Raw genomic sequence first — 56,821 nt, 5'->3', positions numbered from 1 at the left:
GTTGCATTGGCTTTCTCGGCTCAGGTGGTTGCAAGGAGGGCCTTTTTTCGGGTAAACGGGGGCCCGGTTATGGGTCGAGATGCGGCGAATCTGCCGTGTTTCGTGGAACTTGGTCACACTTCAGCCCAGCTTGCATTGCTCGGTGACAAGGTTCGAACGCCACTTCGGCACCCATGTATGCGGCGCATCACTGATTGCTCGCCGTTTCAAGCCACGACCCAAACGGAAAGCAGAAAGCAGAGAGGCTCATGCCCACAATCGCTTTGGTCGACGACGACCGCAACATTCTCACATCCGTCTCGATCGCGCTGGAAGCCGAAGGCTACCGTATCATGACCTACACCGACGGCGCTTCCGCGCTCGACGGTTTCCGCACCACCCAGCCCGATCTCGCCATCCTCGACATCAAGATGCCGCGCATGGACGGCATGGAGACGCTGCGCCGTCTCAGGCAAAAGTCCGACCTGCCGGTGATCTTCCTCACCTCCAAGGACGAGGAGATCGACGAGCTGTTCGGCCTCAAGATGGGCGCCGACGACTTCATCCGCAAACCGTTCTCGCAGCGTTTGCTGGTCGAGCGCGTCAAGGCGGTGCTGCGGCGCTCGGCGCCGAAGGATCCGACCGTCGCGCCGAAGGAGAACGACGCCAAGGCGCTCGACCGCGGTCTGCTGCGCATGGACCCCGAGCGCCATACCTGCACCTGGAAGAACGAGCCGGTGACGCTCACCGTGACCGAATTCCTCATCCTGCAGGCGCTCGCGACCCGGCCCGGCGTAGTGAAGAGCCGCAACGCGCTGATGGACGCGGCCTATGACGACCAGGTCTATGTCGACGACCGCACCATCGACAGCCACATCAAGCGGCTGCGCAAGAAGTTCAAGGTGGTCGACAACGAGTTCGAGATGATCGAGACGCTCTACGGCGTCGGCTACCGTTTCAAGGAAGCCTGAGGGCGCCTCCTCCACGGCGATCGAGAGCATCTCCGGTTCTCGTTCCATCGGGACGAGGATCGCTCTAGGATGCGGGGACCTTCGCACGGGCCGTCCTAACGCGGGCGTAAGCATTGCTTGACCGAACGCAGCCTGACCCTAACCAGAGCGCCGGGGATATCGCATCCGACGGCGTTCAGGAGCACGTTGCCGACAACAAGCCGCAGGGCTTCCGGCCGCTGAACTGGTTGAAACGCGCCGGGCAGTTCTTCTTCGCGCTGTCCTTCTCGAGCCTGACCCGCCGCATCGTCTCGCTCAACCTCGCCGGCCTCGTCGCACTGGTGGCGAGCATCCTGTACCTGTCGCAATTCCGTGCCGGCCTGATCGATGCGCGCGCGCAGAGCCTGCTGGTGCAGGCCGAGATCATCGCCGGGGCGATCGCGGCCTCCGCGACGGTGCAGACCAACGCCATTACCATCGACCCCGACAGGCTGCTCGACCTCAAGCCGGGCGAGACCTATGGCGGCTCGGATGAGTATTCGCCGCTGGACTTCCCGATCAATCCGGAGCGCGTCGCGCCGGTGCTGCGCACCTTGATCTCGCCGACCAAGACGCGCGCCCGCATCTACGATCCGAACGGCAGCCTGCTGCTCGACAGCCGCAACCTCGAAAACGTGCTGCGCTTTCCGCTGCCGCCGCCGGCCGAGCAACCCGGCATCATCGAGCGCGGCAAGGTCGCGGTGCGCACCTGGCTGAACCGCGGCGACCTGCCGCTCTATCGCGAGCTCGGGCCCGAGAACGGCAACGGCTATGCCGAAGTGGGCGACGCCCTGCAGGGCCAGAAACGCTCGATGGTGCGGGTCAACGCACGCGGCGAGGTGATCGTCTCGGTCGCGGTCCCCGTGCTGCGCTCGCGCGCGATCCACGGCGCCTTGATGCTGTCGACGCAAGGCGACGACATCGACCAGATGGTCACCGCCGAGCGCCTCGCCATCCTGAAGGTCGGCGGCGTCGCCGCCGCCGTCATGATCATGCTGTCACTGCTGCTGGCGAGCACGATCGCAGGTCCGGTGCGCCGGCTCGCCGACAGCGCCGAACGCGTCCGCCGCCGCATCAAGGCCCGCATCGAGATTCCCGATTTCACCCGCCGCCGCGACGAGATCGGCCACCTCTCCGGCGCGCTGCGCGACATGACCAGCGCGCTCTACAGCCGCATCGAGGCGATCGAGATGTTCGCTGCCGACGTTGCCCATGAATTGAAGAACCCGCTGACCTCGCTGCGCTCGGCGGTCGAGACGCTGCCGCTGGCGCGCAACGAGAACAGCCGCGCCCGCCTGCTCGAGGTGATCGAGCACGACGTCAAGCGGCTCGACCGGCTGATCTCCGACATCTCCGACGCCAGCCGCCTCGATGCCGAGCTGCAGCGCCAGGATGCGATCCCGGTCGATTTGCGCCGGCTGCTGACGACGCTGGTGTCCGTCGCCAACGAAACCAAGCTCGGCCACGACGTCGCGGTCGAAACGCGCTTCGAGGGCCGCAGCCCGACCGACACCTTCGCCGTGAGCGGCCACGATTCCCGGCTCGGACAGGTCGTCTCCAACCTGCTCTCCAACGCGCAATCCTTCTCCGAACGCGGCAGCAAGGTGCGCCTCACCTGCCGCCGCGTTCGCTCCGAGATCGAGATCGTGGTCGACGACGACGGCCCCGGCATTCGCGAGGACGCGCTGGAGCGCATCTTCGAGCGCTTCTACACCGACCGCCCGCATCAGGGCTTTGGCCAGAACTCCGGCCTCGGCCTGTCGATCTCCAAGCAGATCGTCGACGCCCATGGCGGACGGATCTGGGCGGAGAACCGCCCTGGCCCGCCGGACGCCGACGGCACTCCGTCAATTGCCGGTGCGCGCTTCGTGGTCAGGCTGCCGGCGCTATGAACGAAGGCGGGCCCAGCGTTCACGCCTCTGCCGTCAAGGTCGGGCCTTACGCCGTGCTGATCCGCGGGCCCTCGGGGTCCGGCAAGTCGCGGCTTGCCTTCGATCTGATCATGGCGGGGCGCTCGGGCGTCGTGGAAAGGGCCGTTCTGGTCGGTGACGACCGTGTCCATCTGGCGACACTCGGCCACGAAATTGAGGTCCGCCCCGCGCCTCGCCTGGCGGGCCTGATCGAGATCCGGGGCCTCGGAATCCGCCGCTGCGACTTCGTGGAGCATGCGACTGTCGGTCTCGTGGTCGATCTGGCCGCAGTCGACGCGGAGCGCCTGCCGCCGGCTGAAGCCCTGAAAACCAGCATTTTTGGTGTCGAAATACCGCGAATCCCTGTTGCCCGCGACTATTCGCCCCTTCCCCTGGTTGTTGCGGCCTTGACCACTACCAAGAGTTCATCTTCCGTTAACCCATCAGGCGATTGTTTGAAGGGAAATGGTAACCATATGAACCCCACTATCGCGACCGAATAGACCGGCGCAGCTCCCCTCATCCATCCGTCTAGATTCAGGGAGATACGCAACATCCCCTCTTGCGCGGGGGCTCTGGATGGTCAAAGTGGCGCGTTCGTGCGGTGCACCAAAAGCGCCCGCGAGGAGTTTTCCGATGATTGGTCTAGTACTTGTGACCCACGGGCGCCTTGCCGACGAATTCAAGGCAGCGCTTGAGCATGTCATGGGCCCACAAAAGCAAATCGAAGCGATCACGATCGGCGCCGAAGATGATTCCGATCTCTGCCGAAGCGACATCATCGAGGCGGTCAACCGCGTCGATTCCGGCGACGGCGTTGCGATCCTCACCGACATGTTCGGCGGCACGCCGTCGAACCTGGCAATATCCTGCATGAGCCGGCCCAAGGTCGAAGTGCTCGCGGGCATCAACCTGCCCATGCTGGTCAAGCTTGCCAAGGTGCGCGAGGAGCGACCGCTGCCCGACGCGATCGCGATGGCGCAGGAAGCTGGCCGCAAATACGTCACCATCGCCAGCCGGGTGCTCGCCGGCAAATGAGCGAGGAGGCGCCACAAGCCGCGACCGGCGTGCCCGCGGGCGCGATCTCCAAGGATCTCCTGATCATCAACAAGCGCGGCCTGCATGCGCGCGCCTCGGCGAAATTCGTCCAGGCGGTCGAGCGCTTCGATGCGCAGGTGTGGGTGACGCGCGGCGGCGAGACCGTCGGCGGCACCTCGATCATGGGCTTGATGATGCTCGCCGCGGGTCCCGGCACGACGATCACGGTGGCGGCGGCGGGGACCGACGCCGAAGCCGCGCTCGCGGCGATCACGGAGCTCGTTGAAAGCAAGTTCAACGAGGAAGGGGTTTAGGCCCTTCTCTCACCACGCGGCCAGGTGCGCTCCCTCGCCCCGTACTTGCGGGAGAGGTGAAGAAATCACTTCCCCGGCGGCGCGAAGTAGATGTTCCAGCTCATCGACGGGCCGGCCTTGCCGTTGGTGAAGCGGCGCGTTGTCATCACGATGCGCTCGGCGTTGGGCGCAACCTCCGCCACCCATTTCTCGAACGCGGGCAGGCGGCCGTCGGTCGGATCGAACACGCCGATGAAGCCGTACTTCCTGGCGTCGTCGCGCGAGGTCAGTCCGGAATCCCAGGCCTCCAACGGCAGCAGCGCGGACGGATGATCCGGGCTGTAGAACACCAGCGGCTGGATCTGCTCCATCGTGCCGGCAACGACGGCCCAGCGCGAGCCGAAGCGGGTGTGCCAGGCCTGGGTCAATTCGCGCGCGAGCTCCGAGCGCGCGCCATAGATCTGGGCATTGCCGGCATTGGCCGCCATCTCGCGCGCGGCGATCCAGGGCGAAGCGGCGAGCGTCGCGGCGCTGAGCACGAGCCAGATCGCAGCGATGTTGAACAGCGCGGCGCTCTGCACGCGCAGCGTCGGGATCGCGACCAGAGCGAGCGGCACCAGGAAGAACAGCGAGATGCCCCAATCCGTCTTCATGTAGATGCTGAAGGCGAGCGCGCCGAGCGGCGGGCCGACTGCGACGATGACCTGGACGATCCAGACATTCAGCGCCTGCGAGACATTGACCCCTGCATTGGCGCCGCGCGCCCAGGCGCGCGTGACGATGCGCAACGGCGCACGCAGCAGCAATTTGCCCCATGGCGGCACCAGCGCCATGGCCAGCGCCGCGAGCGCCACCGGCAATGCCAGCAGCGCGAAGTTGTGCAGCACATAGCCCGCGACGAGCTGATGCACCTGGGCCTTGTCCTGAAGGCTGTAGGTGTCGCCGGCATAGGTCAGCGGCACGAAATGCGCATCCGCCAGCCAGACGAGGTGCGGGATCATCGCCGCGACCATCGTGGCAATCGCGACCCACGGCGCGGGCGACGACAGGAAGCGCAACCGGTCGGGATGGATCAGCGCGGCGAGGCCGATCGCGCCGATCATGGTCAGCACCCAATATTTGGTCATCAGCGCCAGCGCGCCGGCAAGCCCGAGCAGGATTCCGGATTGCCAGGTCCGCTTCTCGAAGGCGTTGAGATAAGCCAGCACCAGGAGCGGCAGCGTGACGAGCTGCAAGAGGTCCGGGTTGTACTTGAAGCCCTTGAAATTGAAGATCGGGTAGAGCGCGATCATCACCACGACCAGGAACGCGCGGCGCGCATCCACCACGCGCAAGGCGATCAGCCAGCAGATCACCATGCCGACGCTCACCGTCGTCATCGCCAGCGCATAGGTCGCCCAGTCCGCCGCCGGGAGCGCCTTGAACCAGAGGCCGGCCACCCAGCCCGACAACGGCGGGTGCTTGCCATAGCCCCAGAGGAATTTCTGGCCCCAGCCCCAGGCTTCTGCGACGTCCATATGAACGTCCTGCGCCGCCTTAAGATTGATCAGGATGAAGGTCCAGAGCACTGCATGCAGGATGGCAAATTGGATCACCAGCCACAGGCGCGCCTCGGGGCGGACCGCACAGGCAACCAGGAAGGCCCGGAAGCGGTTGTAACTCAAGCGGGCCTTTGCCCGCGCTCCGGCAGTGGGAAGAGAGGTCGTGGACATGGCCGTGCGTAGCGCGTTTTGGCCCGTCATGGAATCAGCTTGGCGTGAACAAAGGCCCTGAAAATACAGCAATATGGTTGCCGCACGGGGATGTGAGTGGTATCCCGCGCCCATGACGACCGTCCCTATTTCCAACATCCGCAATTTCTCCATCGTCGCCCATATCGACCATGGCAAATCGACGCTGGCCGACCGCCTGATCCAGATGACCGGCGGCCTCTCCGACCGCGAGATGGCGGGCAAGGAACAGGTGCTCGATTCCATGGACATCGAGCGCGAGCGCGGCATCACGATCAAGGCGCAGACGGTGCGCCTCGCCTACCGCGCCAAGGACGGCAAGGACTACATCTTCAACCTGATGGACACGCCCGGCCATGTCGACTTCGCCTACGAGGTCTCGCGGTCGCTGGCGGCGTGCGAGGGTTCCCTGCTCGTGGTCGACGCCAGCCAGGGCGTCGAGGCGCAGACGCTCGCCAACGTCTACCAGGCGCTCGACAACAATCACGAGATTGTCCCGGTCCTGAACAAGGTCGACCTGCCCGCGGCCGAGCCCGAGAAGGTCAAGCAGCAGATCGAGGACGTCATCGGCATCGATGCCTCGGATGCGGTGATGATCTCGGCCAAGACCGGCCTCGGCGTGCCGGACGTGCTGGAAGCCATCGTCACCCGCCTGCCGCCGCCGAAGGGCGACCGCGACGCGACCTTGAAGGCGCTCTTGGTCGACAGCTGGTACGACGTCTATCTCGGCGTCGTCGTGCTGGTGCGCATCGTCGATGGCACGATGAAGAAGGGCCAGCGCGTGCGCATGATGGGCACGGGCGCGGCCTATGACGTCGAGCGCGTCGGCTTCTTCACGCCGAAGATGCAGCAGGTCGAGGAGCTCGGTCCCGGCGAGATCGGCTTCATCACCGCCGCGATCAAGGAAGTCGCCGACACCCGCGTCGGCGACACCATCACCGACGACAGGAAGCCGGTCGCCGAGATGCTGCCGGGCTTCAAGCCGGCGATCCCGGTAGTGTTCTGCGGCCTTTTCCCGGTCGACGCCGACGACTTCGAGACGCTGCGCGCCGCGATGGGCAAGCTGCGCCTCAACGACGCCAGCTTCTCCTTCGAGATGGAGACGTCGGCTGCGCTCGGCTTCGGCTTCCGCTGCGGCTTCCTCGGGCTGCTCCACCTCGAGATCATCCAGGAGCGCCTGTCCCGCGAGTTCGACCTCAACCTGATCGCGACCGCGCCGAGCGTGATCTACAAGATGAAGCTCACCGACGGCCAGGAGATCGAGATCCACAATCCCGTCGACATGCCCGACGTGGTCAAGATCGCCGAGATCGACGAGCCCTGGATCGAGGCGACGATCCTCACGCCCGACGAATATCTCGGCAGCGTCCTGAAGCTGTGCCAGGACCGCCGCGGCGCGCAGAAGGAGCTCACTTACGTCGGCTCCCGCGCCATGGTGAAGTACGACCTGCCGCTCAACGAGGTCGTGTTCGACTTCTACGACCGCCTCAAATCGGTCTCCAAGGGCTACGCCTCGTTCGACTATCATCTCACTGACTACAAGCCGGCCGATCTCGTCAAGATGCAGATCCTGGTCAATGCCGAGCCGGTCGATGCGCTCTCGATGCTGGTCCACCGCACCCGCGCGGAAGGGCGCGGCCGCGCCATGGTCGAGAAGATGAAGGAGCTGATCCCGCCGCACATGTTCCAGATCCCGATCCAGGCAGCGATCGGCGGCAAGGTGATCGCCCGCGAGACGGTGCGCGCGCTGCGCAAGGACGTCACCGCTAAATGCTACGGCGGCGACATCACGCGTAAGCGCAAGCTTCTGGAGAAGCAGAAGGAGGGCAAGAAGAAGATGCGGCAGTTCGGCAAGGTCGACATCCCGCAGGAAGCTTTTATTGCCGCTCTGAAGGTCGATAGCTGAGGCGAGGCTCAGGACGGGCCAGCCGGGTCGCCGGGGCCGGCAAACAGGCGCTCTCCCGACGGCAAACAAAAAAGTGCGAAAACAACCCCATGCACAGTAGCCGCCCTCTTGGCGGCATTGTGCTTTTTCGATTTTACGAAGTCGGTTTGACCCGTCGGGCAAAACAGGGGTATGGTGGCATCATCGAACGCTTGCCTCTCAGCCGTGTATCTATTCCTCGCCCCTCTTCGCGATCCTGATGCCCTCGATGATCCGGTCGCTCGGGTGCAACACGACGCGATCACCTGCAGCTAGTCCGGAGAGAACTTCGGCCACGCGGTTATTCCGGTGGCCGATGCGGACCGGGACAGTTCTTGCACGGCCGTTCTCGTCGACGAAAACCGCCCATTGGTCGCCTTTTCGGAACAAAGCGCTCACCGGCACGGTCAGCGACTCGGTCGCGCTCCATGTCGTCACGTGAACGATAACACGATAGTCGTGCCCGAGCGTGCCCCACTTCTCGGGCGGGTCGGTGAAATCGATGGTCACGCGGACCCGCTGCTCCTCGGTGCCGAGTGCGGAGACTTTCAGGAAACCGGCCGGGTCGACCCGGACCACCTTTCCCGCGATGGGCTGACCGCCCCAGCCATCGATCCGGACCGGCGCGCCGACCTTGATCTGGACCGCGTCAGTCGAGAGCAGGTCGGCCACGACCTCGAGATCGAACGGGTCGCCGATATCAACCAGCGGCGTCCCGGGCAGAACCGTCGTCTCGCTGTCCTGGATGATCTTCAATACCCGTCCGCTTGTCGGCGCCAGCACACGGATGCAGCAGGTCGGCTCCGCGGGAGGGATAGCGCTTGCCGGGTCCATCAGCCGGGCCGCCAGGCTGGTCCGCACTGCGCGGCGCATCTCGACCTGGGCCTTGGCACCTCTCAGGGCGGCCTCGTTGGTGGCGACCTCGAATTTCGCCTTGTCGTAGGCCTGGGCCGAGGTAGATTGCGTCCGCAACAGCGTCTGCACCCGCTGGAACTCGGTCCGCGAAAAATCCAGCGCGGCTTCGATCCGCTGCACTTCAGCTTCCTGCTGCTGGATCGCGGCGTCTGCGGCCAGGACCTCCGCCTGCAGCTGATCGCGCGATCGCGCATCGATGAAGCCGGGCAGCGTCGGTTGCATCAGGGCGACGGTCTGGTTAGCGACGACGTCGTCGCCGACATGGAGCGAAGGCCCCTGCTCGCCGAGCGGATGCGAGATTCTCAAGACCTTGCCCGCGATCGGCGCCGACACCGTGTAGACGTGGCGCACGCGGGTCTTGCCGTCGTCGTCCGCCGTGACCTCGATCGGCCCCTTCGCGACGGTCGCGAGATCGACCAGAACCGGTCGGGGCCAGGCGAACCAAGCGAGCCCTGCGAGGATCGCAGCAGCGAGCGCGGCGCCGATGATGCGTTTGGTCCAGTTGGCGGGCATGGCTAATCTCGCGTCTTGAGGACCGCAACAAGGTCCAATCTGTCGATGCGTTCTCGGATCACGGCGGCGGAAACGATGGCGGCCAGCACCACGACGGACGTGGCGATCACGTAAGTCGAGTGCTCGACGACGAGGCGGACGCGCATCAACTCGCCGGCAAGGTTCGTTTTCATTACCCAGGCGAGGCCGTAGCCCATCAGCCAACCGGGCGGTTGGGCGATCAGGGTGAGGATGGCGAGCTCAAGCAGCAGGATGCGCAGCACCTCGCCGCGCGTGAAGCCGAGCACGCGCAGGCTGGCCAGTTCGCGCGCCCGTTCGGACAGCGAAATGCGCGCATTGTTGTAGACGACGCCGAACGCGATCACGCCGGCAAGGCCCGTGTAGATACTCGCCATCGTGGTGACGAGCAGCGCGACGGTCCTGCGGAAGTTCGCCAGCGAAACGCGCTGCAGCGCCACGCCGCCGACCGTCGGTATGGACTTCACCGCCGTGTAGAAGTCCTCCGTCCGGTTCTCGTCGAGGCTGAGATTGACGCTAGTGACGACGGGCGCCTCGCGCATCAGCTTGTGCAACGCCTCGATCTCCATCATGCCCCTAATCCCGAAGTAGTCCTCGACGGTCGCGACGACCGGCACCGTCACGGATCGCCTGGCGCCCTCCAACAGATCGAGCTCGACGCTATCGCCTGGTCCGACGCCGAGGATATGCGCGAGCATGCCGGAGATGGCGAGGCCCGTCTCCGGCAGGATGACCGGCCGAAGCTCGACGTCGATGATGCGCCTGAGGTGGGCAGCAGCCGGTCGGCCGCTGATGACGATGCGCCGTTCGACGTTGCCGTGGCGGATCCGGACCGGCACCTCGCGGAACGGCTCGGCGGCGAGAACGCCCGGAAGCCGGCTCACCTGCTCCACGACATTTGCGATCCGCTTCTCGGCAAAGCCGATGGTTGCGTCCTGCCGGTCGGCGAGGAAGTAGGTCACATCGATCAGATGCTCCATGCTGTCCCGCGTGAACAGCGAGACGACTAGGATCGCGGTGGCCAGCGCCATGCCGAGCGCCGTGAAGAAGGCCCGTACCGGATGCCGGGCGATGTTGCGGATCATCATCAGCGTCGGCTGCGACACGATCCGGTCGAGCTGGATGCGCGCCGAAAGCAGCCGGCGATAGACCGGCGGGGCCGGCGCCTGCATGGCGACGGCCGGGGGCAGCTTCACCACCTCGCGCAACGCACGGAATGCGCCGATCGCCGCAGCCGCCGCGCTAAGCGCACCTGCCGTGAGATAAACGTCCGGTGCCTTCGCGAACACCAGGAACGGAAAGTGGAAGAAGTCGCCGAACAGCGCGGTGACGTGCAAACCGAGCCAGGTGCCCACGATGCCGCCCAACACGATGCCGACCACGACGATGAAGGCAACGAACTTGAAATAGTGCAGCACGATGCTGCCGTCTGAATAACCCAGCGCCTTCAGCAGGCCGATCTGCTCGCGCTCGAGCGCGACCAGCCGGGTCAAGGTGAGATTGACGAGGAAGGCCGCGACCAGCAGGAAGATCGGCGGCAGCGTGCGGCTCATGTTGTTGAGCATGTCGAGTTCATGATCGAGCCAGGCGTGCGAGGTCTGGTCCTTGCGGCCATGCGCCGCCTGCCCGCCATAAGGATCGAGCAGGGCGTCCAGTCGCCGGACCACATCGCGCTCGGAGGCGCCGGGCTGCAGCTTGACCGCGACCGCCGAGAAGGCGCCGTCGAGATCGTAGGCAGCGCTAAGCACCTTCTCCGACATCCAGACGATGGCATAGCGGCGATCGTCCGGCATCAGGTCGCCCGGTCCGACCGTGTAAACGAACTCGGGCGACAGCGCGATGCCGACGATGACGAGCTCGCGCTTCCTGCCGTTGAGGATGGCGGAGAACCGCGCCCCCTCGACGAAACCGTGCGCCCGAGCGAACGGCTCGTTGACGACGACCTCTTCAGTCCGTCCCGGCGCCGGGAACCGCCCGGAGCGCATGTAGAGCCGGTTGAGATGCTGCTCACCCGTGTCGGCCAGCGAAACGAACTGCGCGCTGGCCGGCGCGGAGAAACCGGGAATGTCGAGTAGCGCTGGCTTGGCGATACGGGTGTCGATGGCGGCGACTCCTGGGATCTCGCCGATCCTGTCGGTGAGCGCCTTCGGTGCCCGCTTCGCCTGCGCGAACACATCGGCAAAGCCGTAACGCTCGTAATAAGCGATCCGGGTCTCCTCCAGCGATCGGTGCGAGCCCACCGCGAGCACCAGCGTCGCAACCCCGCCGCCGACGACCAGCGCGACCGCGAGCACCTGCGCCCAGAGCCGTCTGACGTCACGAAGCAGCTTGATGTCTAGCACCTTCATGTCGTCACCAGGTGAGCTCGGCGGCCTCCCGCCGGGCCTCGTTGGTCCGGATGCGGGAGATGCGACCGTCGGCGAAGAACAGCACTCGGTCGGCGACCTCCTGGATGCTGGCGTTGTGGGTGATGATGACTGTAGTGGTCCCGAGCTGCCGGTTGACGCCAAGCAGCGCCTCTATGACGCGGATGCCGGTCTTCGAATCCAACGCCCCGGTCGGCTCGTCGCAGAGCAGCACCGCCGGCCGCTTCGCGATCGCGCGGGCGATGGCGACGCGCTGCTGCTCGCCGCCGGAGAGCTGGGCGGGAAAGTGATGCATCCTCGCTTCGAGTCCGACCAGCGCGAGGGCGTCGGCCGGCCGCATCGGATTCTTGGCGACTTCGGTAACCAGCGCGACGTTTTCGTAGGCCGTGAGGCTGGGCACCAGATTGTAGAACTGGAAGACGAAGCCGACGTGATCGCGGCGGTACTTCGTGAGTTCGCGGTCCTCCAGGTCCGTTAGGTCCAGATCGCGGAAGAACAGCCGGCCGCTGGTCGGACGGTCGAGGCCGCCCATGATGTTGAGCAACGTCGTCTTGCCGCTGCCGGAGGGGCCGAGCAGCACGACCACTTCCTTCTCGGGAATGTCGAGGTCGACCTCGTTGAGGGCATGCACCATCACCTCGCCGGAGACATAGATCTTAGTCAGCGCCTTTGCGGTGAAGACGGGAACGCTCATTGACGTCCTTTAAAGCTAGCGCCGTTTGCAGGCATCTCCTCGCGAAGGTCAGCCGTGACGATAGCCGCCAGAAGAGCTATGACCGGATCGCCGGTTGAGACGGGGAATGAAGGCCGGCACCTGCGCGGCATACCGGGCATAGGCCTCGCCGAACTCGCTCCGGGCCTCACGCTCCTCGTCCCTGGCGAGCTTCACGTACATGACGGTCAACACCGGAAACATCGCCAAGGTCAGAATCGTCGGCCATTGCAACAGGAAGCCGAACATCACCAGCACGAAGCCGACATATTGCGGATGCCGGACGTAGCTGTAAGGACCGGTGGTGGCGAGGCTCCGGGTCTGCTGCGCCTCGTACAGCGTCCTCCAGGCGAGGGAGATCAGGATGAACCCGGCGCCGATGAAGATGAAGCTGACGACATGGAACGGCCCCGTGTGGGGATTGGTCTTCCAGCCGAACATCATCTCGAGCAGATGACCGGCGTCGTGCGAGAACCAGTCGACGTTCGGGTAGCGCGACTGCAGCCAACCCGACAGGAAATAGATGGTGAGCGGAAAACCGTACATCTCCGCGAACAGCGCCACCAGGAACGCGCTGAAGGCGCCGAAGGAGCGCCAGTCGCGCGAGGTCTGCGGCTTGAAGAAGCTGTAGGAAAACAGGATGAACACCGCCGAGTTGACGGTGACGAGGCTCCAGAGGCCGTAAGCAGGCGGAATGTCGTGCATCACGCGCTCCTCGAATCGTTTGGCCGGCCGCCACCGTGACGGTGACCATGGCCGCCATGCATGAAGAAATGCATCAGCGGACAGGCAAGGAGCGGCAGCCAGACCAGGAGCCCCAGCACGTGAGCCCTGTGCTCGCTGAACAGCAGCACGCCGGCGATGGCCAGGAACCCGATCAGGACCAGGCCAGCCTTGGCTCTCATGGACATGCCCGCGGCATGCCGCTGTCGATAAGCGGAATGATCCTGCACCGGCATGGGCGCGCTCCTCTCGATCCCCGCAGCATAGGAGCACCGCCGCCATCGCTTTTGACGCAGATCAAAGGCTCGCGGGAGCTGAGCGCGCGAGACAATTAGCAACCGATCGTACCTTGAGATTCGTCAAGACCGACATTGCGCCGATGCGTATCGTGGACCTTCGCAACCTGGAGGACCGAACATGATCACCAAGACGCTTCTCGCCACAATCGGCGTTGTTTCCCTGCTGGCCGTACCCGCCACGGCTCAATCCACCGACAAGGAAAAGAACGGCCATCGCTACAGCGGCGGACCCAAGACAGAAGTTCCGCACCACATGGGCAAGAAAGAAAAGACCGGCACCTCTGCCAACGCTCAATCAGGCGGTCATCACTACACGGGCGGCCCCGGCACGTCGTCGCCTCATCACATGGGCAACAAGAAATAGTTCGATCTTAGCGGCACGCGAAGGCAAGAAGAAGATGCGGCAATTCGGCAAGGTCGACATGCCGCAGGAAGCTTCATGGCCGCGCTGAAGCATGGCACCTGCATCGCAGCGTGTGCGATGCAGGCATCCACGTTCGCTGCTAATCGATCACGATTTCCTCTTTGCCTCGACGTATCGCGCAAAATTGTCGAGGATCGCCTGCCAGCCGCCCTGCTGCTGTTCGACCGAGTGCGTGGTTTCGGCGTCGAAGACGACACGGACGACAACACTCTTCGGGCCGGGCACGAACTCGACCTCGGCCTTTCGATCGCCGAACGCGTATTCGATCCGCTTGTGCTCGACGATCTTGGTGTAGGTGCCGGCGAAGTCGAAGCCCATGCTGCCGTCCTTGGCCTCCATCCGCGACGAGAAGGCGCCGCCGTCCCGCAGGTCGACCGTCGCACTGGTCGTATGCCAGTCGTCGGACGCGACATTCCACTTCACGATGTCGGCTGGCGTCGTATAGGCACGCCAGACCTGATCGATCGGGGCGGCTACGCTGGTTTCGACGGTGATCCTCATGGGCATTGCTCCAGTTGCGACTTTGACGCTCGAGTTGACGGAATCTCGCCAGCGTGCCGGGTCCATTTCCTGCACGTCCGGGACGTGTCGACCCGAGGACGATCGAGACCGGCCCATGCCGACATGGTTCGGCGTCAATGTGCCAAAAAAGTTGGAGAAGTTGTGGTGTGGGCAAGCGAAGTGTGCCTGCGCGCACGCCTCGTCCTTCGAGACGACGCTGACGCGTCTCCTCAGGATGAGGCTCATTGGGCGTCGGTGCCTGTTGAAACTGCTGCCGCGGACTCCGCCCTCATCCTGTGAGGAGACTGCTCAAGCGGGCGTCTCGAAGGATGGCCGCAGGGAAAAACTCTCAAATGCGATAGCCCTGCCCGCCAGCTTCGCTCTTCGGGCTGCGGCGGACAAGTCGCACTACCATCCTGCGCTGCTCGTCAGATCGGCCTCGTCTTCCCTCGGATGGCCATCGACCGCTTCAGGGCCTGCTGGGCATCGGCATAGCGGCCTTGATACTTGTAGAGACCGGCGAGGTTTTCCAGAACGCCGGCGAGATCCGGATGGTCAGGGCCGAGGGTTTTCTCGAAAGTGGCCGCCGACCGCTTGAACAGCCGCTCGGCCTCCGCGTTACGGCCCTGGCGCCCATAGAGCGCAGCCAGATTGTTCTGTGCCTGGGCGATGTCGGGATGATCCGGGCCGAACGCCTTCTCGGTCACCGCCATCGACCGCTTCAGCAGCCGCTCGGCATCGGCATAGCGATTGCGATTGATATAGGCGTCGGCCAAATTGTTCATCAGCACCGTGGCTTCGGGGTCGTCGGGACCGAGCGCCTTCTGCAGCACGGCGAGGCCTCGCTTGAACAGCGGTATAGCCTCATCGTATCGGCCCTGATGGCTGTAGACAGCGCCCAGATTGCTCAACGCCATCACGATCGATGGATCACCGCTTTTCTCGTGAATGGCGATCGACCGCTTGAGCACCGGCTCCGCTTCGGCGTAACGCTCTTCCGCACGGTAGAGATCGCCGAGATTGTTCAGCACCATCGCGACTTCGGCATGATTCGGACCGAGTGTCTTCTCGTCAATGGCCAGCGCGCGCTTGTACAGCGGTTCGGCAACGGCGTATTGGCCGAGATTGTAATGGATCGTGCCGAGGTCGTTCAGCGGCATCGCGACGTGCGCATCATCGGGGCCGAACTCCTTCTCGCGAAGGGCCAGCGACTTCTGGGCCAGAGGCAGCGCTTCCATGTACTTCCCGGCCCGATAGAGCTGCTTCATCTGCCGGGCCAGCGTGCCCGCCTCGTCCTCTTCGGCATGGGACGGCACGCCGAACGACAGGCTCAAGGCGAGCGCTGTGACTGCAACACAGATCGATGCTTTCAGAGCCTTCATCGCGCCTTCCCTCGTCGCTGACATCAGGGACCTACGCGCCGTTGGTGCTCCCGGAAGCCGGACAGGTTCAATGCAACCGCGGCTTTCCGACGCGACCGACCGCGCCAGCGCGGCTGTATGCCATTGGCAGGCATCAGCAATTGATCATTGCCCGAGCTGCTGCAGCACAGCAGACCACAACGCGAGCGGCTCCCTGAAGGCTCCGGGTTCGTTCGGCTTCTGGCGAACGGCCGTGTGCACCATGACGAGCTTGGAGGCGGGATCGACCAGGATGAGCTGACCGCGAATGCCGATGAGGGCAAATCGGCGCTGCTCGCCGGGGAGGAGCCACACCTGATAGCCGTAGCCGAAATAGCGCGTGGCCACGCGCGGAGCGAGATGACCGTCCTCTGGCCTGACGGTCGTGGCATCCAGCAGCCACTGCCGGGGGATCAGCTGCCGGCCTTCCCAGGCGCCGTCATGGGCGAGCAACCGGGCCAGGCGCGCATAATCGCGCAAGGTTGCGTTGAAGCAGCAATAGGCGATCTCCTGCCCGGTGCCGTCGATCACCCAGGAGGCGTCCGCCTCGGTGCCGATGGGGTCCCAGATCCGGTCGCGGAGATAGTCGGCGACCGGCGTGCCCGTGGCGGCGCGCAGGACCAAGCCGAGTATCTCCGTTTCAACGCTGGCATAGTGGAATTTGGTGCCTGGCGGCGCGGTCCGCGTGTTGAACTGCGCGACGATGGCGGCGGGATCTTTCGGCGGGCCGGCGAACAAGGCCCGCCCAAGCCGGGCGATGTCGTCGTTCCCGTCATAGACTTCCGAGAATTCGACGCCCGACGACATGTTCAACAAGGCGCGGATGGACGTGTTGCCATATTCCGTGCCTGCAAGGCCGTCGACATAGGTCGCGACGAGGTCGTCGATCGACTTGATCCGTCCCTCCGAGACCGCGATCCCGACCAGCATGGCTACCAGAGTCTTGGCCATGGACATCGAAACAAAGCGGTGGTGGTCGGTCCGTGCATATTGATAGTGCTCGTACAGGATGGTGTCGTCCCTGGCGATCAGGAGGCCCGTCGCCGGGTTGCGCTTGAGGTAATCCGCAATGCCGAGCTTTTCGGTGCCAAGACTGTAGGTGACCTGTGGCTCCGGCGCGCGCTTGAATTGCCAGAGCGTCGTCGCGCGAGCGACCCGGCGCGAGGGATAGATCTCGCCGAAATGGCTGTAGCTGCCGACGAGCTTGTCGAGCGGGGGAGCGGCGCCGCGCGTGCCGACCGGATAGCCTTCAGCCGCGCCGTAGAGCTCGGCATCGGGACCGCTATCCGAAAAGACCGGCCCCGGCGCGGCGGGCGCGCTTCGGACGTCCTGCGCGCACGCCAGGGGCGACCAGATCGCGGAAACAAAAATGACGGGCAGGAAAAGCCGGCGGCACCCGCGCGGCCTAAACGACGCTCCCCAGTTCATTGCACTTGCCTCCCCGCACGTTGGTGGGTGTGCGCTTCACGAGAACAACATCGCAGGCTGGTGACGCGCGGCATGCTATCATTGCGGGCGGGCCGTGTCAGCCTGCGGTGGCAACCCGCCTTGCTCTCGCCCCGCGGATCAGTCACCATCCCTGCCGCGCACCATCAACAAGAGCAAAAGCGCCAAGGAAACGCATGAGCAAGCCGTCACGTTTCGACTATGGCTGGGTCGTTGTCGCCGCGGGGGCGCTGATGACCTGCATCGGGTTCGGCACGATGCTGTCGCTGGCGGTGTTCCTGCAGCCGATCTCGGAGGCGATGGGCTGGTCGCGCGCCGGGGTGTCGGCTGCCGCGACGCTGGATTTCCTCTTTATGGGATTCGCCGCATTCCTATGGGGCACGCTGTCGGACCGGTTCGGCACCCGCATCGTGGTGCTCTCGGGAAGCGTTCTGCTGGGACTAGGTCTCGTCACAGCGAGCCAGGCAGCAAGCCTGTGGCAATTCCAGCTTTGCTTCGGCGTGCTGATCGGGATCGCCGTGGGCAGCTTCTACGCACCGATGATGGCGCTCGCGAGCGCCTGGATCGAAAAGAACCGCAGCCTCGCGGTGGCGCTGGTCTCGGCCGGCATGGGCGTGTCCCCGGTGACGGTCGCGCCGGCCGCGAGCTGGCTGATCACGGCCTATGATTGGCGCACCGCGATGCTGACGATCGGCATCGCTTCGTGGGCGCTGTTGATCCCCGCCTGCTTCCTGGTACGTCCGGCGCCGCCAGCCGCGGGCTCCGCAACGACGGACGCGGCGCCAGAGGTCGAGATGGGCGCGGCGCAGGCGCTGCGCACGCCGCAATTCATCGCGCTCGCAGCGGCGCATTTCGCCTGCTGCGCGGCGCATTCCGGCCCGATCTTCCACATGGTGTCCTATGCGATGGTCTGCGGCATCGCTCCGCTCACGGCAGTGACGGTCTATAGCGTCGCCGGCGTCTCAGGCCTCGGCGGACGCCTGCTGCTGGGCGCGCTGGCCGATCGCATCGGCGCGAAACCGGTCCTTGTCGGCGGGCTGTTCGTGCAGGCGATGTGCATTGCGACCTATCTGGCGGTGGCGCAGCTCGGCGAGTTCTACGCGCTCTCGGTCGTGTTCGGCCTCGCCTATGGTGGGGTGATGCCGCTCTATGCGGTGCTGGTCCGCGAGTTCTTCGGCCCGCGCATTATGGGCACGGTGTTCGGTGCCGTGTCGGCCTTCGCCAGCCTCGGCATGGCGCTCGGGCCCTGGGCCGGCGGGATCGTGTTCGATACTTTCCAGCAATACACCTGGCTGCACGCCGGCTCCTTCGCGATCGGGCTTGCGGCGGTCGCGGTGGCGCTGAGTTTTCCGACGCGGCGCAGGCCATCGCTCGATCTTAGCCGCGCGACGGCGTGACACCGGATAGTGGCGAATACCGGATCTGACTTTGCATAAATGTAAGTTTGATGGATTTCGCCTCCCTCGGTCATCCTACTTCCTGCCTTCTGGCACCGATTATCTTCGTGTACCATTGCCCTTGTGATCAGATCGTTCTGGCATCGCGAGAGGCCAAATGAGGCGGCGGACGTTTCTGAGCTTCTTGGGAATGACGGCGATATCGGCGCGCGAAGCCTTGGCCCAAAAGCGCGTTCCGGTCGTGGGATTCGTCGGATTTGCCACGCCGGAAATCGACAATGCGGTGCTCGTTCCGTTCCGGAAGGCGCTGGCCGAGCTGGGTTACGTGGAGGGCCGCACCATCGTCATCGAGGCCCACTCGACCGCCGGCGATGTGTCGCGGGGCCTTGCATTGATCGACGACCTCGTGGCCAGACAGGTGGACGTCCTGCTTTCGCCCGGCCCAGCCGCAGCACGCGCGATGATCAGGAAAACCAATATTCCCGTCGTCGCCGTGGCGCTGCCTGCGGTGCAAAGCGACCCTGAATTGTTTCAGAGCCTCGCGCGGCCGGGCGGCAGTCTCACCGGCTTCGCCGCGTTCGGCGAGGAGATGTCGGCCAAGCGCATCGAGATGATCCGGGAGATCCTGCCCTCGCTGAAGCGGATCGGCGTCTTGAACAATGCGACGGACCCGACCTTCAGCGCCTGGGGCGCGCAAACCATCGAGGAAGCACGACGCGCCGGGCTGGAACCGGTGCGCCTCGGACTGACGAGCGCGTCGCCGGCGGCGGTTGCCGAGCAATTCAACGTGCTCGCGGGCGCCGGCGGCAACGCCGTGATTGTCATTCGCGACTACATGACCGCCGCGATGCAGGACGCAATTTGCCGTATCGGCATCGACATGAAGATCGCCGTCATCGGCCAGCAGAAGGAGTTCGCCCATGCCGGCGCCCTGATCAGCTATGGCGCCGACATCGGCGACCTGTTTCGTCGCGCCGCGGGCTATGTTGATCTGATCCTGAAGGGACAAAAGCCGGCAAATATGCCGATCCAGCTGCCAACCAAATTCGAGCTGGCCGTCAATCTCAAGACCGCGCGGGCGCTCGGCGTGACGATCCCGCCCACCATCCTCGTGCTGACGGACGACGTGGTCGAGTGACGGGTCGTTGAAAATCCGCCGATTACCGCGCCGTGAGGCGGGCTCAAATCCAGTCATTCGCGAAGCTTCGGCGGAGCAGTTCATGGAATGCAGCATCCGGCCCGCGCTCGACGATGACGCCGCGGCCATCAGCGCGGTCATCTTGCGTGCGCTGCGCGAAACGAATGCGAAGGACTATACGGCGGAGATCATCGCGCGGATCGAGCCCAGCTTCGGCCCGGATGCCGTGCGCCGGCTGATCGGGCAGCGTACCGTTTTCGTCGCCACGATCGGCGGCCGCCTGGTCGGAACGGCAAGCCTCGACGGAAGCGTCGTCCGCACAGTCTTCGTTGCTCCGGACGTTCAGGCCCGCGGGATCGGCAAGCTGCTGATGGCCGAGATCGAGCGCACAGCGCGCGAGCGGAACATTTCGTCCTTGACGGTCCCTTCATCGGTCACTGCAGAGACCTTCTATGCGCGACTGGGGTTCAATGCCGTGCGCGACAGCTATTATGGGGACGAACGCACGATCATCATGGAGCGGGTGCTCATCGAGCGGACCTAGACCTGGTCCACACCATGGCAATCGCCGCGGAGAGCCCGACGCGTGGTGGTAGTTCGAGCTCTTGCGGAACCCATCGCCGACGGACGGGCGCGAGTATCTCGCCGTTCTTGCCAGTTCTGATTAGTAAGCACGAAGCCTGATGGTCCGGTCTCGATCTACCGATACGAGCTGAATTGCGCCAGTTGTGTTCGATGCGCGATTTGTAGCCGCAACGAAAGTCGCGTCGCGCTTCGAAAAGTGGAAATTAGTTTTGCGACATAATCGTAATGACTCCGACGCAAAAAAAGAAAATAGGGTGCAATCAACAAGAATATAATGGGAGGAGCAGATGGATACTGCGGGTCGCCTGCGCGCGATGGCATTATTGTGCCGTCAGACAGCCGCGCGTCATCCGGATCGAGGTTGGAAACTACTCGCGGAAGCTGAATATTGGGAGCACTTGGCCAATGATGCGCCGCTCGAGCATGTCGACCATTGCTCGGTTCGCTCACCGCTTCACCGTGAGCACGCTATGATACAATCGGCCACGGCCGACGCGAGGTGAGAGCGAAACAGAATAATTTGTTAGCTTCTGTGTGCCTAACCTGAAGAGTGCCGCCCACCGCCGATGCGGCACATTGGAATGGGAATGCCGGCCCCGGCTGTTACCCCATCCTGCGGCTGGGGCCGTTTTGAACTTTCGCAGCATCGTTCAAACCCGATCCACAACCATGCTCAGAAGCATCGCTATAGCGCTCTTCGGAAAAGGCATCTTGTCTCGGCTCGATCGAGCGCTCTCCCATGGTCGCAATACTGAGGCTGCGCCCAGCCTTGTGCGGGACATCGGCCGAGGCTTCGGGCTGTAGGGCGCCGTCCACGCGCCTCGTCGATCAGGCAGCGCCTGCCCTACCGGCGACTATTTCTTCAACAATATTCCTTTCGCTCGCGCCATTCGCCTGACTGATCCGGCGTGGCGGCCCAGTTCGGCGGCAATCTTCGATACCCCAATGCCCTGCCGGGCCAGCGTGACCAGCCGTCGAACCTCCTGCTCGGCCCATTGCTTCGGCTTCGGTGTCTTCATGGTGCGACCCCACGACCGCACGACTTAACGACGGCAGCTGACGGTCCGCACTTGGGAAATTTACGGGTGGCGCGCCCGGGCCATTATCCATCCGAACCTCCAAACGGAAATTGACCGACGCCGCGCTCTCATGCGCCACGGCCTTTGGCCTCGTTGTTGAGGCAGATCAAGGCTGCTGGCGCCGGGCAAGGCGGGAGAGGCCGATGGGCGAAGCGGTGCGTTCTTAGATATCGTGGAGGCGAGCGGTCACGCCACCAGCGCGGCGTCCTCGTTGCGGTCGATGCCGCGCTGTGCGGCCAGCAGGCTGACGATCTCCGCATTCGGCCGGGCCTTGCTGAACAGGAAGCCCTGGCCCTCATGGCAGCCTTCGGCGCGGAGGCAGCTGAGTTCGGCTTCGGTCTCGACGCCTTCGGCGGTGATGGTGACGCCAAGGCCCTTGCCGAGGCTGACGATCGAGCGGATGATCGCCTGGGCCTCGCGGTTGGCCGCGAGATCGCGCACGAAGGACTGGTCGATCTTGATCTTGTCGAACGGGAAGCTGCGTAGGTAGCTGAGGCTGGAATAGCCGGTGCCGAAATCGTCCATGGAGATGCGCACGCCGAGCGCGCGCAGCGCATGCAACGTCGCCAGCACCTGCGCGCTCTTCTCCAGGAGCAGCGTCTCGGTGATCTCGAGCTCGAGCCGCCGCGGCGCCAGGCCGGAATGTTTCAGCGCGTCAGTGACCATCGAGAGCAGATTGCCGCTGCGGAACTGGAGTGGCGACAGGTTGACCGCGACGCGGACGTCGTCGGGCCAGGCCGCGGCGTCGAGGCAGGCCCGGCGCAGCATCAGCCCGCCGAGCGGATTGATCAGGCCGGTGTCTTCGGCGACCGGAATGAACTCGGCCGGCGACACCATGCCGCGCTCGGCATGCGGCCAGCGCACCAGCGCCTCGAAGCCGGTGATGCGGCCGCTCGCGAGGTCGATCAGCGGCTGGTAGTACGGCCGCAGCACGTCATTCTGGATCGCATCGCGCAGCTCGACCTCGATCTTGCGGCGGCTCTGCGCCTTCGCGTCGAGTGCGGCCTCGAAGAAGGCGAAGCTGCCGCGCGCGTCCAGCTTGGCCCGCGACAGCGCCATGTCGGCGCTCTTGAGCAGCTTTTCGGAATCCTCGCCGTCGCCCGGCGCCATCGCGATGCCGATCGAGGCACCGATCACCACGGAATGACCGTCGAGCAGATAGGGATCGGCAATGGCCGCCAGGAGGCGCTTGGCCAGCATCACCGCGTCCTCGGGACGCGCCAGCCCGCTCTGCAGAACCGCGAACTCGTCGGAATTGAGCCGCGCCAGCGCGTCCTCTTCCCGCAAGGTGGAGCGTAGTCGCTTGGCGACGCCGCGCAGCAGCTTGTCGCCGACCGCATGCCCCAGCGTGTCGTTGACCGCCTTGAAATTATCCAGTCCCAGCATCAGAAGCGCGACCTTCTCCGAGCCGCGGCGCGTGTGCAGCAGCATCTCGTCCATCTGCTGCCGCAGCAGGTTGCGATTGGGCAGACCGGTCAGCCCGTCATGCTGGGCCATGAAGGCGAGTCGCGCCTCCGCGCGCTTGCGCTCGGTGATGTCCATCAGCGCGAGCAGCACCGCGGGCCGCTCGGCGTAAGTCAGTTCGCGGGAATAGATTGCAAGGTCGATCAGCGCGCCGTCGGCCTTGACGTGCTTCCAGGTGCGGCCGGCCTGATCCTCGCCGGTCCCATCGACGGTCCAGGGCGGCACGCTTTCGAATGCCTGCAAGGACCGGATCTTCAATCGCTCGAACTCGGCGCGGCTGTAGCCATAATGCGCGACCGCGGCATCGTTGACGCCGAGGATGCGCTCGTCGTCCAGCGCGCAGACGATCATGGGCACGGGATTGCCGTCGAACAGCAGGCGGAACGAGGCCTCGCGCTGCTTGAGCTCGGTGATATCGACGCGCAGGCCGACGACGCCGCCGTCATCGGTCAAGCGCTCGTCGATCAGGATGACGCGGCCGTCCGACAGCTTCTGCTCGTGGCGCGCGCCGGGCTTGTAGAGTTTTTGCAGGCGCTCTGCGATCCAGGCTTCTTCATTGCCGATGGCCTCGGGATAGTCGCCGCGGGCGACGCCGATGCGCAGCGTGTCCTCGAGCCGCGCGCCCTCCTCGAACAGATCGGCGGTCTTGCTGTAGATCTCGGCGTATTTCCTGTTCCAGAGGACGTAGCGGCCTTCGGCGTCGAGAAACACGATGCCCTGCGGCAGGATGTCGATGGCCTGGCGCAGGCGCTCATGCGACTTGCGCGCCTCCGCGATCGCGGCTTCCGCCTCGGCACGGCTGCGCAGGATTTCGTCGTGTTCGGAAAGGGCACGGTGCGCGCGCGCGAAGCGCGGCTTGCGCGCCTTTTGGCCGGCGCGGGCAAGCACGCTTTGCTTTCGCTTTCTTGTTCTTCGAGACCCCAAACTCAACTTCACTCGTCCCAGTCGCGTCCAGCGGCCGCAAGTTTTGAGGCAAGTGTCTGAAAAAAAAGTAATCTTAGCCAGCCGCGGTCCGCGCGCGGCGCGCTTACTGCCTGTTTGCGCGGCGTGGCGGGCGGCGGCAGGCGCCATCAGACTGAGTGCGGCGCCGCAATCAATGAGCGATCTGGCGCAAAATTGCGCGCGCGCCTGAATCGGTTCCGAAATTGCGCGCGATTGCATGCGAACCGCAAAATTTTCTGCGCGCTGCGCACGAATTTTGGTCAATGCAGGATACGGTTATTACACCCTTAAGAAACGGCGGGTCGAGACGCGATTCGGGGCGCGCTGCGATGAGCCGGCGGCGGGCTCGTCGCCTCGTTCTTAACCCTGGTGCAGCATTGGGTTATAAGAGCGTCAGCATGAGTCGCCGCAGCATCACCCTCCTCCTGCTCTCGTTCGTCTGCCTGGGCGCCGGTGGCGCGCTGGCCCAGGACCGTGGCAGCATCAACCCGAAGCCGCTGCCGCCGCTCGCCAATCCCAACGACCCCGATCTCGCCGCCAAGGAATTGTTCGCGCGCAAGCTGCTGCCATCGAAGGGGCCGGCCCACGTCATCGGCTCCTACACCAGGGGCTGCATCGGCGGCGCCGCGCAGATGCCGGTCAACGGCGACAATTGGCAGGTGATGCGGCTGTCGCGCAATCGCAGCTACGGTCATCCCGACATGATCGCGCTGATCAGGCGGCTCGCAGCCAAGGCGCACAAGGACGCCGGCTGGCCCGGCATCCTGGTCGGCGACATCGCCCAGCCGCGCGGCGGGCCGGCGCTGTCAGGCCATGCCAGCCACCAGATCGGTCTCGACGCCGACATCTGGCTGACGCCGATGCCGGACCGCCGGCTCTCGCGCGAGGAGCGCGAGGAAATGTCTGCGGTGATGATGGTGCGCCAGGACCGGCTCGACATCGACCCAAAAGTGTTCACACCAAGCCATGTGCTGGTGCTGCGCGCCGCGGCGCGAGAGCCCGCCGTGCAGCGCATCTTCGTCAACGCCGCGATCAAGAAGGCGCTGTGCCGCGAGGCCAAGGGCGACCGCGCCTGGCTGTCGAAGATCCGCCCCTGGTGGGGCCACGACTACCACTTCCACATCCGCATGCACTGCCCGGCGGGCGCCGGCGAATGCGAGGGCCAGCCGTCACAGCCAGAGGACGAAGGCTGCAAGCCCGCCGATCTCGCCTACTGGTTCTCCGATGCGGTGCTGCACCCCAAGCCGCCGCCCGAGCCGCCCAAGCCGAAACCGCCGATGACGCTCGCGCAGATGCCGGCAACCTGCAAGGCGGTGCTGCATGCAGGGGATGCGAAGCCGTAAGGTTCGTCCGCGGACGTCGTCCCGGGGCGCGCAGCGAGCCCGGCACCCATAACCACAGGGAGTGATACTTGCGCGAAGCAGGTCACTCCGAGTCTTCGCCCGACGCAATCCTGTGGTTATGGATCCCGGGCTCGCGCTACGCGCGCCCCGGGATGACGAACTCGCCGGCCCGATAGAAGCTGGCCGACAAACGGCCGGCTTTGACCTGCGGCTACGGCCTGCTATGTTTGCACTGCGATATCCCCGCCGGCCGTAAGCCGTCGCTAGGGACCGTGGAACAGCGCGTCCGCCCGTCGCATCTGACCAGCCAACGCCAGATTTCGCGCGTGCAACCTTGCGCGCGCGAGCCCGCACGGAGCGCATCCATGTTTCGTCTATCAGGACTTTTCACCGCCTTCGTCATTCTCGCCAGCACGGCCGTCGCGCCCGCCGCGGCCGAGGACAAGACCATCACCGTGTTCGCCGCCGCCTCGATGAAGAACGCGCTGGACGAGATCGACGCTGCCTACACCGCCAGGACCGGCGTCAAGTTCAGCGTCAGCTACGCCGCTAGCTCGGTGCTGGCCAAGCAGATCGAGCAGGGTGCGCCGGCCGACGTGTTCGTCTCGGCCGACACCGACTGGATGGACTACGCGATCGCCAAGAAGACCATCAACGAGCCTTCCAGAGTGAATCTGCTCGGCAACAGCATCGTGCTGATCGCGCCGAAGGATTCCAAGATCGACAGCGTGACGATCGCGCCAGGTTTCGATCTCGCCAAGCTCGCCGGCGACGGCAGGATCGCGACCGGTGACGTCAGGTCGGTCCCTGCAGGCAAATACGCCAAGGCAGCGCTGGAAAAGCTCCGGGCCTGGCAGGCGGCAGAGCCGAAATTCGCCATGGCCGAGAGCGTGCGCGCCGCGCTGACGCTGGTCGCGCGCGGCGAGGCCGTGCTCGGCATCGTCTATTCCACCGACGCCAAGGTCGAGCCGGGCGTGAAGATCGTCGGCACCTTCCCGCCGGATTCGCATCCTGCGATCATCTATCCGGTCGCGGCGACCAGCACCGCCAAGCCGGAGGCGAACGGCTATCTCGCCTTCCTGCGCTCGGCGGCGGCCAAGGCCATCTTGGAAAAATACGGCTTCAAGTTCCTGATCAGCCCCACAACCTGATTGTTGCGACCTGATTCCTGCAAACCTGATTTTGCAACCTGTTTCTGCGACCTGATATGACGGCTTGATGTTCGACATCTCTCCCGCCGAATGGACGGCGATCCTGCTTTCGCTCAGGGTCGCCGTCATTGCCACGCTGGTCGCGACGCCGTTCGGCATTGCGCTGGCGTGGCTGCTCGCGCGGCGTGATTTCTGGGGCAAGTCGGTGCTCGACGCACTCGTGCATCTGCCCCTGGTGCTACCGCCCGTCGTCACCGGTTATCTGCTGCTGCTCAGCTTCGGTCGCAAAGGCCTCATTGGCAGCTTTCTCGCCGACCATCTCGGCATCGTCTTCGCGTTCCGCTGGACCGGTGCTGCGCTCGCCTGCGGCGTGATGGCGTTTCCGCTGCTGGTGCGGCCGATGCGACTGTCGATCGAGGCGATCGACCGCCGGCTTGAGCAGGCTGCGGAGACCCTCGGCGCAGCGCCGTGGAAAGTGTTCTTCACGGTGACGCTGCCGCTGGCGCTGCCGGGCGTGCTCGCCGGCATGGTGCTGGGCTTTGCCAAGGCGATCGGCGAGTTCGGCGCCACCATCACCTTCGTCTCCAACATTCCAGGAGAGACCCAGACGATTTCGTCCGCGATCTATTCGCTGATCCAGACGCCGGACGGCGATGCCGCTGCGGGAAGGCTCGTGATCGTCTCGATCGTGCTCGCGATCGGTGCGCTGATCGCGGCCGAATGGTTCGCCCGCCGCGCCACGCAGCGGCTGCACGGGAATTGACCATGCTGCGCGTCGACGTCGAAAAACAGCTCGGTGAATTCTCGCTGTCCGCTTCCTTCAGCAGCGAGGGGCGCGTCATCGGGCTGTTCGGCGCCTCGGGCGCCGGCAAGAGCTCGCTGGTCAACATGATCGCCGGCCTGCTGCGGCCCGATCGCGGCACCATCGCGATCGACGGCGAGATCGTCGACGACACCGCGGCCGGCATTCACGTGCCCACTTACCGCCGCCGCATCGGCTACGTGTTCCAAGATGCGCGGCTGTTTCCGCATCTGAGCGTGGCGCAAAACCTCGACTACGGACGGCGAATGAACGGGCTTGCGCCCGATCCGGCGCAGCACAAGCGCATCATCGACCTGCTCGACATCGGCGCGCTCAGGGATCGCCGTCCCGGGAAGCTGTCCGGCGGCGAGCGCCAGCGCGTCGCGCTCGGCCGCGCGCTGCTGTCGAAGCCGCGCCTCCTGCTGCTCGACGAGCCGCTCGGCGCGCTCGACGAGGGCCGCAAGCTCGAGATCCTGCCCTACCTGGTGCGACTGCGCGACGAGGCCAATGTGCCGATGGTCTATGTCAGCCACGACGTCGCCGAGCTGCGCCAGCTCGCGACGCAGATCGTGATGCTGAAGCAGGGACGGGTGACGTCGTTCGGCGGGGTGAAGGTGCTGACGTGATCGGGCCAACCCCGGCTACCAGCCGCGGTCGACGTTTCGCACTTCGCCGGTCCGGGCATCCACATCGACCTCGATCCAGCGGCCGGCGCGGTCGCGGCCCTCAATCTGCCATTCGTCGCCGAGGAAGTTCGTGTGCGACACCGTCGCAACGCCAAGATCGGTCGCGACGTCAAGCGCAACCTGCATCGAGATCTGATCGCCGGTGTCGTAGGCCATCGCCGGCGCCGCTGCGCCCAGCACGAGGACAGTCGCGATCGGAAGGGCGAACTTTCGCATTGGCGTACTCCTGTCAGTCCAAACTTCTATACAGCTTAGAACGAGAGGCAATGCGGAGCGTTCCGGATCCGGATGTCACGAAGCCGCGCAAAACTTCGGCGGTTGCGGCGATTTGGTGGCAGTTCCTCTTCGCAAGTCAAACTCCGGCGACCGAAGTCCAGACATCGGCGAGCTTCTTTCTCACGGCCTGCGCGCGGGTCAGCGGCGGCGGCGTTTCGTCTTCTTCCGGCAGACGCAGGCCGACGACGTTGACGCGGCCGCCGGAGATTGATCGTGCGACCAGCACGATCTCGTCCAGCGGCAGCTCGGCGCCCTCTTTCGGCGCGTGGTCGAGATGGACGTCGAAATAATCTGCCAGGGTCAGCTTGCCGTCGTCCTCGCCGACCTTCACACCGTAGATCGCGGCGAGCTCGGCGAGCGTGTGCTCGCCGGAGACCATGAAGTCGCCGAGCAGATGCGGATCGGGCGCGGTGCTCGGCTGCATGTCGACGAAGAAACGGTCGAGCGCTTCGGCCTTTTCCGGCGGCGCCAGCAGATAGATGTAGTCGCCCGGTGCGATTGGATCGGCCTCCGTCGGCGTCAGGATGTGCTCGTTGCGGATCACCAGTGTCGGCTTGGACCAGGACGGGATCAGGCCGCGGCGGAAATACAGGCTCTTGGGCCGCACCGGATAGCCGACCAGCTGCTGCTCGAGCTGGCCGGGCAGATCGAGCTCGACGCGGCGGGGGCCGCGGTCGGCACGGGGCAGCGCCACGTGCAGCTTGCGCGCGGCCGGCGCCAGGGTCCAGCCTTGCAGCAGAAGCGAGATGATGACGACGACAAAGGCCACGTCGAAATAGAGATAGGCCTTGGGCAGCCCGACCAGCATCGGGATCGAGGCCAGGAAGATCGCGACCGCACCGCGGAGGCCCGTCCAGGCGATGAAAATCTTCTCACGCCAGTTGAAGCGGAACGGCGACAGGCACACGAACACCGCGAGCGGGCGCGCCACCAGCATCAAGACGAGCGCGACGGCGACCGCTGGCAGCACGCTGGAACCCAACCGACTCGGCGAGACCAGAAGGCCGAGCAGCACGAACATCACGATCTGCGCCAGCCAGGTCGCGGCGTCGAGGAACGTCACCACCGAATTATGCGCGCGGGTCGGCCGGTTGCCGATGATGATGCCGGCGAGATAGACCGCGAGGAAGCCGGAGGCGTGCATGATCTGCGAGCCGCCGAAGATCACGAGCGCGGCCGTGGTCACGAAGGGCGCATGCAGGCCCTGCGGCAGGGCGACCTTGTTGAGCGCGATGACGACGAGGCGGCCGCCGAACACGCCGACGACAGCACCCAGCACCGCCTCCTGGATGAACTCCATCAGCACATGGCCGGGCGAGCTCGATCCCAGCGAGATGTATTCGACCAGCATCAAGGTGAGGAAGATCGCGAAGGGATCGTTGGTGCCGGATTCCGCCTCCAGCGTCGCGCCGACGCGCGGGCGCAGACGCAGGCCCTGGGTGTGCACCAGCAGGAACACGGCCGCAGCGTCGGTCGAGGCCACCACCGCCCCGACCAGCAGCGACTCCGACCAGTTGAGGTCGAGCGCATATTTGGCGAACGGCGCCGTGACCAGCGCGGTCAGCAGCACGCCGACTGTCGCGAGCACCACGGACGGCGCAAGCACGGTGCGGATGCTGGCAAAGCGCGTGCGCAGGCCGCCGTCGAACAGGATCAGGGCGAGCGCGACGGAGCCGACCAGATAGGTGGTGCGGACGTCGTCGAACTGGAGCTGACCTGGGCCGGAATCGCCGGCGAGCATGCCGATGATGAGGAAGACGAGCAGCAAGGGCGCGCCGAAGCGCAGCGCAAGCAGGCTCGAGAGGATGCCGGCCATGACGAGGACGGCGCCGAGCAATATGGCGAGACTGACGGAGTCGAGGGAAGCCATCCACCTTCCGGGTAAGAAATCGCTGGAATTTCATCCTTATCGTCGGTGGACTCGCGCGCCAACCCATTTTCGCGCTTCGCGGCAATCTGCCCGTATTTTACGGCCTTAACGCGCTTCACTTCACGGTGTATCGATGGCCCGGCCGCGTCCTTTGTGGGATTGTCCGGCGCCCTCGAATCAATTCCTCCCCGCTTGCCGACGAGACCCGATGGACATGGACCTCAAAGACTTCATGGAGTTCGTGCAGACCACCGCACGCAGCGTCGGGGCAGAATTCTCCTCACCCTGGTTCTACCTGCAATTCGGCCTCATCCTGGCCGCCGCCGGCATCGCCTATGCCGCGGAGGCCGCCATTCGCAGCCGTGCCGACCTGACCTCGCTGGCGATGCGCTGGCCGCTGCCGCTCCGGCATTTCGTCCGGGTCATGGTCGCCAGCGCCTCGACGGCGGTGTTCACGCTGCTCGTGATCGTCTCGCGCGTGGTGATGTATCACGCGACCTGGCCGAGCCGTTCCTATCTCCTGATGGTCGCAGCCAAGCTTGGTTTCGCATGGCTCGTGATCCGGCTCGTGACCTCGGTGCTGCGCAACGCCTTCATCGTCAAGCTGGTGTCGATCACGGCATGGTTCATCGCCGCGCTCTCCATCGTGGGCCAGCTCGATGCGACGGTCGACCTATTGGATTCCTTCGCGATCGTGCTCGGCGGCCTCAGGCTGACCCCCCTCCTGGCGCTGAAGGCCGGCGCGCTGCTGCTGATCGCACTCTGGCTCACCAACATCGCCAGCAATTTCGCCGAGAGCCGGATCAATTCGACCACCGATCTGACGCCGTCGGTGCAGGTGCTGCTGGTCAAGATCATCCGCATCGGGCTGCTCACGGTCGCCATCGTGATCGCGCTCGGCGCGGTCGGAATCGACCTGTCGGCGCTCGCGGTGTTCTCCGGCGCGGTCGGCGTCGGCATCGGTATCGGCCTGCAGAAGATCGTCGCCAATTTCATCTCTGGCATCATCCTGCTCGCCGACAAATCGGTGAAGCCCGGCGATCTCGTCACCATCGGCGACAACACCGGCCGCATCAGCGCGATGAAGACGCGCTATATTTCCGTCGCTGCCGGCGACGGGCGCGAATTCCTGGTCCCGAACGAAGATCTGGTGACGCAGAAGGTCGTTAACTGGACCTATACCGACAAGAACACGCTGGTGAAGATCGCCTTCGGCACCAATTACGACGCCGACCCGAAGCTGGTTTGTACGCTCGCCGCCGAGACCGCCGCCGCTCATCCGCGCGCGCAGAAGGGCAAGCCGCCGACCTGTCTCCTGACCGAGTTCGCGGAAGCCGGGATGAAGTTCTCGCTGACCTTCTGGATCGCCGACCCCGACGGCATGGACAAGGTCAAGAGCGACGTGATGCTGGAGCTATGGGACGCCTTCAAGCGCGAGGGCATCCGGGTTCCCTATCCCGTCCGCGAAATCCGTATCCGCGGCGGCGCCCTGCCGGTGGAAACCGCCGTGGAAGTCCCGAATTAAGACGCTTTCGTAAGCCAAGGCTGGTAGGGCTCTTGTTTTGACGCGTTTTCTTCACGCGAACCGGTAGCCACTTCGCTCGAAAACGCTTGGCTCGGCTTGCATGAAGGCCGCCAATCATTAAATTGGGGCGTGAAATCAAGCCTTTCCGCCGATATCGAGATCAGCCCGAGAAGACCTGACACGCATGAGCTACGTCGACGCCACCGAGACCTCCCTGCGCAAGACCGGACAGATCAAGCTGCACGGGCCGGCCGCCTTTGCCGGCATGCGCAAGGCGGGCGCGCTGGTGGCCAGGTGCCTGGACGAGCTCACCGACATCGTCGGGCCGGGCGTGCCGACCTCCAGAATCGACGAATTCGTCCGCGACTTCGCCTTCAGCCATGGTGCCTATCCGGCGACGCTGATGTATCGCGGCTACCGCTACTCGACCTGCACCTCGCTCAACCATGTTGTCTGCCACGGCATGCCCGGCGACCGTCCGCTGAAGGAGGGTGACATCGTCAACATCGACGTCACCTTCATCGTCGACGGCTGGTATGGCGATTCCAGCCGGATGTATGCGATCGGCCCAATCGCCCGCAAGGCCGAGCGGCTGATCGAGGTGACCTATGAAGCCATGATGCGCGGCATCGCCGCGGTGAAGCCCGGCGCCACCACCGGCGACATCGGCCACGCCATCCAGAGCTTCGTCGAGCCGCAGGGCATGAGCGTGGTGCGCGATTTCTGCGGCCATGGCCTCGGCCGCATGTTCCACGACGAGCCGAACATCATCCATATCGGCCGGCCCGGCGAGGGCGTGCAGCTCAAGCCCGGCATGTTCTTCACCATCGAGCCGATGATCAATCTCGGCAAGCCGCATGTGAAGATCCTGTCCGACGGCTGGACCGCGGTCACCCGCGACCGCTCGCTGTCGGCGCAGTTCGAGCACTCCGTCGGCGTAACGGCGACCGGCGTCGAGATCTTCACGCTGTCGGCGCGGCACGGCGAGAAGCAGATCGGGTGAGCCCGGTGCGTCGGCTATTGCTATCGGCGGCCCCCTTTGGCGGGTGGCGATTCTGCCTTTGCGCACCAACGCGTCGAGGACGCGCTTACTGACCTAGGCCCGAGTCCGGGTCTCGGTTGATCGTCCCAGATCTTGCCTTCGCCAGAAGGCCCCCCACAACAGCGCTGAGGCGCACGCGACGGGCAACAGCCGGCCGACGTCGAGGTGAAAGCACGTGCATGATAGGAAAAGCATGACCACAATCACGTCGGTTTCGCTGACTGCGCAGGGAGTCGCACCTTTCCATGATCCGCCTCCGGTGTTCTAATGCAGGCGTCTTGACTGGGCATGGAGATATGGTCATGGCGGGTTCTGTCGAGCGGTGGCGGACGACATGAAGATCTACCTGCCGGACAACGAGCAGGCGCGGCAGCAAGCCCTCGAAACCTATCGCATTCTCGATACGCCGCCGGAGATCGCCTATGATGAACTGGCGGACTTGGCGGCGCAGATCTGCGGCTGCAGCGCCGGGCTGCTGACCTTCCTCGACGACAAGCGACAATGGCTCAAGGCCAAGTGCGGCCTGCCGCCTGACCTTACGCACGTGCCCAAGGAGATCTCGATCTGCCAGGCGACGATCTGCCATGACGATCTCATGTATGTGCCTGACCTCACGAAGGATCCGAGGTTCAGCGATTCGCCGTTGGTCGCCGGCGAGTTCGGGCTGCGCTTCTATTGCGGCATGCCGCTGATCAGCGAGGAGGGATACGCGCTCGGAACGCTGTGCGTCATCGATTTCGAGCCGCGCGAGCTCAGCTTCGAGCAGCAAGAAGCAGTGCGGCGGATCTCGCGTCAGGCCGTGGCTCAGCTCGAGCTCAGACGTAGACTCCGCGAGCGCGACGAGATGCTGGCCGAGCTCGACAAGGCGCGCGCAATGGCGGAGGCGGAGCGGAGCAAATCAGATGCGCTCCTGCTCAACATCCTCCCCCCTGCGATCGCCGAGGAGCTCAAGGCCAACGCGAAGGTGCGGCCGCGCTTCTACCAGTCGGTCAGCATCCTCTTCGTCGATTTCGCCGACTTCACCCGGCACGTCGAGGCGATCGAGCCGGCGCAGGTCGTGCACCAGCTCGACGAGTACTACAGCACGTTCGACGAGATCATTGCGCGCCATCGGCTCGAAAAGATAAAGACCATCGGCGATGCCTATCTCTGTGCCGGCGGCCTCCCCGAGATCAACCGGACGCACGCTGTCGATGCCGCGCTGGCGGCGCTCGAGATTCAGGACCTGCTCGCCAAGGCGAACCGTCAGCGCGAACGGCTGAGGCTGCCGCTCTGGATGGCGCGAATCGGCATCAACACCGGCCCGGTCATCGCTGGCGTCGTCGGAACGCGCAAGTTCAGCTACGATATCTGGGGCAACGCGGTGAACGTCGCCGCGCGTCTGCAGGCGGCCGCCGATCCCGGACGGATCAACATTGCCGAGGCGACCTGGAACCTGGTCAAAGCGCGCTTCACCTGCGAACCGCGCGGCAGCATCGAGGTGAAGGGCAAGGGGCCCACCCCGATGTACTTCCTCGATCGTATCAGGCCGGACCTGGCTGCCGATCCCGCAGGCGTCGTGCCCAACGATAGCTTCTGGCGTCACCAGGGCCCATGATCGCCAGCTGAGACGAAGGGCGGGAAAAACGGTCGGCTGATCATCATCCGCTTCATGCCGGAAGCGCACCTATGCAAGGCGCGCGCAATTGACGGTTGCAAAAACCACCATCCCCGGCAATGCTGGCGGCCGATGCCCGCCAAGCCGGACCACGACAAGAGCAGACCTGACGACACGCCGCACTATCACGGCCATCGCGAGCGGCTGCGCGAGCGCTTCTATAGCGCGGGCGCGGATGCGCTCAGCGATTACGAGCTGCTCGAGATGGCGCTGTTTGCCGCGCTGCCGCGGCGCGACACCAAGCCGCTGGCGAAGACGCTGATCAAGACCTTCGGCTCGTTCGCCGAGGTCGTGCATGCGCCAGTGGCGCGCTTGCGCGAGGTCGAGGGGGTCGGCGAGGCCGCGGTCAACCAGCTCAAGCTGATCGCCGCGGCCGCGCATCGCGTTGCCAAGGGCGAGGTCAACAGCCGCAACGCGCTGTCATCCTGGAACGAGGTGATCGCCTATTGCCGCACAAGCATGGCGTTTGCCGACAAGGAGCAATTCCGCCTGCTGTTCCTGGACAAGCGCAACCAGCTGATCGCGGACGAGGTGCAGCAGACCGGCACGGTCGACCACACCCCGGTCTATCCGCGCGAGGTTATCAAGCGCGCGCTGGAACTATCGGCGACCGCGCTGATCCTAGTGCACAACCACCCCTCCGGCGATCCCTCGCCCTCGCAGGCCGACATCCAGATGACCAAGGCGATCATCGACATCGCAAAACCGCTCGGGATTGCCGTGCACGACCACATCATCGTGGGCAAGAGCGGGCATGCGAGCCTGCGCGGAATGCGGTTGATCTAGGCCAATCAGAACGCCTGGTTCTTGGCGGCTTTCAAGTGGTTTTCCGCGGCTGTGATGCCGGCGAATGCCTTCAGCGTCAGAGCGGTCGGTTGCGGCTTCCATTCCGCAACCAGTTTCTCGGCCTTCTCGAGCTCAGGCTTCGATAACATCGAAGCCATCTCGTTGACATTCTTGGCCGGCGCCACCTTCGACAGCTTGAAATAGGCATACGACAGGGACACGTCCCTCGGCGTGCCCTTTCCTGCGGAATATGCGCGGGACAGGCTGAAGAGGGCGCTAGGGAGCCCCTGGTCGCCGGCCATCTTCCACCACTTCAGCGCTTCTTCCGAATTCCCTTGCCGGTCATACATGAGAGCGACATCGTGCTGGGCACGCGCGTAGCCGGCCTTGGCGGACACAAGCTTGTACTTCAATGCCTGATCCGGATCCGTTGCGACGACGCCCACGCCTTGCCCGTCATAATAGCAGCCGAGCTTATAGGCTCCGAGCGGATCGTTGGCCGCGGCCGATTTTTGAAACCACTCGAATGCCTGGCTGCGATCCTGCTGTGTGCCGATGCCGTTATTGTGCATCATGCCGACATGATATTGCGCCTCCGCATCTCCGCGATTGGCCAACGCGACCATCGCATTGAAGGTGCGGCTGTCATTCGCGCTGGCGGGCGCCGCGACAAGCAGAAGGCACGAAAAGGCCAGGGCAACGAATTTCATGTCAAAGCCCGATCGAGTTTGAACGATTCCTGTCTTGGTCTCTCCAGATGCGAGAAAAGTTCGAGCCGGCAATATTCCGGGGTCAAGGCGATTTTTGGCCCATCCGAGTTCGTCCCGTCAGGGCACGACCAAACGCCGCGCGGCCTTAGCGGTCTCGGCCGACGCCCTACTGCCGCAGCATGATCAGGGGATCGGCGGTGTCGGGGACGCGGCGCCACTGCGCGTTGTCGTCGGCCTCGAATTGCCAGGCTTCGCCCGATTTCGACATCAGGATGATCTGGCCGCGCTCGAGGCGCCATTGCGTCGGGTTGAACTGCGCGATCGTGGCGTCGCATCTCGGCTTGAGGAAAACCTGGAAATTGTCCGCATCAGCCTCGGTGTTGGTCAGCGTCAGCCCGCACACCGGCTGGCCGTTGCGGCGCACCATCGACCAATCGCCGATCATCTGGTCCATCGACTTCGCCATCGAGCGCGCGGCGGCGAGATCCTGCAGAATGTAGACGCCCTCACCCTGGCGCAGGCCCTCGAAGATGCCGGCCTCGACCTCGGTGAAGTCGATCACGGCTTCGCCGGTCGCATCCTGCAGGCGCACGATGTCGAGGCCCCTCACGCTCCAGGCCACGATGTCCTTGGTGAAGGGCAGCGCGGTCTTGCAGGACGGCTCCAGCTCCAGCTTGAAACCCTGGCCTGCGGCGTCAGCCTTCAGCGTGACGACGCAGGTCTTGCTGCGCTCGGTGGTCGAGAGCTCCCATTGTCCGGGCATCTGCTTCTTCAGGCTCGCCGCATCCTGCGCATGCGCGATGCCGATCGCGGCCAAGGAGGCCGCGACGGCGCCGATCGCGGCCAGGCAGGCCGCAACGACATATGCGAGAAGGCGACGAGCGATCATCAGCGTCCGTTGACCGGCGTTTCCGCAACCGGCGTCAGCGGCGCCTTGCCGGCGAACCAGGCCTTGAGATTGTCGACCACGAGCTGGTCCATGGCGTTGCGCGTCACCACCGAGGCCGAGCCGATATGCGGCAGCAGCACGACGTTCTGCATGGTCTTGAGCTCGTCGGGCACGTTCGGCTCGGCCGCAAACACGTCGAGCCCGGCGGCGAGAATGGTGCCGGATTTCAGCGCCTGGATCAGCGCCGGCTCGTCGATCACCGAGCCGCGGGCGACGTTGACCAGCACGCCGCGCGGGCCGAGCGCCTTGAGCACCTCTTCATTGATCATCTTGTTGGTGCTGGCACCGCCGGGCACGATCACAACAAGCGTGTCGACCGCTTTCGCCATCTCGATCAGGTCAGGATAGTGCTTGTACGAGACGTCCTTGGAGGGATTGCGGGAGTGGTAGACCACCGGCACCAGCGAGGCATCTAACCGGCGCGCGATGGCCTGGCCGATCCGGCCCATGCCGACGATGCCGACCTTGCGGTCGCGCAGCGAGCCGACGCTGAGCGGATAGTTCTGGGTCTGCCAGAGCCCGGAGCGGACATAGCGGTCGGCCTTGATGAACTCGCGCAAGGTGGAGATCAGAAGGCCCATCGCGACGTCGGCGACCTCCTCGGTCAAGACGTCGGGCGTGTTGGTCACGATAATGCCGTGCTCGGCGGCATATTTGGCATCGATGTGGTCGTAGCCGACGCCGAAGCTCGCCACCATCTCCAGCTTCGGCAGCTGCGACAGCGAGTCCTTGTCCGCACGCACGGTGTGGTAGGTCACCGCGACGCCGCGGATCTTGTCGCGGACCGCCGGCGTCAGCCGCTCGAGATCGCCGCGCGTCTCCGCCTTGTGCACGACGAAATGATCGGAAAACCCGTTCTCGAGGATCGGCCGCACCGGCCCATAGATCAGAAGGTCGATCTTTTCGGACGAAATCGAACCGGCAGCCATCAGTTTTCCTTTCCAAGCGCGCTCTCATGCCAGCGCCGTAAAACGAGGTGGGAAACTAGCGCCAGCACCCCATAGATGACAATCCCGGCCAGCGACAACAGAAGCAGCGCGGCGAACATGCGGGGTATGTTCAAGCGATAGCCTGACTCGGCGATCCTGTAGGCGAGCCCGGAGCCGGCGCCGGCCGTTCCGGCCGCGATCTCGGCCACGACCGCGCCGATCAGCGACAGGCCGCCGGCGATGCGCAGGCCGCCGAGGATGTAGGGCAGCGCCGCCGGCAGCTTGAGGAAGCGCAGGGTTTGCGGCTTCGATGCGCCATAGAGCTGGAACAGGCCGGCGAGGTTGCGGTCCACCGAGTTTAGCCCGAGCGTGGTGTTCGACAGCACCGGGAAGAAGGCGACGATGAAGGCGCAGACGACCACCGCGGTCTGCTGCTCCAGATAGATCAGCAAGAGCGGCGCGATCGCGATGACAGGCGTCACCTGCAGCACGATTGCATAGGGGAACAGCGAATATTCCACCCATTTCGACTGGTTGAACAGCAGCGCCAGTGCGATGCCGCCGATGCTGGCGGCGACAAAACCTTCGAGCGTGGTGACAAGCGTGGTCGCCAGCGATTGTGACAGCACCGCCCAGTCCTTGATCAGTGTCAGCACGATGACGGAGGGCGCCGGCAGCACGTAAGGCGGGATCTCCCTGATGCGGACCACGAGTTCCCAGGCAAAGAGGCCGGCTGCGAAGACGATGACGGGCAGCACGAAGCGCATCGCGCGTTGCGCGCCGGACGATTTTGCGGGCACGGGAGCTTGAGCGTTCATAGCGTCGACTGCCCCGAATAGGACGGCGCCAGCGCGGCCGACACGCGTCGGCAATAATCGGAATAGGCCGTCGAGGTGCGAAACTCCTCGCCCCGCGGCTCGACCGTCTCGATGCGGATGTCGGCCTGGATGCGGCCGGGGCGCGCCGTCATGACGACGACGCGCTGCGACAGATAGACGGATTCGAACACCGAATGGGTGACGAAGATGACGGTCTTGCGTAAGCCTCGCCACAGCGCCAGCAGATCGTTGTTGAGGCGGAAGCGCGTGATCTCGTCGAGCGCGGCGAACGGCTCGTCCATCAGGAGGATATCGGGATCGGTGACAAGCGCACGCGCCAGCGACACCCGCATCTTCATGCCGCCGGAGAGCTCGCGCGGAAAGGCATCGGCGAAATCAGCAAGGCCGACGCTGGCCAGCGCCGCGTCGGCACGCGCGCGCCCCTCCGCCTTCGGCACGCCGCCGAGCTTCAGCGGCAGGCGCACGTTCTCGCGGACATTGGCCCAGGGCATCAGGGTCGGCTCCTGAAACACGAAGCCGATGCCGTGACCTGGCTGTGGCACGCCCTCGTGCCGTGCCACTCGCACCGTGCCCGACGACGGCGCGCTGAGCTCGGCGATCAGCCGCAACACCGTCGACTTGCCGCAGCCGGAGGGTCCCAGCAGCGAGATGAACTCGCCCTTGCGGACGGCAAGGTCGAACGGGCCGAGCGCCATCACGCCGTTGTCGTAAACCTTCGTCACGCCGCGCAGGCTGACGGCGAGAGCCGTCAGGCCGGCCTCGACGGTAGATGAGGCCTTGTGCTCGATCATCGATGGCCGGCAGCTGTGGGTATCGGTCGAGCAGCGTCCCTCACCTCTTCCCGACGGGGAGAGGTCGGCGCGTAGCGCCGGGTGAGGGGCCTCAGGTCCCACGAGAGAGCGTAACCCCTCACCTGCATCGCATCTTGTGATGCGATGCGACCTCTCCCGTCGGGAGAGGTGTAGAATGCCGAGCCACCTACGCCTGACCTCACCATGCGTTAGGGCTTGTTCGGGCGCAGCTCGACGCCGACGCCCTTGTTGACGAAGCGCAGCGTGTAGGATTTGCGGTAGTCGAGATCCGCCTTCACGACCCCAGCCTTGACCATCTTGTTGAAGAAGGAGGCATAGCGCTCGTCGCTCATTGCGCCGATGCCGTTCTTCAAGCTGTCGCCGGAATCGACGATGCCGTGCTCCTTCATCTTGACGACGGAATAGGCCAGGAGATCGTCGGTCATCTCCGGGTTGAGCTGCTTGATCAGGGCGTTGCCGGCGGAATTGTCCCGGTAGAGGTAATTGTACCAGCCGATCATGGAGGCATCGACGAAGCGCTGCACGAGGTCAGGCTTCTTCTCGACGATCTCGCGGCGGGTTTCGATCAGCGTCGAATAGGTGTTGAAGCCGTAATCGGCGAGCAACAGCACGTTGGGCTTGAAGCCGGCGGCCTTCTCCACCGCAAACGGCTCGGAGGTCACGTAACCCTGCATCGCGCTCTTCGCGTTGGCGATGAAGGGCTGCGGATTGAAATTATAGGGGCGGACGTTCTTGTCGCTGAAGCCGTATTCGGATTTCAGCCACTGGAAGTAGCTGGTCATGCCTTCCTTGGAGACGAACAGCGTCAGCGGCTTGAGGTCCTCGAGCTTGGCGACCTTGGCATCAGGCTGCGTCAGCATCACCTGCGGATCCTTCTGGAAAATCGCGGCGATGGTGATGACGGGAACGTTGTTGGCGACGGCATCGAACGACATCAGCGTGTTCGCGGCCATGAAGAAATCGATCTTGCCGGCGATCAGCAGCATCCGGTTGTTCTCGTTCGGGCCGCCGGGGACGATGGTGACGTCGAGGCCGTATTTCTTGTAGGTGCCGTCGGCGACCGCCTGGAAGAAGCCGCCATGCTCGGCCTCGGCGACCCAGTTGGTGCCGAAGGTGACCTTGTCCAGCGTTTGGGCGCGCGCCGGCGCAAAGGAGGCGAGAGCGGCCAACAAGCCCGCAATTAACGCTCGCCGCAGATGAAAGGGGGTCATAATGGCACTCCGTCGATCGTGGCTGGCCCAATCGCGTCTGGTCCGGGTGAAGGCAACGCGATAGAACCGCATGACATCAGGGGATGCGAGCCGCCCGGGCCCGCATCCCCTCAAACCGCAAATTACGTGACAAATTCGGGCAAGGAAACCTCGATGACGCCCTCCCGCGACTGGATCGACATCGACTGGGCTGATGCGAGCCCCGGCGAGGTGTCGCGCTGGATCGCGGTTTTGCCGCTGGCGGCAACCGAGCAGCACGGCCCGCATCTGCCGCTGACGACGGACGTGCTGATCGCGGACGCCTACCTCGCACGTGTGCGCGAACTGTTGCCCGCCAGCATTCCGGCGAGCTTCCTCCCGGTCGAACGGGTCGGGATTTCGACCGAACATATCGACTATCCGGGCACGCAGACGCTGCCGACTGAAATCGCGCTGAGGAAATGGGCAGCGATCGGCGCGGACGTTGCACGCCGCGGCGTGAGGAAGCTCGTCATCGTCACCAGCCATGGCGGCAACAGCGCGGCGATGATGCTGGTCGCGCAGGATCTGCGTGCGCATCACAAGCTGTTCGTGGTGACGACGTCGTGGTCACGGCTCTCAGGCGCCGACAAATTGTTCCCGGCCGATGAAGTGCGGCACGGCATTCACGGCGGCGCGGTCGAAACCTCGATCATGCTGGCGCGCTATCCGGATCAGGTGCACAAGGATGCGATCGCCGATTTTCCCGCGAGCAGCATCGCGATCGAGCAGCAGTATCGCTGGCTGTCGACGCAGCGGCCGGCGCCGTTCGCCTGGCAGGCGCAGGATCTCAACACCAGCGGTGCCGTCGGCAACGCGACGCTGGCGCAGCCAGAGAAGGGCGAGCAGCTGCTCGATCAGGGCGCGACGGCGTTCTGCGAGCTGCTGGGTGAGGTCGATAACTTCGACGTGAACAGGCTTGCCAAGGGTCCCCTCGGCTAGGGGGCATCTTCCTGGATTCATTCAGGAAAGATCTATTCTTCGCGAGCGCATTTGCAGTCTTCGAACCGGACGCGAGCAGCCTCCGTCCAACTGGGCACGCGGGCCACAACGGACCGCCTCAACCCCGGATGGAGTTTTCACATGTCGATTAAGACCAAGATTGCCGCCGCAGCTCTCGCTGCTCTCACTGTTGCCGGCAGCATCGCGTCCACCACCAATTCGGCCGAAGCCAAGCAGCCGAAGTGGGTCTGGGGTGTCGGCGCCGGCATCGCTACCGCCGCCGTCGTCGGCTCCGCGATCGCTGCTACCAACGATCCCTATTACCACGGCTATTACCGCTGCGGCTGGGTCGCCCAGTACAACGCCTTCGGCCAGTACATCGGCCGCGTTCGCACCTGCTACTGATCTGAGTATCTGAGGCCGATCTCCACGTGGATCCCGCGTCCGACACGGGCGCCTCATCCACCCCGTGTCGTGCCCCCGACCCCGCCCGGCTGTCCCCCCCGGGCGGGGTCATTCCGTTTTGCGGCCAGAACAACCCATGATGAGTCGGACGGCCCTTCCGATTGCACGTTCCGCGTGTCAGGATACGAATGGGCGGCTGGAGGGCGAGCGTGAGTTGGCAGATCTCGATTGGATTGATCCTGATTGCGATCCTGACATCGACACAAGCATGTCCCGAGCCGGCCTCACAGCCGCTAACGGCGACCCAGGGCGACAGCCGCCCCGCCGTGGACCTCGAGCTCGTCATCGCAGTCGACGTTTCCTACTCAATGGAGCCGGATGACCTTGCAGCCCAACGCGAAGGCTATGCCAAGGCCATTGTCTCGAAGGAGTTTCTCGGAGCGGTGCGAGCCGGCCCGATCGGCAAGATCGCGCTGACCTATTTCGAATGGTCGTCAACCAGCGATCAGAAAATAATCGTTCCCTGGCGACAGATCGACGGGCCGGCAGCGGCTGAGGCCGTCGCAACTGAAATCACCAATGCACCGATCCGCCGCGGTTCGCGCACCTCGATTTCAAGTGCAATTAAGTTCGCCGCGTCGCTGTTCCAGCAGAACCCCTACCGTGGTCCGCGCCGTATCATCGACGTCTCGGGCGATGGTCCCAACAGCAACGGCGATCCGGTCACCTCAGCACGCGACACAGCTTTGCAGCAGGGCATCGTCATCACCGGCCTGCCGGTCATGACCAACGCGACACCCGCTGCTCCGACAGACTTTCAGCATATCGATCATATCGATTGGTACTATGAGGATTGCGTGATTGGCGGCCCAGGTTCGTTTGTTGTGCCGATCACCAACCGTGAAAATTTCGAGGAGGCGATCCGGACCAAGCTGGCTCTCGAGGTGGCGGGCCTCACGCCGAAACAATCGCCGGCGCCCTCTACGGACAAGGAGCCGCGGGTTCTCTGCACGATCGGCGAGAAACTCTGGCAGGAGCGCTGGGGCGCGATCACACCGGCGAGCAATGGTCCGGCGATGAGCAAACCGGCGGCGAGCAGTCCGTCCAGCAAGGAAGACGCGCTGCTCGACAAGAAGATCAAGGGCATCTGCCGCGGCTGCTAGATGCTTCCGCCGGCCCGGGAGGCCGGCCCGTCGCCCCTCCCATCCGTCCCGGATAGGTCCTCCCGCAGAGGCCGGGCTCTGCTTGAGCTGTCCAGGTTGCTGGCCGAGAAGAGGCGTTGTTGCACCCGTGTCACACAGTGGTGCGAACTCTCCTCTACGACAACGCACGTCAGTTGCTCTTGCGAATTATTCGCAATAAGGCTTGTTCGCAGATTCAGGAGCTTGGGACGAAGTCGAGGACCATCCCGGCCGGTCGCCTCGAACGCGGAGGCCTGGTGACAGAATCGCCGCGACCCGGCAGGGATATCGCGGCGGGTGGGACACATTCCCGTTTGGGGGCGTGCGTTTGGCGTTGAGAGGTCACAGACACCGGTGCTTGCGAACGGCCGCGGCGATTGCCACGGGCGTGCTGGCTTTTCCGACCGCCGGCCGCGCGGCCGATCTGCCGCTGAAGGAGCCGGCCTTGAGAGCGGTCTATGACTGGACCGGTCTCTATATCGGCGCGCATGCCGGCTACAGCCGCGGCTCGTCGCGCTTCGCGCTGAACGACGGCACCGCACTCGGCGACAGCGGCGTCTTCAGCGGCATGATCGGCGGCGTGCAGGCGGGCTACAATTACCGCCTCAACTCCGGCTGGCTGGTCGGCGTCGAAGGCGATTTTACGTTTCCCAACTACATCACCTCGAACTCGATCGTCTCGTTCCTGGCAACGCCCGCCAACACCGTCACCCAGCAATGGGACTACGCCGCGAGCGTGCGCGGCCGCGTCGGCTACACCAGCGGTCCCTGGCTCATCTATGCCACCGGCGGCTTCGCCTGGATGGGCGAGCGCTATTTCGACGCGCCGGCCTCCGGCGCCGAAATCCCGAAGATCCTGAACACGCGGCCCGGCTGGGTCGCAGGCGCCGGCCTCGAATACGCCTTCGCGCCGCATTGGAGCGCGCGGCTCGAGTATCTCTACAGCCGCTTCGACGGCGCCAACGTCGCCTTCTCCACGGGCGCGCAATACACGTCCTCGTCGCTCGACTTCCAGCAGGTCAGGCTCGGCCTCAACCGCAAGGTCGATTGGCCGGGCCTGCCTAGCTATGATCCGAAGAGCTCACTGATCGACACCGAATCGGACCGCTGGGAGATTCACGGCCAGACCACTTATCTTCCGCAAGGCTATCCATCCTTTCCCGCGCTCTATACCGGGCCGAACTCGCTGTCGCCGTCGCGGCAGGCCAAAGCGACCTGGAGCAACAGCCTGTTCCTGAACGCGCGGCTGTGGGACGGCGGCGAGGTCTATTACAATCCCGAGCTGCTGCAGGGATTTGGGCTGAACGACACGGTCGGTGCGGCCGGCTTCCCGAACGGCGAAGCGCAGAAGTCGAACTTCCCCTATCCGCACTACAACACCTCGCGCCTGTTCGTGCGCCAGACCTTGGGCTTCGGCGGCGAGCAGGAAGAGCTCGCGAGCGGTCAGCTGCAGCTGGGGCAGAAGGTCGACGTGTCACGCCTCACGATTCAGGCCGGCAAGTTTCCGGTGATCGACGTGTTCGACGGCAATGCCTACGCCAAGGATACGCGCCGGGACTTCATGAACTGGTCGATCTGGGCGCCCGGCGCCTTCGACTATTCCGCCGACAAGGTCGGTCTCACCTACGGCGTCACCGCCGAGCTCAACCAGAAGCAATGGGCGCTACGCGGCGGCTATTTCCTGATGGTCTCCGAGTCCAACGCCAATCACTTCGACACCAGGGTCGGGGAGCGCGGTCAATATTTGCTCGAGCTCGAGACGCGCTTCTCGCTGTTCGGCCGGCCGGGCAAGCTCAGGACCATCGGCTGGCTCGATAGCGCCAACATGGGCAGCTTCCGCGAGACGCTGGACAATCCCGCGCTCAATCTCGACATCGCGCAGACCCGGCGCGGCCGCCTGAAGTACGGCTACGTGCTCAACCTCGAGCAGGCGATCACCGACGATGTCGGCCTGTTCGGCCGCTGGAGCTGGAACGACGGCAAGACAGAAACGCTGGCCTTCACCGACATTCATCGCAGCCTGTCCGGCGGCGTTTCGATCAAAGGCACGACTTGGGGCCGACCCGACGACGTGATCGGCGTCGGCGGCGCGATCAATGCGATCTCGCAGGATTATCGCGACTTCCTCGCCGCCGGCGGCCTTGGTGTGCTGGTCGGCGACGGCGCGCTGAACTACCGCAAGGAACGTATCCTTGAAACCTATTACGCCTATGCGGTGAACAAGAACATCACCCTCACCGCCGACTACCAGCTCATCGTCAACCCCGCCTACAATGCCGACCGCGGACCGGTGTCGGTGTTTTCGGGGCGGCTGCACGGGGAGTTCTGAGCTCGACGCGACTTCGGTGCGCGCGACGCGTCCTTCGAGACGACCGCGTCGCGGTCTCCTCAGGATGAGGCTAAGCAACACCGGCGCCCGTGGAAATAGCTGCCGCATAGTCCGTCCTCATCCTGAGGAGCCCGCCAGAGGCGGGCGTCTCGAAGGATGGACCGCGGGCACGTCGCTCTTCAATGCGATTGCCTCACCAAGCGGCGAGAGACGCTCGTCACGCCGCGCGGATCGCGTCCAGGAATTTTCCGACCTCGACCTTGAGCCGGCTGCTCTCGCCGGACAGCGATCTCGCCGATGCGAGCACGTTGGAGGAGGCCGATCCGGTTTGGCTCGCGCCGCGCTGCACGTCGACGATGCTGGCGGAGACCTGCTGGGTGCCGCGCGCGGCCTGCTGCACGTTGCGGGAAATCTCCCGCGTCGCTGCGCCCTGCTCCTCGACCGCCGCGGCGATTGCGGACGCGATCTCGGACATGCGGGAGATGGTATCGCCGATCGATTTGATGGCGCCGACGGAGTCCTCCGTCGCCGTCTGGATGCCCGAGATCTGCTGGCTGATCTCGCCGGTGGCCTTGGCGGTCTGCTCGGCCAGCGCCTTGACCTCGGACGCGACGACGGCGAAGCCGCGACCGGCCTCGCCGGCGCGCGCCGCCTCGATGGTGGCGTTGAGCGCCAGAAGGTTGGTCTGGCCGGCGATCTGGCTGATGAGCTCGACGACGTCGCCGATCCGGCCTGCGGCCCTGGCGAGCTCGCCGACATGCTCGTTGGTCCGCCCGGCCTGCTGCACGGCCTCGCCGGCGATGCGCGCGGAATCCTGAACCTGACGGCTGATCTCGTCGACCGACGAGGCCATCTCCTCGGCCGCGGCGGCAACGGTCTGCACGTTGGTGGAGGCCTGCTCGGATGCGGCCGCAACAGTCGCCGTGACCTTTTCCGATTGCTCGGCCGTGCTCGTCAGCGTTCCCGCGGAGACTTCCAGCTCCGAGGATGCCGACGAGACGGTGTTGATGACGTCGCCGATCATGGCTTCGAACTCGCGCGCGATCTGATCCATGCGCTGGCTGCGCTTCAGCTTCGCTTCCGCCTCGATCGCGGCCGCCTCGTCGGCGGACTTCTTGGCGAGCAGCGAATCCTTGAAATGCTGGAGCGAGCCGGCGACCTGGCCGATCTCGTCGCTGCGGCCCGTCGCGGGAATCTCGACCTCGTGCTGCCCGGCGGCGAGCGCTCCGATCACGTCGGCGATCCGGCCGAGCGGCGTCACCACGCGCCTGCGCAGCATCATGGTCACGCCACCGAGCGTGCCGAGCAGGGCCAGCACGGCGACGCCGGCGAGCGCGAGCATCGCCAACGCGCCGTCGCGAGCGGCCGAGGCGCGCTCGGCGGCTTCCGCCAGCGCAGCGTCGCGCACGCCGTAGAACATCTGGATGGCCGGCACGATGATCTTCGCCAGCTCGTCGGCGGTGCCGGCGTACTTACCGTCAGTCCGTGCTGCAGGAATCTCCTTGTCCACGGCAACCGCGGCTTTTCCAAAATAGGATTCCGTAGCCGCCTTCAGTGCGGTGGCGATGCGGACGGGATTTTCGAGCTGTTCGAGACCGGCCTCGATGCGCTCGCGATCGACCTCCACGCGCCCCTGCATGCGATCCATCAGCGACAGTTCGGCCGCGGTGAGCGGACGGCGCGCAGTGAGCGCCGGGGACAGCGTGGCCGCGCGGCTGCCGGCCGAAACGCGCAGATCCTGCGCCGTCCGCGCCAGGTTCAACAGCGCCGCAAGCGAGGAATCGGCGTTGATGACCTTCGCCTCGAGCTTGTTCATGACCGGTTCGATGTGGCCGATGACCTCGGCAACGCCGGGGAGGAATCCCTTGGTCGCGGCGCCGTCGCGCGCCGCCAGCGGAACGCTCATCGCGCGATCGGCCGCCGTGGTGACTTCCTTCAGCCGCCGCGCGGCACGGTCAAGATTCTCGGCGATGGCGCCGCCGCCGTCCAGCACCATGACGGCGCGCCTCGCGGCCTCGAAGCCCTCCTCGGCCGTTTTCGCGGCCTTCGCGGCAACTTCGAGCTGCGCCTGCGTTGCAGCGCCTTCCTGGAAGATCGGTCCGATATAGGGAGCGCGAAGGCTGGCGACGTGCTGGTTGGCCAGCAGCGTCGCGCCAAATGCCTCCACCGTCTTGATCGCATCGGAGCGATCGGTGAAGATGCGCGCCTGCGGTATTAGCACCTCGGCGCCGAGGATGACTGCAAACACCGTCACCGTCAGCATCGACAGCGCGAAAAGCTTTCCGATCCGCATCCTCAGGTCCCCGGGTCTATTCTTGCAAGGGCAAAAGCTAGCGGGCGGCCACTAAGGGCTCGTTAAGCAACGATCCGTAGTTCCGCGGGGTGTCAAGTCGTCGCGGACGCCTTTGGGAACGCCGTCGCGCACGGGTTCCCTTTCGGCGACGAATAAGCAGAATCGCCAGCACTTCCGCACTGAATACCTATATCAGTGGCTTGCCGGCAGCCCGGCCACACTTGCTTACCTCCGGAACGTCAATGCTTTCGCTCGAACTCGCCATCGTCGTCGTCCTGATCGTCATCAACGGCCTGCTCTCCATGTCGGAGCTGGCCGTGGTGTCATCGCGCCCAGCGCGGCTGTCGCTGCTCGCGGCCAAGGGCGTGCGCGGCGCCGAGCGGGCGCTGACGCTGGCGGCCGATCCCGGCAAGTTCCTCTCGACGGTGCAGATCGGCATCACGCTGGTCGGTGTGCTCTCCGGCGCGTTCTCGGGCGCGACGCTCGGGCAGCGGCTGACGCAATGGCTGCTCGAGCTCGGCCTGTCCAAGGGCATTGCCGACATCGTCGGCGTCGGCATCGTGGTCACGCTCATCACCTACGGCACCTTGATCGTCGGCGAGTTGGTGCCGAAGCAGGTGGCGCTGCGCGATCCTGAAAGCATCGCGGTGCGGGTCGCGCCGGCGATGCACGCGCTTGCGAAAATATCGCTGCCGCTCGTGTTTCTGCTCGACGTCTCCGGCAAACTGATCCTCACGCTGCTCGGCCGCGGCGGCAAGGCCGAGGAGAAGGTCTCGGAGGACGAGATCCATCACCTCGTCAGCGAGGCCGAGAGCGCAGGCGTGCTCGAGCCGGGCGAGAAGGAGATGATCGCCGGCGTGATGCGGCTGGGCGACCGGCCGGTCGGCGCGGTCATGACGCCGCGCACCGAGGTCGACGAGATCGACTTGAACGACGATCCCGCCGCCATCCAGGAGATCATCGCCAAGAGCCCGCATTCGCGCTTTCCCGTCTCAGACGGTGACCGCGACAAGCCGATCGGCGTGCTGCAGGCCAAGGATTTGCTGGTCGCCTATATGAACGAACGCAACCCGGACCTGCGCGCGCTGGTGCGCGAGGCGCCCGGCATCCCGGTGTCGGCGGATGCGCGCGACGTGCTGACCATCCTGAAAGCGGCGCCGGTTCACGTCGGGCTCGTCTATGACGAATACGGTGCCTTCGAAGGCATGGTGACGGCCGCCGACATCCTCTACTCGATCGTCGGCGCCTTTCATTCCGAGGAGGGACCGCCCGAGCCGGCCTTCATCAGGCGCGAAGACGATTCGCTGCTGATCTCCGGCTGGATGCCGGTCGACGAGTTCGGCGAACTGCTCGGCATCGAGCTGCCGCCGCATCGTTACAACACGGTCGCGGGCCTCGTGCTGCAACAATTCAGCAAGCTGCCCGATGTCGGTGATGCCTTCGATTTCGGCGGCTGGCACATCGAGGTGGTCGATCTCGACGGGCGAAGGATCGACAAGATATTGGCGAGCCGATTGACTGAGGTCGAGACGGGGTAGCAGGTGACGGCGCACCCGCTTTTCCTTCTCCCCTTGTGGGAGAAGGTGGCGCGAAGCGCCGGATGAGGGGTTGTCTCCGCACATTCAATCGAAAATTGGATTCGCGGATAGAACCCCTCACCCGTCTCGCCGCTACGCGGTGAGCCAGCCCCTCCCACAAGGGGAGAGGGAAACATCATCACCCGAACCTGACCCCGATCCGCTTTTCCTTGCGCCAGACCACCGTGCAGGTCCGATGCGTGCCGTCGGCCTGGACGAACAGGGTGAAATGATCGGGAATGCCGACGGGGCTGGCGACGTCGAGTGCGGCGCCGGTATCGGAGAGATTGCGGACGGTGCAGTCGATCGCGCCGCCGCCGAACTCGATCGTTCCGGCCTTCAGCACGCGATGTCGGGCCTTGTCGCGTCGCTCGTCCATGGGGCGAATCTACACCCAAAGTTGAACCAGCCGTTAAACCCTACCCTCCGCTCTCGGCAATTTGAGGTCCCTGGCCTACGGCAGCCGCAGCCCGCATCTTACAACGCCGGCTGGAACGTCTCGGCGCGCGCCATCTGCCAGGCGTCGCGGAAGCGCGGGTCTTCCGTGCCTTCGAGCAGCTCGCCCGGACGCAGCGCCGGATAGAGCTGCGCGAACGACTTCACCTGGGTCGTCGACGTCCGTTGGCTGAAATGGATCGGCCGCAGCTGCTGCGGATGTTCGAGCCCGGCCGCGGCGATCAGCTCGGTCAGCGAGTGCAGCGTGGCGTGGTGATAATTGTGCACGCGGTCGATCTTGAGCGGCACATAGAGCGCGCGCGCCCGCGTCGGGTCCTGCGTCGCCACGCCGGTCGGGCAGCGGTCGGTATGGCAGCTCAACGACTGGATGCAGCCGAGCGAGAACATGAAGCCGCGCGCCGAATTGCACCAATCGGCGCCGATCGCCATGGCGCGCGCCATGTCGAAGGCGGTCGCGATCTTGCCGGAGGCGCCGATCTTGATGCGGTCGCGCGCATTGATACCGACCAGCGCGTTGTGGACGAAATTGACGCCCTCGCGCATCGGCATCCCCAGATGATCCATGAACTCGAGCGGCGCGGCACCGGTGCCGCCCTCATTGCCGTCGACGACGATGAAATCAGGATAGATTCCGGTCCGAAGCATCGCCTTGCAGATCGCCAGGAACTCCCAGGGATGGCCTATGCAGAGCTTGAAGCCGGCCGGCTTGCCGCCCGAAAGGCGGCGCATCTCGGCGATGAACTGCATCATGCCCACGGGCGTCGAGAAGGCGCGGTGCGAGGCCGGCGAGATGCAGTCCTCGCCCATGGCGACGCCGCGGATCTTGGAGATCTCCTCGGAGACCTTGGCCGCCGGCAGCACGCCGCCATGGCCGGGCTTGGCACCCTGGCTGACCTTGAGCTCGACCATCTTGATCTGGTCGTCGCCGGCGACGCGCGCGAACGCTTCGGGATCGAAGCTGCCGTCGAGATGACGGCAGCCGAAATAGCCCGAGCCGATCTCCCAGATGATGTCGCCGCCCATCTCGCGGTGATAGGGGCTGACGCCGCCCTCGCCGGTGTCATGGGCGAAACCACCCTTTTTGGCGCCGGCATTCAGCGCGCGCACGGCGTTGGGGCTGAGCGCGCCAAAACTCATCGCCGAGATGTTGAACACCGAGGCCGAATAGGGCTTTGCGCAGTCCGGCCCGCCGATCACGACGCGGAATTTCTCCGTCGCATGCGCCTTCGGCGAGACCGAGTGATGCATCCACTCATAGCCCTCGCGATAGACGTCCTCCTGGGTGCCGAAAGGACGCTTGTCGAGCTCCATCTTGGCGCGCTGATAGACCACCGCGCGGGTGTCGCGCGAGAACGGCATGCCGTCCTTCTCGCTCTCGAAGAAATATTGCCGCATCTCGGGGCGGATCTCTTCGAGCAGGAAGCGGATATGCGCCGAAATCGGGTAGTTGCGCAGCACCGCGTGGCTCTTCTGCAGAAGATCGCGGACGCCGAGCAGGGTCAGCGCGCCGAAGATCAGGATCGGAATCAGCAGGATGTCGAAGATCTTGCCGTCGGAGATGCCGATGCCGATCAGGAGCGCGGTGACCACCGCGCAGATCGTCAGCACGATGAAGCGCGGCGAGAAGGGCAGCAGCAGGGTTTCCATGATCCCCTCCTCCGCCAGCGGCAGGCGTTTCGGGGATGCATGCGTCTTGTTGTCGTCGGCCACGATTCCGATCCTCTCGCCAGCAGAAGGCGTCACGATACGCCCGCGCCTGTCATACGGATATGACGCCGCCCTTGTTTCAGGCTAGCGAATTCGGCCGAGACAAATCAATCAGCCGGATGGACGGATTTTGCGGTGCAGCAGAGGGAGGAGGCGACAGCCGCCACTGAAACTCAGTTGTCGTCCCGGGCAAGCGTCAGCGCAGACCCGGGATCCATAACCACGGGATTACGTGGTGAAAGAAAGCTGTCACTCCGAGCCGTCGCATAACCACGTCCTGTGGCTATGGGTCCCGGATCGGCGCGCGCTTGGGGCGCGCTTGTCCGGGAGGACGAGTGAGTGTGGCGCGCGATCGCGCCACTTCCTCAGCAAAACTCAGCGCTCGACGAAGGCCTTCTCGATCACGAAATGGCCGGGCTTGTTGCCGCTTCCTTCGACGAAGTCGCGGCTCTCGAACATCTGCTTCAGCTCTTCCAGCATCGCCGGGCTGCCGCACATCATAATGCGATCGGTTGCGATGTCGAGCGGGCCCTGCCCGATGTCGTTGAAGATCTGCTCGGAGCTGATGAGGTCGGTGATGCGGCCGCGATTCCGGAACGGCTCGCGGGTCACGGTCGGATAATAGACGAGCTTATCCGCGAGCAGCTCGCCGAACAGCTCATCCTCGCGCAGGGTCGCGACCAGCTTCTCGCCATAGGCGAGCTCGGAGACCTGACGGCAGCCATGCACCAGCACGATGGACTCGAACTGGTCGTAGACCTCGGGGTCCTTGATCAGGCTGGCGAAGGGCGCAAGGCCGGTGCCGGTCGAGAGCAGCATCAGCCGCTTGCCGGGAAGCAGGTTGTCGGTGATCAGCGTGCCCGTCGCCTTGCGGCCGACCAGGATGGTGTCGCCTTCCTTGATCTTCTGCAGGCGCGAGGTCAACGGACCGTCCTGCACCTTGATCGAGAAGAACTCGAGTTCTTCCTCGTGGTTGGCGCTCGCCATGCTGTAGGCCCGCAGCAGCGGCCGGCCATCGACCTCGAGGCCGATCATGGCGAACTGGCCGTTCTGGAACCGGAAGCCGGTATCGCGGGTGGCGCGGAAGCTGAACAGCGTGTCGGTCCAGTGGTGGACGGAAAGAACCTTCTCTCGGTAAAACGCGCTCATGATTTTCGATATTCCGAATAACTGCGGTTTTAGGGCAAAAGCGTTGCCCGGCCCTGAAATCGGGGCGGCACCATTTGCCATGGCGGAGGATTTCGCGTGTGTGATCTACGCCATTGAGACCAATAATCAACCTCGTTTCGGATGCAATTGATGCCGGTCAAACCGGCATTTGCGGCAGAACTGGTCACATCATTAAGGAATCTGCTGCCTGGCGCGCGCGGAGGATAATATCTTTTCCCTCCCGGCCTTCATTGCAGCACTTAATTTCCGGCGCGCTCGCAAGAATTTCATTAAGAATAGCTCTGATTTTCAGCCGGTTTGGCGCCGATGCCCGCATTTTTGCGGCTTTTGGCGACAGGAATGACGAAACACCATGGCAAGCGGCGAGCGGATCTTCGTTCAGGCGATCAGGCGGTATTGCGCGGAGAGGGGCATCGCGGTCGATGTCCGCTCCGACGGCTGGCTGATCGCAATGCGCCGGGGGCCGCGGCGCCGTTTCGCCTTCGGCTACGACATCGGCCTCAACAGCGCCATCGCCCATCGCCTCGCCAATGACAAATCGGCCACCGCCGAGGCGCTGACGCTGGCGGAGGTGCCCTGCGTTCCGCATCGGCTGTTCCTCAACCCGAAGCTGGGCGTGCATGTCGCCGGCGCCGATTGGCGCGAGGGGATGCTGGCGCAGCTTGCCCAAAACCCGCAGGGCGTGGTGGTGAAGCCGAACGAGGGGACATCGGGGCGATCGGTGTTCAAGGTGACGACGGAGGCGGAGCTCGACCGGGCGGCCAGCGAGGTCTTTTCGATGAGTACGGGGCTCGTGATCTCGCCCTTTGTCGCGATCGAGGAGGAGGTCCGCGTGGTCCTGCTCGATGACATGCCGCTCGTCGTCTACAGCAAGCAGCGCGGCTCGGATTGGCGGCACAATCTCGATGCCGGCGCAAAGCCGGTGTTGCTGGAGGACGGCGAAGTCCGCGCGGTCTGCGCAAAGCTCGCGATCGATGCCGCGTGCGCCATCGGCATCGTCTTTGCTTCGATCGACGTGGTTCGCGTGAACGGCGAATGGAAGGTGCTCGAGATCAATTCCGGCGTGATGATGGAGGCGCTGGGCAAGCTGCACCCGGAGCTGGTGCAGGCGGCGTATGACGCGGCGCTCGACCGGGTGTTTGATAACAATTAGCTGCGAAGCACACTGCACCCTCTCCCCTTGTGGGAGAGGGTGGCTCACCGCGTAGCGGTGAGACGGGTGAGGGGTCTCTCTCCGCGCGCGAGCCTCTCGCAACAGGACTCGCGGATGCAACCCCTCATCCGGCGCTTCGCGCCACCTTCTCCCACAAGGGAAGTAAGCGCTAATTCTTCGCGCCCGGGGAATCGTCCATCGCCTTGAACGCCTCCTCCAACTGCAGCGAGATCGGCACGTTCAGGCGCTCGCCTGTGGGCAGTCGCGCGGTGAACCATTTGTTTGTGGAAGGCGCGCTCGACGCAACACGCCTTGCGTGCGGCCGCGTTGTCGGGATGTTCCCGTTGTGAAATGGAAAGCGGCGATCTAGCCTTCAATCAGCGCACGACGCATGCGGCTTGCACGCTTTCCTTGCGGCGGCTGCATCAATGATCGTCAAGCAAATGAAAAGGGAAACGCCATGAGCGGCAACATCAATCGCCAGATCCTGCTGGTGGAGAAGCCCAGCGGCAAGCTCGGTCCCGAACATTTCAAGATGGTCGAGGGCGCGATGCCGGAGCCGAAGGATGGCGAGGCCTTGCTGCGCGTACGCTACATCTCGCTCGACGCGGCCAACCGCGCCTGGATGCACGGCGCGACCTATCGTTCCGCCGTCGAAGCCAACAGCGTCATGGCCGGCGGCGCCATCGCCGAGGTCGTCAACTCGAAGGCAGCGGGGCTTGCGCCCGGCGACATCGTATTCGGCGACACCGGCTGGCAGGAATTTGCCGCCGTGCCGGCGAAGCATCTGACCAAGATGCCGAAGCTCGAGCCGATGACGCACCTGCTCAGCGTGTTCGGCATCGCCGGCCTCACCGCTTATTTCGGCCTGCTTGAGATCGGCAAGCCCAGGGAGGGCGAGACGGTCGTGGTCTCCGCAGCCGCAGGCTCGGTCGGCTCGATCGTCGGACAGATCGCCAAGATCAGGGGATGCCGCGTCGTCGGCATCGCCGGCGGCGCCGACAAGTGCAACTGGCTGACCTCCGAGCTCGGCTTCGATGCCGCCGTGGACTACAAGGATGGCGCGGTGTTCAAGGCGCTGCGCGCAGCGGCGCCCGATGGCATCGACGTCTATTTCGACAATGTCGGCGGCGACATCCTCGAAGCCTGCCTGCCGCAGATGAACAATTACGGCCGCATCGCCTGTTGTGGCGCGATCTCGCAATATGACGGCGCGCCTGCCGCACATGGCCCGCGCGGCGTGCCCGGCCTGGTCGTGGTGAAGCGGCTGACCATGCAGGGCTTCATCGTGATGGACTACATGAAGGACAGCGAGCGCGCGCTCGCCGATCTCCAGGCTTGGGTGAAATCCGGCAAGCTCAAGGTGCAGGAGGACATTCTCGATGGACTTGAGAACACGCCGAAAGCGCTGATTGGATTGCTTGCAGGCGAGAACCGCGGCAAGCGCATGGTAAGACTGACGACGTAGTCGCGCGCCCCAATTGCGTCGGCATAATTGACTTGCGGTAGAGGCCGAAGCGGCCAAAGATGTCGCTCGCGAGCTGACCCTCGCGACGATTGCGCTTGCATATCTTTTTCAGAATGGTCGGCGTTCCCGATCGGGCAGGAATTCATTCAAATGTTCAAAACGTTGAAGCATGCATCGACGCGCACGGCGTTGCTGGCGACAGCACTCTTCGCAACTGCAACAGGAGCGTTCGCGCAGACCGAGGCCCAGAAAAGCGCCATCCGGTCCGCATGCCGCTCGGACTTCATGGCGCATTGCTCGAGCGTGACGCCTGGCGGAGTGGAGGCGTATCAATGCCTCGCCAAGAACATGTCGAGCCTGTCGTCGGGCTGCCAGGCTGCGGTTCGCGCGGTCGAACCGGCCGCCGCGCCGAAGACCGAAGCAGCGCCCGCCAAATCTGAACCGGCCAAATCTGAACCGGCCAAGTCTGAACCGGCAAAAACGGAAGCGGCGCCGGCTGCCGCGCCAGCTTCCAAGCCGGGAGCGGCGGCGGCGCCGAAGGCAGCAGCAGCAAAGCAGCCGAGCCCCGCGCAGGTTTCCGCGATCAAGAGCGCCTGCCGCGGCGATTATCCCAAGGTCTGCGCCAGCGTGCCGCCCGGCGGCGCGCCCGCGCTCGAATGCCTGGAGAAGAACAAGGCGAAGGTGTCGGCCGGTTGCGCCAAGGCGGTGAATGCGGCTTTCGGTGGCGGAGCGGCCGCGCCTGCTTCCGCTGCTGCACCGGCCGCAGAGGCGGCGCCTGCCGCGGCTCCGGCCGCCATCGTGCTGCGGCCATTGCTGCCGCGCGAAGAGCTGTTCATCGTGCGGTCGGCTTGCGGCGCCGACATCCGCACCCTCTGCGCCGGCGTGGCGCCCGGCGGCGGCCGGATCATCCAATGCATTTCCAACCGGGCGGCATCGCTCTCGCCGGCCTGCAAGGAGGTGCTCGCGCCTTTCGCGGCGCGATGAGACCGAGCGGGCTTAATTCGTCCGCGGCATGAATTGCGGTGCCTGACGCGAAGGTTTGCGCGTGCTGAGGCGTAAACTAACCGATCCTTGTTTGAAAGGCCGCTACGACCACGACAAGCCCCGGGAGGACAACATGCGTTCATTGCTGCTCGTTGCTTCTGCGCTTCTGGCTTTCGCCGCCACCATGACCTTCGAGACCACCGACGCCAACGCGGTGGTATGCGCGCGCGGCGTCGTTCGCGCCGGCTGCGCCGGCCCGAATGCAGCCGTGGTCGTCCGCAAGCCGGTGCCGGCGGTCCGCTGCACCAGGGTTCTTGTGAACGGGGTCTATGTGAAGCGCTGCGTCTGACCCCCCGGTGGCCAATCCGCCCCGGTTTGGCTATGATTCGCACCTGACGGTTTCGGACTCGCAAAACGCGTGTCCGGACACGTGCTTTGGCGTGCCGCGCGCTGGCAATAATTCCGCTGGCGCCGGACACCGGAGCACATTAGTCTAGCCCTAGATAGTAAGTATACTGTCAATTAGGGAGGCAGACGTTGCGGATCGCCGTGATTGGCGGGGGGCCCGGTGGGCTCTACTTCGCCTATCTCTGGAAGAAGCGTCACCCCGAGGATCAGGTCGACCTGTTCGAACAGAACCCGGCCGACGCGACCTGGGGCTTTGGCGTCGTGTTCTCCGACCAGGCGCTGGAGTTCCTGCGCACGGACGACCCCGATACGGTCGATGCGATCGCCCCGCACATGGAGAGCTGGGAGAACATCACG

The 56,821-nt window shown here is 64.7% G+C and carries 52 protein-coding genes and 1 pseudogene (2 of these 53 cut by a window edge); 28 read left to right on the top strand and 25 right to left on the bottom strand.

Annotation, left to right across the window (positions count from 1 at the left end; translation table 11 throughout):
- Positions 1-7, bottom strand: partial view of a HugZ family protein gene (locus tag I6F36_RS27870; RefSeq protein ID WP_225172582.1) — the start only. 743 nt of this gene lie to the left of the window's left edge; 7 of the gene's 750 nt are visible here — the first part of the coding sequence; it begins with the start codon at positions 5-7; its stop codon lies beyond the left edge, outside the window.
- Positions 8-248: 241 nt separating this feature from the next.
- Between I6F36_RS27870 and I6F36_RS27865 the strand changes: the two genes are divergently transcribed.
- The 5 genes from I6F36_RS27865 to I6F36_RS27845 all read left to right on the top strand — a co-directional run bounded on the left by I6F36_RS27865 (position 249) and on the right by I6F36_RS27845 (position 4,230).
- On the top strand, positions 249-950 hold the full coding sequence (locus tag I6F36_RS27865) for a response regulator transcription factor (RefSeq protein WP_008542552.1): 702 nt from the start codon (positions 249-251) through the stop codon (positions 948-950).
- A 113-nt stretch (positions 951-1,063) separates the two neighbouring features.
- Positions 1,064-2,860: a sensor histidine kinase gene (locus I6F36_RS27860; protein ID WP_225172581.1), complete on the top strand. Its 1,797-nt coding sequence runs from the start codon at positions 1,064-1,066 to the stop codon at positions 2,858-2,860.
- Positions 2,857-3,381 (top strand): HPr kinase/phosphorylase, encoded by a 525-nt coding sequence (locus I6F36_RS27855; RefSeq protein WP_057027499.1) that lies wholly within the window; start codon positions 2,857-2,859, stop codon positions 3,379-3,381. Before I6F36_RS27860 ends, I6F36_RS27855 begins: the two co-directional genes overlap by 4 nt.
- Before the next feature lie 133 nt (positions 3,382-3,514).
- Positions 3,515-3,916: a PTS sugar transporter subunit IIA gene (locus I6F36_RS27850; RefSeq protein ID WP_007597752.1), complete on the top strand. Its 402-nt coding sequence runs from the start codon at positions 3,515-3,517 to the stop codon at positions 3,914-3,916.
- A complete protein-coding gene (locus tag I6F36_RS27845) occupies positions 3,913-4,230 on the top strand; it encodes an HPr family phosphocarrier protein (protein WP_036014186.1) in 318 nt (105 codons plus the stop codon). Before I6F36_RS27850 ends, I6F36_RS27845 begins: the two co-directional genes overlap by 4 nt.
- 65 nt (positions 4,231-4,295) lie before the next feature.
- Here the strand turns inward: I6F36_RS27845 and I6F36_RS27840 are convergent, their stop codons facing one another.
- Positions 4,296-5,921: a glycosyltransferase family 39 protein gene (locus I6F36_RS27840; RefSeq protein ID WP_225172580.1), complete on the bottom strand. Its 1,626-nt coding sequence runs from the start codon at positions 5,919-5,921 to the stop codon at positions 4,296-4,298.
- A 112-nt stretch (positions 5,922-6,033) separates the two neighbouring features.
- Between I6F36_RS27840 and lepA the strand changes: the two genes are divergently transcribed.
- Positions 6,034-7,845 carry a translation elongation factor 4 gene (lepA, locus tag I6F36_RS27835; RefSeq protein WP_036014191.1) on the top strand — a complete coding sequence of 604 codons (1,812 nt, stop codon included), beginning with the start codon at positions 6,034-6,036 and terminating at the stop codon, positions 7,843-7,845.
- Positions 7,846-8,055: 210 nt separating this feature from the next.
- On the opposite strand, the gene I6F36_RS27830 is transcribed toward lepA, so the two are convergent.
- The 5 genes from I6F36_RS27830 to I6F36_RS27810 are packed head-to-tail and all read right to left on the bottom strand — an operon-like array spanning position 8,056 to position 13,346.
- Entirely contained in the window at positions 8,056-9,291 is a 1,236-nt protein-coding gene (locus I6F36_RS27830; protein ID WP_225172579.1) for an efflux RND transporter periplasmic adaptor subunit, read from the bottom strand.
- A 2-nt stretch (positions 9,292-9,293) separates the two neighbouring features.
- On the bottom strand, positions 9,294-11,657 hold the full coding sequence (locus I6F36_RS27825; protein ID WP_225172578.1) for an ABC transporter permease: 2,364 nt from the start codon (positions 11,655-11,657) through the stop codon (positions 9,294-9,296).
- Between the two features lie 4 nt (positions 11,658-11,661).
- Complete coding sequence (locus tag I6F36_RS27820) at positions 11,662-12,369, bottom strand: ABC transporter ATP-binding protein (protein WP_036026433.1); 708 nt, start codon at positions 12,367-12,369, stop codon at positions 11,662-11,664.
- 48 nt (positions 12,370-12,417) lie between these two features.
- Positions 12,418-13,092, bottom strand: a complete 675-nt coding sequence (locus tag I6F36_RS27815; RefSeq protein ID WP_225172577.1) for an isoprenylcysteine carboxylmethyltransferase family protein — start codon at positions 13,090-13,092, stop codon at positions 12,418-12,420.
- Entirely contained in the window at positions 13,092-13,346 is a 255-nt protein-coding gene (locus tag I6F36_RS27810) for a DUF2933 domain-containing protein (RefSeq protein WP_036026429.1), read from the bottom strand. Before I6F36_RS27810 ends, I6F36_RS27815 begins: the two co-directional genes overlap by 1 nt.
- Positions 13,347-13,527: 181 nt before the next feature.
- On the opposite strand from I6F36_RS27810, the gene I6F36_RS27805 reads away from it, so the two are divergent.
- Positions 13,528-13,773, top strand: coding sequence for a hypothetical protein (locus tag I6F36_RS27805; RefSeq protein ID WP_225172576.1), 246 nt, complete (start codon positions 13,528-13,530; stop codon positions 13,771-13,773).
- A gap of 147 nt (positions 13,774-13,920) precedes the next feature.
- Here I6F36_RS27805 and I6F36_RS27800 read toward each other — a convergent pair whose 3' ends face one another.
- From I6F36_RS27800 to I6F36_RS27790, 3 genes are all read right to left on the bottom strand, one after another.
- Entirely contained in the window at positions 13,921-14,334 is a 414-nt protein-coding gene (locus tag I6F36_RS27800) for an SRPBCC family protein (protein WP_225172575.1), read from the bottom strand.
- Between the two features lie 428 nt (positions 14,335-14,762).
- Complete coding sequence (locus I6F36_RS27795; RefSeq protein ID WP_225145596.1) at positions 14,763-15,716, bottom strand: tetratricopeptide repeat protein; 954 nt, start codon at positions 15,714-15,716, stop codon at positions 14,763-14,765.
- 144 nt (positions 15,717-15,860) lie between these two features.
- Positions 15,861-17,162, bottom strand: a complete 1,302-nt coding sequence (locus tag I6F36_RS27790; RefSeq protein WP_225172574.1) for a serine hydrolase — start codon at positions 17,160-17,162, stop codon at positions 15,861-15,863.
- Between the two features lie 194 nt (positions 17,163-17,356).
- On the opposite strand from I6F36_RS27790, the gene I6F36_RS27785 reads away from it, so the two are divergent.
- From I6F36_RS27785 to I6F36_RS27775, 3 genes are all read left to right on the top strand, one after another.
- Positions 17,357-18,577, top strand: coding sequence for an MFS transporter (locus tag I6F36_RS27785; protein WP_225150804.1), 1,221 nt, complete (start codon positions 17,357-17,359; stop codon positions 18,575-18,577).
- A 190-nt stretch (positions 18,578-18,767) separates the two neighbouring features.
- On the top strand, positions 18,768-19,715 hold the full coding sequence (locus tag I6F36_RS27780; RefSeq protein ID WP_225172573.1) for an ABC transporter substrate-binding protein: 948 nt from the start codon (positions 18,768-18,770) through the stop codon (positions 19,713-19,715).
- Positions 19,716-19,797: 82 nt separating this feature from the next.
- The gene (locus I6F36_RS27775; protein ID WP_225150800.1) at positions 19,798-20,259 is read left to right on the top strand and encodes a GNAT family N-acetyltransferase; all 462 of its coding nucleotides are present in this window, start codon (positions 19,798-19,800) and stop codon (positions 20,257-20,259) included.
- An 895-nt stretch (positions 20,260-21,154) separates the two neighbouring features.
- On the opposite strand, the gene I6F36_RS27770 is transcribed toward I6F36_RS27775, so the two are convergent.
- Entirely contained in the window at positions 21,155-21,319 is a 165-nt protein-coding gene (locus I6F36_RS27770) for a helix-turn-helix domain-containing protein (protein ID WP_162130849.1), read from the bottom strand.
- Positions 21,320-21,565: 246 nt separating this feature from the next.
- Positions 21,566-23,731, bottom strand: a complete 2,166-nt coding sequence (locus tag I6F36_RS27765; RefSeq protein WP_225172572.1) for an EAL domain-containing protein — start codon at positions 23,729-23,731, stop codon at positions 21,566-21,568.
- A gap of 452 nt (positions 23,732-24,183) precedes the next feature.
- Between I6F36_RS27765 and mepA the strand changes: the two genes are divergently transcribed.
- The 4 genes from mepA (at position 24,184) to modC (ending at position 27,707) form a co-directional block, all read left to right on the top strand.
- Positions 24,184-25,128 (top strand): penicillin-insensitive murein endopeptidase, encoded by a 945-nt coding sequence (gene mepA / locus I6F36_RS27760; RefSeq protein ID WP_225172571.1) that lies wholly within the window; start codon positions 24,184-24,186, stop codon positions 25,126-25,128.
- A gap of 365 nt (positions 25,129-25,493) precedes the next feature.
- Positions 25,494-26,279 (top strand): molybdate ABC transporter substrate-binding protein, encoded by a 786-nt coding sequence (modA, locus tag I6F36_RS27755; RefSeq protein WP_225172570.1) that lies wholly within the window; start codon positions 25,494-25,496, stop codon positions 26,277-26,279.
- Positions 26,280-26,346: 67 nt separating this feature from the next.
- Complete coding sequence (gene modB / locus I6F36_RS27750) at positions 26,347-27,042, top strand: molybdate ABC transporter permease subunit (RefSeq protein WP_225114603.1); 696 nt, start codon at positions 26,347-26,349, stop codon at positions 27,040-27,042.
- 2 nt (positions 27,043-27,044) lie between these two features.
- Positions 27,045-27,707 carry a molybdenum ABC transporter ATP-binding protein gene (modC, locus tag I6F36_RS27745; protein WP_036014214.1) on the top strand — a complete coding sequence of 221 codons (663 nt, stop codon included), beginning with the start codon at positions 27,045-27,047 and terminating at the stop codon, positions 27,705-27,707.
- Between the two features lie 15 nt (positions 27,708-27,722).
- On the opposite strand, the gene I6F36_RS27740 is transcribed toward modC, so the two are convergent.
- Together I6F36_RS27740 and I6F36_RS27735 are read right to left on the bottom strand one after the other, a co-directional pair.
- Positions 27,723-27,983 carry a PepSY domain-containing protein gene (locus tag I6F36_RS27740; RefSeq protein ID WP_036014215.1) on the bottom strand — a complete coding sequence of 87 codons (261 nt, stop codon included), beginning with the start codon at positions 27,981-27,983 and terminating at the stop codon, positions 27,723-27,725.
- 136 nt (positions 27,984-28,119) lie between these two features.
- Positions 28,120-29,913: a potassium/proton antiporter gene (locus I6F36_RS27735; protein ID WP_225172569.1), complete on the bottom strand. Its 1,794-nt coding sequence runs from the start codon at positions 29,911-29,913 to the stop codon at positions 28,120-28,122.
- 208 nt (positions 29,914-30,121) lie between these two features.
- Between I6F36_RS27735 and I6F36_RS27730 the strand changes: the two genes are divergently transcribed.
- From I6F36_RS27730 to radC, 4 genes are all read left to right on the top strand, one after another.
- Positions 30,122-31,438 (top strand): mechanosensitive ion channel family protein, encoded by a 1,317-nt coding sequence (locus I6F36_RS27730; protein WP_225172568.1) that lies wholly within the window; start codon positions 30,122-30,124, stop codon positions 31,436-31,438.
- A 184-nt stretch (positions 31,439-31,622) separates the two neighbouring features.
- A complete protein-coding gene (map, locus tag I6F36_RS27725; protein WP_036014218.1) occupies positions 31,623-32,441 on the top strand; it encodes a type I methionyl aminopeptidase in 819 nt (272 codons plus the stop codon).
- 373 nt (positions 32,442-32,814) lie between these two features.
- Positions 32,815-34,077, top strand: a complete 1,263-nt coding sequence (locus tag I6F36_RS27720) for an adenylate/guanylate cyclase domain-containing protein (protein ID WP_051057161.1) — start codon at positions 32,815-32,817, stop codon at positions 34,075-34,077.
- A 132-nt stretch (positions 34,078-34,209) separates the two neighbouring features.
- Entirely contained in the window at positions 34,210-34,923 is a 714-nt protein-coding gene (gene radC / locus I6F36_RS27715) for a DNA repair protein RadC (RefSeq protein WP_225172567.1), read from the top strand.
- A gap of 5 nt (positions 34,924-34,928) precedes the next feature.
- Here radC and I6F36_RS27710 read toward each other — a convergent pair whose 3' ends face one another.
- From I6F36_RS27710 to I6F36_RS27685, 6 genes are all read right to left on the bottom strand, one after another.
- On the bottom strand, positions 34,929-35,705 hold the full coding sequence (locus tag I6F36_RS27710; protein WP_225127052.1) for a tetratricopeptide repeat protein: 777 nt from the start codon (positions 35,703-35,705) through the stop codon (positions 34,929-34,931).
- Positions 35,706-35,799: 94 nt separating this feature from the next.
- Complete coding sequence (locus tag I6F36_RS27705) at positions 35,800-36,522, bottom strand: AprI/Inh family metalloprotease inhibitor (protein WP_036014220.1); 723 nt, start codon at positions 36,520-36,522, stop codon at positions 35,800-35,802.
- Positions 36,522-37,511 (bottom strand): 2-hydroxyacid dehydrogenase, encoded by a 990-nt coding sequence (locus I6F36_RS27700; RefSeq protein WP_225172566.1) that lies wholly within the window; start codon positions 37,509-37,511, stop codon positions 36,522-36,524. Before I6F36_RS27700 ends, I6F36_RS27705 begins: the two co-directional genes overlap by 1 nt.
- A complete protein-coding gene (locus tag I6F36_RS27695; protein ID WP_057027478.1) occupies positions 37,511-38,329 on the bottom strand; it encodes an ABC transporter permease in 819 nt (272 codons plus the stop codon). Before I6F36_RS27695 ends, I6F36_RS27700 begins: the two co-directional genes overlap by 1 nt.
- Entirely contained in the window at positions 38,326-39,141 is an 816-nt protein-coding gene (locus tag I6F36_RS27690; RefSeq protein ID WP_225172565.1) for an ABC transporter ATP-binding protein, read from the bottom strand. Before I6F36_RS27690 ends, I6F36_RS27695 begins: the two co-directional genes overlap by 4 nt.
- A 209-nt stretch (positions 39,142-39,350) precedes the next feature.
- Positions 39,351-40,373, bottom strand: a complete 1,023-nt coding sequence (locus I6F36_RS27685; protein ID WP_225150786.1) for an ABC transporter substrate-binding protein — start codon at positions 40,371-40,373, stop codon at positions 39,351-39,353.
- A gap of 153 nt (positions 40,374-40,526) precedes the next feature.
- Here I6F36_RS27685 and I6F36_RS27680 point away from each other — a divergent pair, with 153 nt between their 5' ends.
- From I6F36_RS27680 to I6F36_RS27665, 4 genes are all read left to right on the top strand, one after another.
- Positions 40,527-41,333, top strand: coding sequence for a creatininase family protein (locus I6F36_RS27680; RefSeq protein WP_225172564.1), 807 nt, complete (start codon positions 40,527-40,529; stop codon positions 41,331-41,333).
- A gap of 141 nt (positions 41,334-41,474) precedes the next feature.
- Entirely contained in the window at positions 41,475-41,738 is a 264-nt protein-coding gene (locus I6F36_RS27675) for a hypothetical protein (protein WP_225150782.1), read from the top strand.
- A gap of 326 nt (positions 41,739-42,064) precedes the next feature.
- Complete coding sequence (locus I6F36_RS27670) at positions 42,065-42,901, top strand: DUF1194 domain-containing protein (RefSeq protein ID WP_346656677.1); 837 nt, start codon at positions 42,065-42,067, stop codon at positions 42,899-42,901.
- 376 nt (positions 42,902-43,277) lie between these two features.
- Positions 43,278-45,248, top strand: coding sequence for a carbohydrate porin (locus I6F36_RS27665; protein ID WP_225172563.1), 1,971 nt, complete (start codon positions 43,278-43,280; stop codon positions 45,246-45,248).
- A 217-nt stretch (positions 45,249-45,465) separates the two neighbouring features.
- Here I6F36_RS27665 and I6F36_RS27660 read toward each other — a convergent pair whose 3' ends face one another.
- Positions 45,466-47,541, bottom strand: a complete 2,076-nt coding sequence (locus tag I6F36_RS27660; protein WP_225172562.1) for a methyl-accepting chemotaxis protein — start codon at positions 47,539-47,541, stop codon at positions 45,466-45,468.
- Positions 47,542-47,783: 242 nt separating this feature from the next.
- On the opposite strand from I6F36_RS27660, the gene I6F36_RS27655 reads away from it, so the two are divergent.
- Complete coding sequence (locus I6F36_RS27655; protein WP_225172561.1) at positions 47,784-49,079, top strand: hemolysin family protein; 1,296 nt, start codon at positions 47,784-47,786, stop codon at positions 49,077-49,079.
- A gap of 178 nt (positions 49,080-49,257) precedes the next feature.
- Here I6F36_RS27655 and I6F36_RS27650 read toward each other — a convergent pair whose 3' ends face one another.
- The 3 genes from I6F36_RS27650 to I6F36_RS27640 all read right to left on the bottom strand — a co-directional run bounded on the left by I6F36_RS27650 (position 49,258) and on the right by I6F36_RS27640 (position 52,430).
- Positions 49,258-49,497: a PilZ domain-containing protein gene (locus I6F36_RS27650; protein WP_036014228.1), complete on the bottom strand. Its 240-nt coding sequence runs from the start codon at positions 49,495-49,497 to the stop codon at positions 49,258-49,260.
- Between the two features lie 98 nt (positions 49,498-49,595).
- Positions 49,596-51,221 carry an FMN-binding glutamate synthase family protein gene (locus tag I6F36_RS27645; RefSeq protein WP_225172605.1) on the bottom strand — a complete coding sequence of 542 codons (1,626 nt, stop codon included), beginning with the start codon at positions 51,219-51,221 and terminating at the stop codon, positions 49,596-49,598.
- 435 nt (positions 51,222-51,656) lie between these two features.
- A complete protein-coding gene (locus I6F36_RS27640; protein WP_036014229.1) occupies positions 51,657-52,430 on the bottom strand; it encodes a ferredoxin--NADP reductase in 774 nt (257 codons plus the stop codon).
- Positions 52,431-52,803: 373 nt separating this feature from the next.
- Here I6F36_RS27640 and I6F36_RS27635 point away from each other — a divergent pair, with 373 nt between their 5' ends.
- Positions 52,804-53,604 (top strand): RimK family alpha-L-glutamate ligase, encoded by an 801-nt coding sequence (locus tag I6F36_RS27635; protein ID WP_225172560.1) that lies wholly within the window; start codon positions 52,804-52,806, stop codon positions 53,602-53,604.
- Between the two features lie 169 nt (positions 53,605-53,773).
- Here the strand turns inward: I6F36_RS27635 and I6F36_RS27630 are convergent.
- Positions 53,774-53,887, bottom strand: a pseudogene (locus I6F36_RS27630) (amino acid ABC transporter substrate-binding protein); the annotation flags it as partial.
- A 177-nt stretch (positions 53,888-54,064) separates the two neighbouring features.
- Here I6F36_RS27630 and I6F36_RS27625 point away from each other — a divergent pair.
- From I6F36_RS27625 to I6F36_RS27610, 4 genes are all read left to right on the top strand, one after another.
- Positions 54,065-55,072, top strand: a complete 1,008-nt coding sequence (locus I6F36_RS27625) for an NADP-dependent oxidoreductase (RefSeq protein ID WP_225157234.1) — start codon at positions 54,065-54,067, stop codon at positions 55,070-55,072.
- Positions 55,073-55,222: 150 nt separating this feature from the next.
- Positions 55,223-56,056 (top strand): cysteine rich repeat-containing protein, encoded by an 834-nt coding sequence (locus I6F36_RS27620; RefSeq protein WP_225131045.1) that lies wholly within the window; start codon positions 55,223-55,225, stop codon positions 56,054-56,056.
- Positions 56,057-56,189: 133 nt separating this feature from the next.
- On the top strand, positions 56,190-56,405 hold the full coding sequence (locus I6F36_RS27615) for a hypothetical protein (protein ID WP_036026389.1): 216 nt from the start codon (positions 56,190-56,192) through the stop codon (positions 56,403-56,405).
- A 188-nt stretch (positions 56,406-56,593) separates the two neighbouring features.
- Positions 56,594-56,821: the 5' end (the start) of an FAD-dependent monooxygenase gene (locus I6F36_RS27610; protein WP_225157233.1), read on the top strand. Its footprint extends 936 nt past the window's final position; the window shows 228 of its 1,164 coding nt (coding positions 1-228); its start codon is at positions 56,594-56,596; its stop codon lies beyond the right edge, outside the window.

The sequence above is a fragment of the Bradyrhizobium sp. BRP19 genome (genome assembly GCF_020194195.1).
Taxonomy (GTDB): Bacteria; Pseudomonadota; Alphaproteobacteria; order Rhizobiales; family Xanthobacteraceae; genus Bradyrhizobium; species Bradyrhizobium yuanmingense.
The sequence above is the reverse complement of the archived record's forward strand: the minus strand, read 5'-3'. Positions and strand labels throughout refer to the sequence as shown.

Coding starts and splice junctions, on each gene's coding strand:
- I6F36_RS27820 (WP_036026433.1), bottom strand. CDS start 12,369: ATGAGCGTTCCCGTCTTCACCGCAAAGGCGCTGACTAAGATCTATGTC.
- I6F36_RS27625 (WP_225157234.1), top strand. CDS start 54,065: ATGAGCGGCAACATCAATCGCCAGATCCTGCTGGTGGAGAAGCCCAGC.
- I6F36_RS27825 (WP_225172578.1), bottom strand. CDS start 11,657: ATGAAGGTGCTAGACATCAAGCTGCTTCGTGACGTCAGACGGCTCTGG.
- I6F36_RS27855 (WP_057027499.1), top strand. CDS start 2,857: ATGAACGAAGGCGGGCCCAGCGTTCACGCCTCTGCCGTCAAGGTCGGG.
- I6F36_RS27805 (WP_225172576.1), top strand. CDS start 13,528: ATGATCACCAAGACGCTTCTCGCCACAATCGGCGTTGTTTCCCTGCTG.
- I6F36_RS27645 (WP_225172605.1), bottom strand. CDS start 51,221: ATGGAAACCCTGCTGCTGCCCTTCTCGCCGCGCTTCATCGTGCTGACG.
- I6F36_RS27620 (WP_225131045.1), top strand. CDS start 55,223: ATGTTCAAAACGTTGAAGCATGCATCGACGCGCACGGCGTTGCTGGCG.
- I6F36_RS27845 (WP_036014186.1), top strand. CDS start 3,913: ATGAGCGAGGAGGCGCCACAAGCCGCGACCGGCGTGCCCGCGGGCGCG.
- I6F36_RS27785 (WP_225150804.1), top strand. CDS start 17,357: ATGAGCAAGCCGTCACGTTTCGACTATGGCTGGGTCGTTGTCGCCGCG.
- I6F36_RS27830 (WP_225172579.1), bottom strand. CDS start 9,291: ATGCCCGCCAACTGGACCAAACGCATCATCGGCGCCGCGCTCGCTGCT.
- radC (WP_225172567.1), top strand. CDS start 34,210: ATGCCCGCCAAGCCGGACCACGACAAGAGCAGACCTGACGACACGCCG.
- modC (WP_036014214.1), top strand. CDS start 27,045: ATGCTGCGCGTCGACGTCGAAAAACAGCTCGGTGAATTCTCGCTGTCC.
- I6F36_RS27775 (WP_225150800.1), top strand. CDS start 19,798: ATGGAATGCAGCATCCGGCCCGCGCTCGACGATGACGCCGCGGCCATC.
- I6F36_RS27865 (WP_008542552.1), top strand. CDS start 249: ATGCCCACAATCGCTTTGGTCGACGACGACCGCAACATTCTCACATCC.
- I6F36_RS27815 (WP_225172577.1), bottom strand. CDS start 13,092: ATGCACGACATTCCGCCTGCTTACGGCCTCTGGAGCCTCGTCACCGTC.
- modA (WP_225172570.1), top strand. CDS start 25,494: ATGTTTCGTCTATCAGGACTTTTCACCGCCTTCGTCATTCTCGCCAGC.
- I6F36_RS27685 (WP_225150786.1), bottom strand. CDS start 40,373: ATGACCCCCTTTCATCTGCGGCGAGCGTTAATTGCGGGCTTGTTGGCC.
- I6F36_RS27640 (WP_036014229.1), bottom strand. CDS start 52,430: ATGAGCGCGTTTTACCGAGAGAAGGTTCTTTCCGTCCACCACTGGACC.
- I6F36_RS27635 (WP_225172560.1), top strand. CDS start 52,804: ATGGCAAGCGGCGAGCGGATCTTCGTTCAGGCGATCAGGCGGTATTGC.
- I6F36_RS27840 (WP_225172580.1), bottom strand. CDS start 5,921: ATGTCCACGACCTCTCTTCCCACTGCCGGAGCGCGGGCAAAGGCCCGC.
- I6F36_RS27770 (WP_162130849.1), bottom strand. CDS start 21,319: ATGAAGACACCGAAGCCGAAGCAATGGGCCGAGCAGGAGGTTCGACGG.
- map (WP_036014218.1), top strand. CDS start 31,623: ATGAGCTACGTCGACGCCACCGAGACCTCCCTGCGCAAGACCGGACAG.
- I6F36_RS27795 (WP_225145596.1), bottom strand. CDS start 15,716: ATGAAGGCTCTGAAAGCATCGATCTGTGTTGCAGTCACAGCGCTCGCC.
- I6F36_RS27680 (WP_225172564.1), top strand. CDS start 40,527: ATGACGCCCTCCCGCGACTGGATCGACATCGACTGGGCTGATGCGAGC.
- I6F36_RS27720 (WP_051057161.1), top strand. CDS start 32,815: ATGAAGATCTACCTGCCGGACAACGAGCAGGCGCGGCAGCAAGCCCTC.
- mepA (WP_225172571.1), top strand. CDS start 24,184: ATGAGTCGCCGCAGCATCACCCTCCTCCTGCTCTCGTTCGTCTGCCTG.
- I6F36_RS27705 (WP_036014220.1), bottom strand. CDS start 36,522: ATGATCGCTCGTCGCCTTCTCGCATATGTCGTTGCGGCCTGCCTGGCC.
- I6F36_RS27790 (WP_225172574.1), bottom strand. CDS start 17,162: ATGAACTGGGGAGCGTCGTTTAGGCCGCGCGGGTGCCGCCGGCTTTTC.
- I6F36_RS27615 (WP_036026389.1), top strand. CDS start 56,190: ATGCGTTCATTGCTGCTCGTTGCTTCTGCGCTTCTGGCTTTCGCCGCC.
- I6F36_RS27810 (WP_036026429.1), bottom strand. CDS start 13,346: ATGCCGGTGCAGGATCATTCCGCTTATCGACAGCGGCATGCCGCGGGC.
- I6F36_RS27690 (WP_225172565.1), bottom strand. CDS start 39,141: ATGATCGAGCACAAGGCCTCATCTACCGTCGAGGCCGGCCTGACGGCT.
- I6F36_RS27735 (WP_225172569.1), bottom strand. CDS start 29,913: ATGGCTTCCCTCGACTCCGTCAGTCTCGCCATATTGCTCGGCGCCGTC.
- I6F36_RS27800 (WP_225172575.1), bottom strand. CDS start 14,334: ATGAGGATCACCGTCGAAACCAGCGTAGCCGCCCCGATCGATCAGGTC.
- I6F36_RS27740 (WP_036014215.1), bottom strand. CDS start 27,983: ATGCGAAAGTTCGCCCTTCCGATCGCGACTGTCCTCGTGCTGGGCGCA.
- I6F36_RS27850 (WP_007597752.1), top strand. CDS start 3,515: ATGATTGGTCTAGTACTTGTGACCCACGGGCGCCTTGCCGACGAATTC.
- I6F36_RS27730 (WP_225172568.1), top strand. CDS start 30,122: ATGGACATGGACCTCAAAGACTTCATGGAGTTCGTGCAGACCACCGCA.
- I6F36_RS27660 (WP_225172562.1), bottom strand. CDS start 47,541: ATGCGGATCGGAAAGCTTTTCGCGCTGTCGATGCTGACGGTGACGGTG.
- I6F36_RS27655 (WP_225172561.1), top strand. CDS start 47,784: ATGCTTTCGCTCGAACTCGCCATCGTCGTCGTCCTGATCGTCATCAAC.
- I6F36_RS27695 (WP_057027478.1), bottom strand. CDS start 38,329: ATGAACGCTCAAGCTCCCGTGCCCGCAAAATCGTCCGGCGCGCAACGC.
- I6F36_RS27700 (WP_225172566.1), bottom strand. CDS start 37,511: ATGGCTGCCGGTTCGATTTCGTCCGAAAAGATCGACCTTCTGATCTAT.
- lepA (WP_036014191.1), top strand. CDS start 6,034: ATGACGACCGTCCCTATTTCCAACATCCGCAATTTCTCCATCGTCGCC.
- modB (WP_225114603.1), top strand. CDS start 26,347: ATGTTCGACATCTCTCCCGCCGAATGGACGGCGATCCTGCTTTCGCTC.
- I6F36_RS27780 (WP_225172573.1), top strand. CDS start 18,768: ATGACGGCGATATCGGCGCGCGAAGCCTTGGCCCAAAAGCGCGTTCCG.
- I6F36_RS27675 (WP_225150782.1), top strand. CDS start 41,475: ATGTCGATTAAGACCAAGATTGCCGCCGCAGCTCTCGCTGCTCTCACT.
- I6F36_RS27650 (WP_036014228.1), bottom strand. CDS start 49,497: ATGGACGAGCGACGCGACAAGGCCCGACATCGCGTGCTGAAGGCCGGA.